The 57671-nt window shown below is 69.9% G+C and carries 46 protein-coding genes and 1 pseudogene (2 of these 47 running past the window's edge); 20 read left to right on the plus strand and 27 right to left on the minus strand.

The features are described from left to right. Window positions 1-1085 carry the 5' portion of a sugar ABC transporter substrate-binding protein gene (locus tag ACZ67T_RS34765; RefSeq protein ID WP_469989463.1) on the minus strand. The gene continues 4 nt to the left of window position 1, outside the view, so the window shows 1085 of its 1089 coding nt (coding positions 1-1085); the start codon lies at window positions 1083-1085; its stop codon lies off the left edge, out of view. A 239-nt stretch (window positions 1086-1324) separates the two neighbouring features. Between ACZ67T_RS34765 and ACZ67T_RS34770 the strand changes: the two genes are divergently transcribed. The 7 genes and pseudogenes from ACZ67T_RS34770 (at window position 1325) to ACZ67T_RS34800 (ending at window position 10971) form a co-directional block, all read left to right on the plus strand. Then, the gene (locus tag ACZ67T_RS34770) at window positions 1325-1987 is read left to right on the plus strand and encodes a GntR family transcriptional regulator (RefSeq protein WP_469989465.1); all 663 of its coding nucleotides are present in this window, start codon (window positions 1325-1327) and stop codon (window positions 1985-1987) included. A gap of 220 nt (window positions 1988-2207) precedes the next feature. After that, a pseudogene (locus tag ACZ67T_RS34775) lies at window positions 2208-4676 on the plus strand (glycoside hydrolase family 95 protein); the annotation flags it as partial. 27 nt (window positions 4677-4703) lie between these two features. Beyond that, window positions 4704-4976, plus strand: coding sequence for an NEW3 domain-containing protein (locus ACZ67T_RS34780; protein ID WP_469989570.1), 273 nt, complete (start codon window positions 4704-4706; stop codon window positions 4974-4976). Window positions 4977-5328: 352 nt separating this feature from the next. Beyond that, window positions 5329-7797 (plus strand): polysaccharide lyase 8 family protein, encoded by a 2469-nt coding sequence (locus ACZ67T_RS34785; RefSeq protein WP_469989467.1) that lies wholly within the window; start codon window positions 5329-5331, stop codon window positions 7795-7797. Between the two features lie 121 nt (window positions 7798-7918). Continuing rightward, a complete protein-coding gene (locus ACZ67T_RS34790) occupies window positions 7919-10171 on the plus strand; it encodes a glycosyl hydrolase family 95 catalytic domain-containing protein (RefSeq protein ID WP_469989469.1) in 2253 nt (750 codons plus the stop codon). Window positions 10172-10360: 189 nt separating this feature from the next. Further along, window positions 10361-10609 carry a hypothetical protein gene (locus tag ACZ67T_RS34795; protein WP_469989470.1) on the plus strand — a complete coding sequence of 83 codons (249 nt, stop codon included), beginning with the start codon at window positions 10361-10363 and terminating at the stop codon, window positions 10607-10609. Between the two features lie 41 nt (window positions 10610-10650). Continuing rightward, a complete protein-coding gene (locus ACZ67T_RS34800) occupies window positions 10651-10971 on the plus strand; it encodes a hypothetical protein (RefSeq protein WP_469989472.1) in 321 nt (106 codons plus the stop codon). A 281-nt stretch (window positions 10972-11252) separates the two neighbouring features. Here the strand turns inward: ACZ67T_RS34800 and ACZ67T_RS34805 are convergent, their stop codons facing one another. Then, a complete protein-coding gene (locus tag ACZ67T_RS34805; RefSeq protein ID WP_469989571.1) occupies window positions 11253-11708 on the minus strand; it encodes an Lrp/AsnC family transcriptional regulator in 456 nt (151 codons plus the stop codon). A gap of 123 nt (window positions 11709-11831) precedes the next feature. Here ACZ67T_RS34805 and ACZ67T_RS34810 point away from each other — a divergent pair, with 123 nt between their 5' ends. Then, window positions 11832-12380, plus strand: coding sequence for an RBBP9/YdeN family alpha/beta hydrolase (locus ACZ67T_RS34810; RefSeq protein WP_469989474.1), 549 nt, complete (start codon window positions 11832-11834; stop codon window positions 12378-12380). Window positions 12381-12703: 323 nt separating this feature from the next. On the opposite strand, the gene ACZ67T_RS34815 is transcribed toward ACZ67T_RS34810, so the two are convergent. Next, window positions 12704-13048 carry a hypothetical protein gene (locus tag ACZ67T_RS34815; protein ID WP_469989475.1) on the minus strand — a complete coding sequence of 115 codons (345 nt, stop codon included), beginning with the start codon at window positions 13046-13048 and terminating at the stop codon, window positions 12704-12706. A gap of 221 nt (window positions 13049-13269) precedes the next feature. Here ACZ67T_RS34815 and ACZ67T_RS34820 point away from each other — a divergent pair, with 221 nt between their 5' ends. The 5 genes from ACZ67T_RS34820 to ACZ67T_RS34840 all read left to right on the plus strand — a co-directional run bounded on the left by ACZ67T_RS34820 (window position 13270) and on the right by ACZ67T_RS34840 (window position 15709). Further along, window positions 13270-13530, plus strand: a complete 261-nt coding sequence (locus ACZ67T_RS34820) for a hypothetical protein (RefSeq protein ID WP_469989476.1) — start codon at window positions 13270-13272, stop codon at window positions 13528-13530. Then, a complete protein-coding gene (locus ACZ67T_RS34825) occupies window positions 13502-14029 on the plus strand; it encodes a DUF6879 family protein (RefSeq protein ID WP_469989478.1) in 528 nt (175 codons plus the stop codon). Before ACZ67T_RS34820 ends, ACZ67T_RS34825 begins: the two co-directional genes overlap by 29 nt. A gap of 27 nt (window positions 14030-14056) precedes the next feature. After that, complete coding sequence (locus ACZ67T_RS34830) at window positions 14057-14911, plus strand: helix-turn-helix domain-containing protein (protein WP_469989480.1); 855 nt, start codon at window positions 14057-14059, stop codon at window positions 14909-14911. A gap of 75 nt (window positions 14912-14986) precedes the next feature. Continuing rightward, complete coding sequence (gene pyrE / locus ACZ67T_RS34835; RefSeq protein ID WP_469989482.1) at window positions 14987-15523, plus strand: orotate phosphoribosyltransferase; 537 nt, start codon at window positions 14987-14989, stop codon at window positions 15521-15523. A gap of 6 nt (window positions 15524-15529) precedes the next feature. Then, window positions 15530-15709, plus strand: coding sequence for a hypothetical protein (locus ACZ67T_RS34840; protein ID WP_469989484.1), 180 nt, complete (start codon window positions 15530-15532; stop codon window positions 15707-15709). 173 nt (window positions 15710-15882) lie between these two features. Here the strand turns inward: ACZ67T_RS34840 and ACZ67T_RS34845 are convergent, their stop codons facing one another. From ACZ67T_RS34845 to ACZ67T_RS34870, 6 genes are read right to left on the minus strand one after another with little or no spacing between them, the layout of a single operon-like run. Further along, window positions 15883-17301: a DUF1254 domain-containing protein gene (locus ACZ67T_RS34845; RefSeq protein ID WP_469989485.1), complete on the minus strand. Its 1419-nt coding sequence runs from the start codon at window positions 17299-17301 to the stop codon at window positions 15883-15885. 45 nt (window positions 17302-17346) lie between these two features. Further along, a complete protein-coding gene (locus tag ACZ67T_RS34850; protein WP_469989487.1) occupies window positions 17347-18129 on the minus strand; it encodes an SDR family NAD(P)-dependent oxidoreductase in 783 nt (260 codons plus the stop codon). Between the two features lie 49 nt (window positions 18130-18178). Next, window positions 18179-19618: a DUF1254 domain-containing protein gene (locus tag ACZ67T_RS34855; protein ID WP_469989489.1), complete on the minus strand. Its 1440-nt coding sequence runs from the start codon at window positions 19616-19618 to the stop codon at window positions 18179-18181. Window positions 19619-19623: 5 nt separating this feature from the next. Continuing rightward, complete coding sequence (locus tag ACZ67T_RS34860; protein ID WP_469989491.1) at window positions 19624-21096, minus strand: phytoene desaturase family protein; 1473 nt, start codon at window positions 21094-21096, stop codon at window positions 19624-19626. Between the two features lie 3 nt (window positions 21097-21099). Then, on the minus strand, window positions 21100-22887 hold the full coding sequence (locus ACZ67T_RS34865; RefSeq protein ID WP_469989493.1) for a DUF3556 domain-containing protein: 1788 nt from the start codon (window positions 22885-22887) through the stop codon (window positions 21100-21102). Between the two features lie 47 nt (window positions 22888-22934). Then, a complete protein-coding gene (locus tag ACZ67T_RS34870) occupies window positions 22935-24389 on the minus strand; it encodes a class I adenylate-forming enzyme family protein (RefSeq protein ID WP_469989495.1) in 1455 nt (484 codons plus the stop codon). A gap of 293 nt (window positions 24390-24682) precedes the next feature. Between ACZ67T_RS34870 and ACZ67T_RS34875 the strand changes: the two genes are divergently transcribed. After that, complete coding sequence (locus tag ACZ67T_RS34875; RefSeq protein WP_469989497.1) at window positions 24683-26023, plus strand: PucR family transcriptional regulator; 1341 nt, start codon at window positions 24683-24685, stop codon at window positions 26021-26023. On the opposite strand, the gene ACZ67T_RS34880 is transcribed toward ACZ67T_RS34875, so the two are convergent. After that, window positions 26004-26765 (minus strand): SDR family NAD(P)-dependent oxidoreductase, encoded by a 762-nt coding sequence (locus ACZ67T_RS34880; protein WP_469989499.1) that lies wholly within the window; start codon window positions 26763-26765, stop codon window positions 26004-26006. The genes ACZ67T_RS34875 and ACZ67T_RS34880 overlap by 20 nt on opposite strands. A gap of 258 nt (window positions 26766-27023) precedes the next feature. Between ACZ67T_RS34880 and ACZ67T_RS34885 the strand changes: the two genes are divergently transcribed. Beyond that, a complete protein-coding gene (locus tag ACZ67T_RS34885) occupies window positions 27024-27923 on the plus strand; it encodes a bile acid:sodium symporter family protein (RefSeq protein ID WP_469989501.1) in 900 nt (299 codons plus the stop codon). Between the two features lie 246 nt (window positions 27924-28169). Here the strand turns inward: ACZ67T_RS34885 and ACZ67T_RS34890 are convergent, their stop codons facing one another. The 6 genes from ACZ67T_RS34890 to ACZ67T_RS34915 form a co-directional block, all read right to left on the minus strand. Next, window positions 28170-31364, minus strand: a complete 3195-nt coding sequence (locus ACZ67T_RS34890) for a SpaA isopeptide-forming pilin-related protein (protein ID WP_469989502.1) — start codon at window positions 31362-31364, stop codon at window positions 28170-28172. Between the two features lie 905 nt (window positions 31365-32269). After that, on the minus strand, window positions 32270-33427 hold the full coding sequence (locus ACZ67T_RS34895; RefSeq protein WP_469989503.1) for an MFS transporter: 1158 nt from the start codon (window positions 33425-33427) through the stop codon (window positions 32270-32272). Window positions 33428-33668: 241 nt separating this feature from the next. After that, window positions 33669-34649, minus strand: a complete 981-nt coding sequence (locus tag ACZ67T_RS34900) for an Ldh family oxidoreductase (protein ID WP_469989505.1) — start codon at window positions 34647-34649, stop codon at window positions 33669-33671. 6 nt (window positions 34650-34655) lie between these two features. Next, a complete protein-coding gene (locus ACZ67T_RS34905) occupies window positions 34656-36155 on the minus strand; it encodes an aldehyde dehydrogenase family protein (RefSeq protein WP_469989507.1) in 1500 nt (499 codons plus the stop codon). Window positions 36156-36286: 131 nt separating this feature from the next. Further along, window positions 36287-37186: a 4-hydroxy-tetrahydrodipicolinate synthase gene (gene dapA / locus ACZ67T_RS34910; RefSeq protein ID WP_469989509.1), complete on the minus strand. Its 900-nt coding sequence runs from the start codon at window positions 37184-37186 to the stop codon at window positions 36287-36289. 57 nt (window positions 37187-37243) lie between these two features. Then, window positions 37244-38623, minus strand: coding sequence for a flavin monoamine oxidase family protein (locus ACZ67T_RS34915; RefSeq protein WP_469989511.1), 1380 nt, complete (start codon window positions 38621-38623; stop codon window positions 37244-37246). A gap of 396 nt (window positions 38624-39019) precedes the next feature. Between ACZ67T_RS34915 and ACZ67T_RS34920 the strand changes: the two genes are divergently transcribed. Continuing rightward, entirely contained in the window at window positions 39020-39700 is a 681-nt protein-coding gene (locus ACZ67T_RS34920) for a GntR family transcriptional regulator (protein WP_469989513.1), read from the plus strand. Between the two features lie 69 nt (window positions 39701-39769). On the opposite strand, the gene ACZ67T_RS34925 is transcribed toward ACZ67T_RS34920, so the two are convergent. After that, complete coding sequence (locus tag ACZ67T_RS34925; protein WP_469989515.1) at window positions 39770-41221, minus strand: alanine/glycine:cation symporter family protein; 1452 nt, start codon at window positions 41219-41221, stop codon at window positions 39770-39772. Window positions 41222-41826: 605 nt separating this feature from the next. Between ACZ67T_RS34925 and ACZ67T_RS34930 the strand changes: the two genes are divergently transcribed. After that, window positions 41827-43416, plus strand: coding sequence for a phytoene desaturase family protein (locus ACZ67T_RS34930; RefSeq protein ID WP_469989517.1), 1590 nt, complete (start codon window positions 41827-41829; stop codon window positions 43414-43416). Window positions 43417-43481: 65 nt separating this feature from the next. Here ACZ67T_RS34930 and ACZ67T_RS34935 read toward each other — a convergent pair whose 3' ends face one another. From ACZ67T_RS34935 to ACZ67T_RS34960, 6 genes are all read right to left on the minus strand, one after another. Beyond that, window positions 43482-44345, minus strand: a complete 864-nt coding sequence (locus tag ACZ67T_RS34935) for a 3-hydroxybutyryl-CoA dehydrogenase (RefSeq protein ID WP_469989519.1) — start codon at window positions 44343-44345, stop codon at window positions 43482-43484. A 44-nt stretch (window positions 44346-44389) separates the two neighbouring features. Continuing rightward, window positions 44390-45865, minus strand: coding sequence for a purine-cytosine permease family protein (locus tag ACZ67T_RS34940; RefSeq protein WP_469989520.1), 1476 nt, complete (start codon window positions 45863-45865; stop codon window positions 44390-44392). Between the two features lie 91 nt (window positions 45866-45956). Next, complete coding sequence (locus ACZ67T_RS34945) at window positions 45957-46718, minus strand: enoyl-CoA hydratase/isomerase family protein (RefSeq protein ID WP_469989522.1); 762 nt, start codon at window positions 46716-46718, stop codon at window positions 45957-45959. Window positions 46719-46812: 94 nt separating this feature from the next. Further along, window positions 46813-47991, minus strand: a complete 1179-nt coding sequence (locus tag ACZ67T_RS34950; RefSeq protein WP_469989524.1) for an acyl-CoA dehydrogenase family protein — start codon at window positions 47989-47991, stop codon at window positions 46813-46815. A 65-nt stretch (window positions 47992-48056) separates the two neighbouring features. Continuing rightward, window positions 48057-50162: an acetate--CoA ligase family protein gene (locus ACZ67T_RS34955; RefSeq protein WP_469989526.1), complete on the minus strand. Its 2106-nt coding sequence runs from the start codon at window positions 50160-50162 to the stop codon at window positions 48057-48059. Window positions 50163-50615: 453 nt separating this feature from the next. Beyond that, window positions 50616-51461 (minus strand): SDR family oxidoreductase, encoded by an 846-nt coding sequence (locus ACZ67T_RS34960; protein WP_469989528.1) that lies wholly within the window; start codon window positions 51459-51461, stop codon window positions 50616-50618. Between the two features lie 249 nt (window positions 51462-51710). On the opposite strand from ACZ67T_RS34960, the gene ACZ67T_RS34965 reads away from it, so the two are divergent. Continuing rightward, window positions 51711-52340 (plus strand): TetR/AcrR family transcriptional regulator, encoded by a 630-nt coding sequence (locus ACZ67T_RS34965; RefSeq protein WP_469989529.1) that lies wholly within the window; start codon window positions 51711-51713, stop codon window positions 52338-52340. A gap of 461 nt (window positions 52341-52801) precedes the next feature. On the opposite strand, the gene ACZ67T_RS34970 is transcribed toward ACZ67T_RS34965, so the two are convergent. Continuing rightward, window positions 52802-53209, minus strand: coding sequence for a RidA family protein (locus ACZ67T_RS34970; RefSeq protein WP_469989531.1), 408 nt, complete (start codon window positions 53207-53209; stop codon window positions 52802-52804). Between the two features lie 145 nt (window positions 53210-53354). On the opposite strand from ACZ67T_RS34970, the gene ACZ67T_RS34975 reads away from it, so the two are divergent. Beyond that, window positions 53355-53732: a winged helix-turn-helix transcriptional regulator gene (locus tag ACZ67T_RS34975; protein ID WP_469989533.1), complete on the plus strand. Its 378-nt coding sequence runs from the start codon at window positions 53355-53357 to the stop codon at window positions 53730-53732. A gap of 90 nt (window positions 53733-53822) precedes the next feature. Here the strand turns inward: ACZ67T_RS34975 and ACZ67T_RS34980 are convergent, their stop codons facing one another. The 3 genes from ACZ67T_RS34980 to ACZ67T_RS34990 form a co-directional block, all read right to left on the minus strand. Continuing rightward, the gene (locus ACZ67T_RS34980; protein WP_469989534.1) at window positions 53823-54197 is read right to left on the minus strand and encodes a YkvA family protein; all 375 of its coding nucleotides are present in this window, start codon (window positions 54195-54197) and stop codon (window positions 53823-53825) included. Window positions 54198-54301: 104 nt separating this feature from the next. After that, a complete protein-coding gene (locus ACZ67T_RS34985; RefSeq protein ID WP_469989536.1) occupies window positions 54302-55393 on the minus strand; it encodes a PP2C family protein-serine/threonine phosphatase in 1092 nt (363 codons plus the stop codon). Window positions 55394-55726: 333 nt separating this feature from the next. Further along, window positions 55727-57391 (minus strand): GMC family oxidoreductase, encoded by a 1665-nt coding sequence (locus ACZ67T_RS34990; RefSeq protein ID WP_469989572.1) that lies wholly within the window; start codon window positions 57389-57391, stop codon window positions 55727-55729. Between the two features lie 103 nt (window positions 57392-57494). Here ACZ67T_RS34990 and ACZ67T_RS34995 point away from each other — a divergent pair, with 103 nt between their 5' ends. Further along, window positions 57495-57671, plus strand: the start of a protein-coding gene (locus ACZ67T_RS34995; protein WP_469989538.1) for a PucR family transcriptional regulator. Its footprint extends 1026 nt past the window's final position; only the first 177 of its 1203 coding nucleotides appear in the window; it begins with the start codon at window positions 57495-57497; the stop codon falls past the right edge of the window.

Raw genomic sequence — 57671 nt, forward strand, 5'->3', positions numbered from 1 at the left:
TTGCAGGAGAGGAACGTGTCGGCGAACTGCTTCTTCAGCGCTGCGGTCTTGGCCTTGCGCGCGCTGTCGTAGTCGCCGAGGTTCTTCTTGGTGACCACGAAGGATCCGGAGTCGACGATCTGTCCGGGGTCGGCCATCGTGCACTGCTTGGTCTGCAGCAGTGCGAGGGCCCAGGCGCCGATCTCCGCCTGGCCGACGGGGTTCTGCACGACGGTGGCGCTGGTGGAGCCGTTCCTGATCGAGCTGAGGATCTTGGCGTCGTCGTCGATGGCAACGACCTTGGCCTTGGAGCCGGTCTCGCGGACCGCCTCGGCCGCGGCGACCGCCGGGTTGTAGGCGGTCGAGACGATGCCCTGGATCTGGTCGCCCTTGGCGGCGAGGAGATCGGAGACGGCCTTCTGCGCCGTCTGGAGGTCCTTGTCGATGTCCGTGACGGTCTGCAGCAGCTTGACCTTGCCGCCGGTCTCCTTGACCGCCTTCTTGACGCCCCTGATCCGCCGTTGGGTGTTGGCGTCGACGTTGTTCCCCGTCAGGTGGACGAGGGTGCCCTTGCCGCCCATCGCGTCGATCGCGGCCTTCGTGGCCTTGTACGCGGCAAGCTCGACGTCCGTGGACAGGCAGAAGTCGGCCTCGTTCTTGTCTCCGGCCGGGCAGGAGGCGAGCGAAGCCACCGCAAAGCCCTGGGACTTGAGGTCGGCGAAGGTGGTGTTGATATCGGTCGGGGAGACGCCGAAGACGCCGAAGGCGTTGTAGCCGCGGGCGGCGAGCGTCGAGACCAGGTTGTTCTGCTTCTGCTGATCCCACTCGGAGGTCTCGTCGAACGTGACGTCGCCGAGTCCGAGGCTCTTCTTGGCGTCGGCGCCGGCCTGCTTCCAGGGCTGGAAGTAGGGGTGGGCACCGCCGGGCACCAGCGCGACCTTGACCCCGGAGCCGTCAGTGAGCTCGGCCTTTCCGCTGCCGGGCTTCGTGGCGGCGGTGTCGGTCTTCGTGGAGTCGTCCGAGGACTTCACGGTGCATGCCGCGGTGGCGGTGCAGAGCAGGACCAGGGTGACGGCGGCGGACAGTGCGGCTCCAGGACGAATCATGATCCCGCTCCAGTCGAATCAGATAGGATTTGGTTGCATCGCGCAGGCTGCACGAGGGGCCGATACCGTGTCAAGACTGCTGCACGGACTGCCTTCGCAGACTCAGAACCAGGGATGCGCCGCCTTGTTGCAGGCTTTTAGCGGGACCGCCGAGGCGGCGGCGAGGCCCTCTACCGCATCACCTCACCGCTTGATCACATAGGATTTCCGAGCACGGCAACCGGGAAGGAAGCAGAGCGATGCCCCCGAAGCGCGAGGCACTGGCGGACAGCGTGCACGAGTCGGTCAAGACGATGCTGATGGACCATGTGATCCAGCCGGGTGCGCGCTTGGGCATCGAGGCACTGGCACGGTCCCTGAGCGTGTCTCCCACCCCCGTCCGTGAAGCCCTGGCCCGGCTCGAGGCCGAGGGCCTGGTCGTGAAGCGGTCCCTCTCGGGCTACCGCGCCACCGAGCTCCTGACCAGGCAGGACGTGGAGGAACTCTTCGAGATGCGGCTGCTGTTGGAGCCTCGGGCCGCCGCTCTTGCGGCCGAACACATCGACGAGGTCGAACTCGACCGGCTGGAGGCCCTGGCCGACGAGATGCAGGGGCTGCCCGGCCTGGGGCACGGCTACCGCTTCTACGCCGGTTTCATGGCCGTTGACCAGCAGTTCCACGATGTGCTCGCCACCGCTTCACGGCGGTCGCTGCTCGGCGCGGCGGTGCAACGGCTGCACGTACATCTGCATCTGTTCCGCCTCGGAGCGGTCACGGGAGGCGGCCCGGCGACGGCGCTTGAACACAGCGGGATCATGCGTGCGGTCGCTCGGCGCAGCCCCGAGCGCGCATCGGCGGCGATGCGGGAGCACTTGGAGCTGAGCCTCGAACGCCAGCTCAGCCGGTACGCCGGGGAGGAGTGAGCGGCCGGGCACGGACCGTACGCCCTGGTGGGGCCCAAGTGGCAGCGCCCGTAAGGCTGTTGGAATCAGATACGATCTTGGCTCGGCATTCCTCGAAAATCCCACCATTCACCCCATTTCATGGCGCCGTTTCTCCGGTCAGATGTCTTGACGGGCCACCCTCAGCGCCCTTTCATATACGAAATTCAATGGGTGTGGCTGAAGAGAGCGGAGTCGCCAGATGGAGAGACGTGCCGTCATCAGATTGAGCCTGCTGGCATTGGGGGCAGCGCACACCTTGCCCCTGGCAGCGGCCCACGCCTCGCCGCGGAGGACGACGGTGGCTGCCCGTGACAACACGTCCGCCGAAGGCTCCCGCTCCGTCCTGTGGTACGACGAACCCGCCCCGGACACCCACAGCGGCTGGGAGAGCAGGGCGTTGCCGATCGGCAACGGGGCCATGGGCGCGTCGGTGTTCGGCGGGGTCGGGGCGGAACGCCTGCAGTTCAACGAGAAGACCCTGTGGACCGGCGGGCCGGGGGTGTCCGACTACAACTTCGGCAACTGGGCACAGCCGCGCCCGGGCGCGCTGGAGGAGGTCCGGCAGAAGATCTGGGACGAGGGCCAGGTGACGCCCGAGTACGTACGGGACAAGCTCGGCATGCCGTCGGACTCGCCCCGGTACCGGCGCTTCGGCGCCTACCAGAGCTTCGGCGATCTGCGTCTCACCTTCCCGGACAGCCCTGAACCGGTCACCGGCTACCGGCGCCACCTGGACATCGGCCGGGGAGTGGCGGGGGTGTCCTACGAGTCCGGTGAAGTGCGGTACGAGCGCGAGTACTTCGCCACCGCGGTGGACGGAGTCGTCGTCGCCCGCATCAGCGCCGACCGGCCCGGCCAGGTGCACCTCACGGCGAGGATCGGCGTCCCCGCGAACCGGACCACCGCTGCCACGGCCGATGGCGGACGGATCACCGTCAAGGGCGCGCTCGACAGCAACGGTCTCGGCTACGAGACCCAGGTGCGCGTCCTCAACGACGGCGGATCGCGCACCGACGGCGCGGACGGCACGGTGAGCGTGCAGGACGCCGACTCGGTCACGCTGGTCCTCGTGGCCGGCACCGACTACGCCGCCCACTACCCCGACTACCGGGGCGAGAACCCGCACGCCCGGCTGACCGCCGCGGTCGACCGAGCGGCAGCCAAGGGCTATCCCGCCCTCCTGCGCGACCACGAATCGGACTACGCCGAGCTGTTCGACCGCGTCACGCTCGATCTCGGCGGCGAGCTGCCCGACATTCCGACCGACGAGCTGCTGAACCGGTACGGCGACGGGTCGTCGTCCGCGGACCGGGCAGCGGACCGGGCGCTGGAGGAGCTGTTCTTCCAGTACGGCCGGTATCTGCTCGTCGCTTCCTCCCGGCCGGGCTCACTGCCGGCGAACCTGCAGGGCGTGTGGAACGACATGGACGCACCGCCCTGGCAGTCGGACTACCACCTGAACATCAACCTGCAGATGAACTACTGGCCGGCCGACGTCACCAATCTCGCCGAGACGGCCGAGCCGTTCACCGAGTACGTCGACAGCCTGCGCGAGCCCGGACGCGTCACGGCGCAGCAGATGTACGGGGTCGATCAGGGCTGGGTCGCCCACCACGCCTCCAACATCTACGGGCACACCGGCGCCTGGGACCACCCGGCGTACTTCTTCCCGGAGTCGGGCGCCTGGCTGGCCGACCAGCTCTACGACCGCTACCGCTTCACCCTCGACGAGAAGTACCTCGCCGAGAAGGCGTATCCGGTGATGAAGGAGACAGCACAGTTCTGGATCGAGAACCTGCGCACCGACCCGTCCGACGGCAAGCTGGTCGCCACGCCCAGCTACTCCCCCGAGCACGGATCGTCGACCGCCGGCGCCTCGATGTCCCAGCAGCTTCTCTGGTGTCTGTTCACCGACACCGCCGAGGCCGCGGGCAAGATCGGTGACACCGGCTTCGCCGTCCGGGCGAGAAAGGTGCTCGCCGATCTGGATCCGGGGCTGCGGGTCGGCTCCTGGGGTCAGCTGCAGGAGTGGAAGAAGGACCTCGACGACCCGAAGGACCACCACCGGCACACCTCGCACCTGTTCGCCGTCTATCCCGGCAACCAGATATCGCCGCGTGCCACGCCCGCCCTCGCCGACGCCGCCGTGGTGTCGATGAACGCCCGCAGCGACGACGCCGCCGGGTGGAGCGCCGCGTGGAAGATCAGCCTCTGGGCCCGGCTCCTCGACGGCGACCACGCGCACAAGCTGCTGGCCAAACAGCTGACGTCGAGCACGCTGGCCAACCTGTGGGACTCCTACCCGCCGTTCCAGATCGACGGCAACTTCGGCGCCACCGCGGGCATCGCCGAGATGCTGCTGCAGAGCCAGCTCGGCACGATCGACGTGCTGCCCGCCCTGCCCGCCGGCTGGAAGGACGGCAGCGTGGACGGCCTGAAGGCCCGCGGCGCGTTCACCGTCGGTACGACATGGCGCGCGGGCAACCCCACGGAGGTCCGGCTGACTTCGGAGAAGGGCGGCAAGGCCCGGCTGCGCCACGAGGCGTTCCGCGGAAAGGTCCGGGTGTACCGCGCCGACGGCAAGCCCGCCGGCTGCTCCTCCCACGACGACCTGGTGACGGTCCCGACGACCGCGGGAGAGACGTACCGCATCGTTCCCCAGACCCGAGTGACCCTCGGCGGCGCCGACACGGTGGTGCGGCCCGGCGACCGGGTGCCGCTCTCGATCACGGTCACCGCGGCGGACAAGACCACGGTGCCGGCCGCCACCGCGACTCTCGACGTACCCGAGGGCTGGACGGTCGAGCCCGGCGGTGTGCGCCTGCGGCCGACGCGGCCGGGCGCATCGGCCACAGCCGACTTCGTCGTCACCGTCCCCGCGGACGCCGCCGAAGGGTTCCATTCGATCAGCGGTGCGGTGCGCACGGACGCATGGCAGCTGCGGACGACCGCGCGCATCGAGACATAGCGGCTCAGCCCCGCGCCCGGTCAGCCGCGGCCGGGCGGGGCCGGGCGAACGACTCACGCGCGGGCAGCCGGTGCCGGGCTCAACGGGGCGCATCCCGCAGTCCAGGGCCACGACTCGTCTCGCCGAGTTCGGTCTCCGTCCGAACGTTGCTCCCGAGTAGCGGGGCCGCGCTGTACCGGTGCGCCCTCGTCGCCACCTCAGGCGTCCTCATCGCGACCGGAACGCCGGTCGCCCGGACACGCCCACCGGCCGAAGTCCGTCCGGCGTGCCCGGCGGAAGTACTCCCGGCACACACGTTGAACCGGGACGGCTTGCCCGTCCTCGATACCCGTACCGACCAGGGAGGGCCACCGTGCCTCAGTCCGAACAGAACCGGTCCGTCGAGCCAGAGCCAAGGCAGCACACCTCCGGTCCCCGTAGGCGCGCCGTCCTCACGGCCGGTGCGGCCGCCGCGCTGGCCGTCGGGACGGAGACGGCCGCCCACGCGTCCGCGCCGGCAACGGCCCGGGCAGCCGAGGGTGACGGCGACCCGTTCACCGCCCTGCTCGCCCGCGCCCGCCAGCAGTTGACCGGCGGGGACATCGACACCGCGGACCCCGACATCGCCGCCGCGGTCGCCGCTCTGGACGACCAGGCCGCCGGCTTGTGGCAGCAACTCGACCGGTCCGCCGCCCGCATCGCGCTCTGGCCCGACGTGTCCCCGGCTTCCGAGCCGGCCATGTTCGGCCGGAGCTACGACCGGCTGCGTAACCTGGCGACCGCCTGGGCCACCCCCGGCACCTCCCTGTCCGGCAGTGCGGAGGTCCTCGACGGGCTGCTCGAAGCCCTGCGGTTCCTGCACACCGCGGCCTACAACCCCGCTCGCGTCAACAACAGTTGGTGGTTCTTCGAGATCGGCGCGCCCCGGGCGCTGATGGACACCTGCGTACTGCTGGGCGACCGGCTCCCCGCCGAGGACCTCGCGGCGTACATCGCCACCGTGGCCACGTTCTGCCCGAACCCCGACCGCCGCAGCCTCTCCGGCGTCACCGAGACCGGGGCCAACCGCGCCGACAAGGCCATCATCGTCGCCCTGCGCGGGCTGCTGGCACGCGACCCGGCCACGGTCGCGCTGGCTCGCGACGGCCTGTCCGACATCCGTGGCGCCGGCCGCAACAGCCTGTTCCGGTACGTCACTTCCGGCGACGGGTTCTACGAGGACGGATCCTTCGTCCAGCACAACTACGTCGCCTACACGGCCAGCTACGGCCGCGTCCTGCTCGCCGCAGCGAGCCAGGTGATCGCGCTGCTCGCCGGATCGGACTGGGCGATCAACGACCCGGACGTCTCGGTGCTGCACGACGCGGTCGAACGGACCTTTTCGCCGATCGTCTTCGACGGGCTGGCGATGGACACGGTGCGCGGCCGGGCCGTCTCACGACAGCAGGACCAGGACCACACCGCCGGGGCAACCACCGCCAACTGCATCCTCCAGCTCGCCGATGGCGCCCCGGCCGCCCTCGCGGGCCGGTGGCGCGCCCTCGCCAAGGGCTGGATCACGCGCAACGACGCCACCCCGTACACCGGCCTCGTCGACCTCCCGGCGATCGCCCGCGCCAAGGCCGTCCTGGACGATCCCGGCGTACCCGCCGCCGACCGGCTCACCGGGCACTTCGGTTTCGCGGACATGGACCGGGCCGTGCACAGACGGCCGGGCTGGGCGCTCGCCCTGTCGCTGTCCTCCAAGCGCATCGGTGCCTACGAGGCCGGCAACGGCGAGAACCTGCACGGCTGGTACAACGGCGACGGCATGACGTACCTGTACCACGGCGACGACCTCCGCCAGTTCAACGGCAGCTTCTGGGCGACCGTGGACCCGTACCGGCTGCCGGGCACGACGGTGGACACACGCGCCCGCACCGACGTCGGTACGGGCGCCGGCACCTTCGTATACCGGCCGAAGAACGCGGTGGCGGGCGGAACGGATCTCGACGGCCGCTACGGTGCGAGCGCGATGGAACTCATGGCCGACGGCAGCACCCTGACGGCCAGGAAGGCGTGGTTCTTCCTGGACAACGCGGTCGTCGCGCTCGGTGCGGGCATCACCTCGACCGACGGCCGGACGATCGAGACCGTCGTGGAGAACCGCCGCCTGCAGGCCGAAGCGGCGGGGGAGCTGCTGGTGGACGGCGAGCGGCAGCCCTCGGACCCCGGCTGGTCCGCTGCGCTGCCCAAGGCGCGCTGGGCCCATCTGGCCGGCACCGGCGGCTATGTGTTCCCCGACCACCCCGGACGCCGGCCCGGAGCCCCGGGGCTGCGGGCGCTGCGGGAGGAGCGCACCGGCACCTGGCGGGCGATCAACACCGGCGGCATCACCGACCCGGTGACCGGTCGTTACGTGACGCTCTGGATCGACCACGGCGCCTCGCCCACGGACGCGTCGTACGCCTATGTGCTGCTGCCGGGCGCGAGCGCCGCCGGGACCCACGCCTGGGCGTCGTCGCAGCCCGTGCGGATCCTGGCGAACGACGCGGCGGCGCAGGCAGTCGAGTCACGGCGCGACGGCCTGCTGGCCGCGCACTTCTGGCAGTCCGGTACCGCGGCGGGCATCACCGCATCGGGTCCGTGCACGGTCCTGGTGCGCCGCCGCGACGAGGGCGTGTCGGTCGCCGTCGCCGACCCGGGCCGCACCGGCGCGACCCTCACGGTCGAACTCCCCTTCCCCGTCACCGAGGTGATCCGCCGGGACGACACCGTCGACGTGACACCTGGCCGGCGTCCCGTGCTGACCGTGCGCGTCGCGGGTTCGCGCGGCCACAGCCACACGGCCGAACTCGCCTGAGGCCCCGCCTCGGGTGACCGCCGGCCGGAGCTGCGGCCGGCGGTCCGGACAACAACGAACAACAACGAACAACAACGAACAACAACGACACCATCCCCTGCAGAAAGCAGAAACCGGAGCCATGACCCCGATATCCCGGCGCGTCTTCGTCACCGCCGCCTCAGGTGCCCTCATCGCGACCGGATCGCCGGTGGCCTGGGCAGCCTCCAGCCCCCGTCAGGACGTCCACGGGGCGCTCCTGAAGGACGCCTCCATGGTCTGGAAGCGCATCCCGACCAGCTGGCAGAACGGCCCGTACTTCGGCAACGGCTATCTGGCCGCGCACATCTACCAGAAGTCGGGCGAGGCCAACGTCCTGCGCATCGTGCTCAACAGCAGCCTGGTCCAGGACCAGCGCGACCAGTGGGAGGGCGCGATCGGCCTCTCGCGCCTCCCCGTCGGCTACCTCACGCTCACCTTCGCCGGCGCCATCACCGCCGTGGACTGGCGCCTGGACCTCGACGACGCAGAACTGTCCGGCACGATCACCACCACCCAGGGCAGCGCCACGTTCAGCACCCTCATCCTCAACCACCGCGATGTGCTCTTCGCCCATCTGGAGCCCAGCCCCGGCGAGGAGTCCGCGGCGTGGGGCTTCACCCCGCTGGAGTCGAAGACGCCGCGACCCAACCGCCTCCCGGCGGACTACACCGCCAACCCGGCCCCGACCGTGAGCACGGGCGTGGTCGAGCAACCTCTACACGCCGGCGGCGGCTACAGCACCGCCTGGCGTGAGGTCCGCAGCGGCACGGGGCGGCTGCTCGCCGCCACGATCGCGTACGGCTACCCGGACTCCACCGGCCGCGAACAGGCGCTGCGTACCCTCGACAAGGCCCTCGACAGCTCACGGGACAAGGAGGTCGCCAAGCACCGCGCCTGGTGGTACGCCTTCTACCGGCGCAGCCTGGTCTCCGTGCCCGACAAGAAGCTCCAGCGCTTCTACTGGATCCAGCTCTACAAGCTGGCCTCCGCCACCCGCGCCGGCGGCCCCGTCACCGCCGTACTGGGCCCGTGGTTCGCCGAGTTCGGCAACACCTGGACCAATATCTGGTGGAACCTCAACGCCCAGATCACCTATCCGATGGCCAACGGCTCCAACCACCGCGAGCTGGATGCCATCACCTCCACCATCGCCCGCTACCACGAGAACCTCGAAGGCAACATGTGGCCGGAGATGCGCGACGGGAAGACGTACGCGCTCGGCCATCCCGGCGACTGGAAGCTGCGCTCCGGCGCCCGTTATGCCGGCCGTCCGGGCATCGACGTCGGCAACGACCAGGCGGGCAACCTCATCTGGGCGCTGCACAACACCTGGGTCACCTACCGGCACCACATGGACGACGACATCCTGCGCGACGTCATCCATCCCGTGCTCACCAAGGCGGTCAACTACTACGCCCGCTTCCTCACCGAGGGCGCCGACGGCAAGCTGCATCTGCCCATGACCCGCTCGCCCGAGTACGCCAACGCCGCCGACTGCACCTACGACCTGTCGCTGCTGAAGTGGGGCTCCACCACGCTGCTCGAATCATCGCGGCGGCTGCGCCTGAACGACCCGCACGAAGCGCAGTGGAAGGATATCGCCACCCGCCTCGTCCCGTACCACCAGAGCGACCAGGGCACCCTGATCGGCGAGGGTGTCGCACTCACCAGCTCGCACCGCCACTACTCCCACCTGCTGTGGCTCTACCCGCTCCAGGAGAAGGCCGACGACCGCCGCGGCCTCGACCACTGGGCCTCCATGAAGTCCCTCTGGAACGGATTCAGTTACTCCGCCGCCGCCTCGATGGAGACCCTCTTCGGCAACGCCGACGCGGCCCTCGCCCACATCCACAGCTACGTCGACGGCAACGTCCTCAACGGCAGCCAGCTGACCCCGAACGCCATGCACCGGGAGGTCTCCAACTTCGCCCTGGAAACCCCGTTCTCCTTCGCCCAGTCGATCCTGGACATGCTCACCCAGAGCCACGGCGGCGTGGTGAAGGTGTTCCCTGCCATCCCGGAGGACTGGCCGGAGCTGTCCATCTCCAAGGTCCGCACACAGGGCGCCTTCCTCGTCGACGCCTCCCGGTCGAACGGCCGCACCGACTGGATCGTGGTGGAGAGCGAGGCGGGCGAGCCACTGGTCCTGCGCCACGGCATCACCGGCGAGATCGAGGTCCGCGACAAGGAGGACGGCTCCCCGATCCGGTACCACGACCAGGGCGACGGCACCATCACCGTCGATCTGCGCCAGGGCCGCACGGCAGTGGTGACCCGGCGCGGCGAACGGCCGGAACTCCAGCCGCGGAACGTCCCGTCGAACGGCGACTCGCAGGGGTGGGGGCTGTTCTGACGGCTCCGGCAAGACCCGCGTCGAGAAGATCGCGGCCGACGCGGGTCTTCCGGTGAGCACGGTGCACAGGCGCGGCGCAGGCCGTCTCCCTTCTGACCCCGGCGCGGAGGATCCTCCAGTCTGGCGTTCACCCCGGCGCAGCCGCTCGGCGAAGGCGGCCACCTGAACGGCAACGTGATCGTCGAGGCGGTGGCGGAACGCACCGCCGAGTGGGTACCGGGCGCGACGCTGCTCAACGTCGGTGGCGGAGCCTTCTACCGCTACCGCGCCAACGACCCGTACGTCACTGAGTCCGGGCTGACCAAGGGCGACGGCGGGCAGCAGGTGGCGCCGGCGCTCGGCGTCCCGTCGACGCAGTTCCGCCACATCGCGCTCGTCTACCGGGAGGGCACGCTGACAACGTACGTGGGTGCCAGGCCGGCCCGCCGCAGACGCTGACCGGTCCGGCGGCCTCGGCCTCGCCGGCGATCGGGTTCGGCATGGGCCCGACGGCCGACGGGCACGGGCTGCCGGGCAAGCTGTCGGGCATCGCCGTGTCGACCTTCACCGGCCCGTTCACGACGGCGGACTTCCGCCCCAAGGCTCCGCGGCAACAGCCGGTCACGGGGCCGGGCAACCGGGTCACGCTGTCGCCCTGCGACTCGTCGGAGCAGGTCTCCGCCAAGGCGGCCGAGGTCACGCCGATGGGACTTCAACAGGCTTACCAGCGGCGGGAGTTCGAGGCGTTCCTGCACTTCGGTCTGAACACCTTCACCAATCCCGGGCCAGGACCCATCTCGCCGCATTCGGTCTCCACCTGAACGTGAATCCGGAGTAACGGGTCGATGTCCACCGGTCGGCCAAAAGCACGGAAAGCGCTCTTGACCTGCAACGACAATACAGACTGAGGGTCGTGTCGGTTGCGAGGAAAAGAGCACTTTCCAGGTGCACAAGGTGGGCTTTGGCCGGGCGACATCCACGGCGCTGGCAGCGTGACGCAAGCCGCGGGCCATCCACGATCCGGGGAAGGTCCAGTCGGATTGGCCGACGGACTGCAACCCTCCGGATGTGGCGGCAGCCGGCTGTACCGCGACGGAGGTGGTCATGACGTTGTTGGCGTGGCGTCGGTCAGCGGCTTCTGGGGGTAGGCGCGGAGCACGAGCGATGTGGTGACAGGGCCGTAACGGGCAAGTGCATCGACGACTTCTTCAAGTCGTCCTGCCTGCGGGCAGTAGACGTCGAAGATCAGGCAGTCTTCCCCGGTCACTCTGAGGGTGGAGGCGATCTCGGAAGTCCGGGAGGCGAAGTCGAGGGCGCGTGAGAGTTGGGCGTGCGTGGTGCGCAGCCGGATGACCGCGTGAATGTTCAGTCCGAGGGCTGCTGGGTCGACCAAGGCTCGGTAGCCGGTGATGACGCCGTTCTTCTCCAGCCGTTGGATGCGTGCGCCGGCCGCGGGCTGCGACAGTCCGACGCGGCGTCCTATCTCCGCGCCGGTCAGCCGGCCGTCGGTCTGGAGCAGGGCGAGAATGTCTCGGTCTATTGGGTCGAGTGATTCCATCGTCGTCCGCACCATCTTCTTTGAGATCACTTGTGCCACTGCCGCCGCCCTGATGGATCCCACAGAATCTGCACCAGGCGCCCCAGCATCGCAGGGAGCGACGAGTGAAATAGGTGGTGGGCAGTGACCGCGTACGTCATCGTCCCGGGCATCGACGGCTCGGACGGGCAGCACTGGCAGACCCTTTGGGAGCGGCAGTGGGGCACCTCAGCGGTGAGGATCTCCCCTGCCTCGTGGTCCGCTCCTGACCTGGATGACTGGGTCGGCGCTGTCCAGGAGGCGTACGACGACGCTTCCCGGCAGGACAGCCAGGTCGTGTTGGTAGCCCACAGCCTGGGCTGCTGGGCTGCTTCCGCCTGGCTTGACCGGAACCCCTCAAGCCCGGCAGGCGGCGCATTTCTGGTCGCGCCGCCCGACCTGCACGGGCCGGCGTTCCCACGACAGGCAGCCGCGACATTCACCGAGCTGTCGACACATCCGTTGCCGTGCCCGGCCCTGGTGGTGGGCAGCGCCAACGACCCGTACTGCACCCCCGAGGCAGCCGCCGGCTTCGCGGCGCGATGGGAGGCGCGATGGCACCTGGCGGGCGCGTGCGGACACATCAACTCCGCCAGCGGCCTGGGCTCGTGGCCGCACGGCCGTGAACTCCTGGACCCACTGATCCTGCAGTGATCAACCACCGCATGGAGCGCACAGCCACCAGGTACCGCCTGGCGGTTCCATCAGTGGACTCGTTCCTCCCGCCGCCTACGCCGTCAATCCGTGAAGTCCCACGCGCCCCCGCGACCTGCAGGCAGGCGCACCGGTGACGGGGGTCTATCCGTCGGACTCGGTCAGACGGTCATGTCCGAGGCTCTGCATGACGGCTGCGGGTGAGGCTGTCTTGACGTGCCTCGTGCAGGCGTAGAGAGGTAACAGGGGCCCGCTCGGCCGGTGGATCTCGGCGACGACCACGGGCGTATCCGTCGTGTGGGCGCCGATGACACACCACTGCCTCACCGCTCGCCGCCCGCGAACTGGTCGAGTGTGCGCAGGCACCGGCCGAGCGCGGCCACGGCGAGTGCCGCGGCCAGAGGGCTCAGGCTGAGGCCTTGCGTCAACTCCTCCTGCGTGTCGACGAGGGCGCGCTCGCGGGCGTACCAGGCTGTGGTGCGTTCCGTGGTCTGGCCGACCTGCCTCTGCACGCGAGGGGTGAGGCGGCAAAGCTCCGTGCGGAGTTCGAAGTTGAGCTCCTGCAAGCGAGCGAGGCCGGGCACGGTCCGCGTGACCGACATCGCCTCCTGGATCAGCTCGGGGACTGTGCCGGTCTTCGGTGCTGGGGCGTCTTCGGTGGTGGGCATTGCGCCTCCGCAGGGCTGTGCCCGCGCGCTGTGGGCGGGCCGTGGTCGTTGCTGCGTGGCATCGACGCTACGGCTGCTGCACTCTCGACCTCCAGGGAGTTGCAGATTGTTGCATCGACCCAATGGGACGTGGCGTTTTGGCGCGTTCGAGACCTTGACCTCGTATCTCGACCGGATGACTCTGATGCAACGAACTGCAACTACAGAAGTGGGAGTTCGCCATGTCGTTACTCTTCATCGGGATCGATCCCAACACCGGCGACGGGGAGAGCCCGACCGTCTGGGTCGACCAGGCCAAGGGAGAGATCGTCATTCAGGGATGGAAGCCAGGTGCCGAACTTGAGGCGCAGTGCTCTGCGTTCACGGTGCCAGGCCACGCCGTCGGGATCCCTGAGCACGAACAGGTCGTCCGGGTCCCGGCCCGCATGGCGCAGATGCTGAGGGAGGCATGCGATGTCGTCGAACGCGCCAACGTTTCCTGAACTGCTGGGCCGTGCTGTTGAGTCCGCGGTCCACCTGGAGATGCGCGACAGCTACGCCGTGGACTACGAGGCGGGACCGTTCGCCCAGTGGCGTCAGGGCTTCCGCCACGACCCTGCGGACCGCGCGTCCTGGTGGCGGCCGTGGCTGGACCTCATCCAGGAGACCGTCGGCCGCGGCGTCGTCGTGCGCAGGGCCCGCATCGTGTCCGAGCCCGTCAGCGAGTACATCCAGTACGAGCACTCGGGCACCTTCACCAACGTGGCCGCAGGTGAACTGGTGCGGTGGCTGCCGCGCCGGCAGGCGTCGGACCTTGCCCTGCCCGGCAACGACTTCTGGCTGATCGACGGGCGACTCGTCCGCTGGAATCACTTCACCGGCGACGGCGCCTCGGCAGGCGGGGAGATCAGCTCTGACCCGGCGGCCGCAAAGCTGTGCGCCGATGCCTTCGAGGCCGTGTGGACGCGTGGCATCCCTCACGACCAGTACGAGATTCACTGAACCAGGAAGCACCGGACAGGCCAGCTCATGCCCATCTCTCCGTCGTCCTCGGCCCAGGCCGCCCGTGAAGCTGTCGCGGGACGCCTGCGCGAACTCCGTAAGACGGCCGGATTGACCGTGGCTGAGTTGGCCGACCGCTGTTCGTGGCATCGGGCCAAGACGTCCCGCATTGAGAACGCCCTCACCGCTCCGTCCGCCAAGGACGTACGGCTGTGGTGCGAGGCCACCGGTTCCGTCGCACACGCGGACGATCTGATCTCGCAGTCCATACACGCAGAGTCCATGTACAGCGAGTGGCGCCACCAGGTGCGCAGCGGACTCAAGCAGCTGCAGGAGAACACGGGCGAACTGTTCCAGCGGTCCAAGCTGTTCCGCGTCTACTCAGCGTCTCTCGTGCCCGGCCTCCTACAGACCGAGGGTTACGCGGCAGGGATCCTGCACATGTCCGCCGAATTCCAGCAGCTCGCTGTCGACGACAGCGCGGCGGCAGCGCGAGCGCGTGTCGAACGGTCCCGCATCATCCACAAGCCAGGCAAGCGGTTCCTCTTCCTGGTCGAGGAAGCCGTCCTCTACTACCAGGTGGCTGACTCCGACGCGATGGCCGCGCAACTCGGCTTCCTCCTCACCGCAGGCGCCCTGCCTGCAGTGTCGTTGGGCATCATCCCCGAGGCCACCGTGGAGCGCCGCCAGTGGCCACGCGAGACGTTCCACGTCTACGACGACCAGGTGGTGTCCGTCGAGTTGGTGACGGCTCGAGTACGGATCAAGCAGCAATCGGAGATTGACCAGTATGTGAAGGCGTTCGAGCAGTTGCGGAGTATGGCCGTGTACGGCGCGGACGCGCGAGCGCTGATCGTGAGGGCCATTGACGCGCTGGTCTGAGTTCGAGGGCAATACACCTGGATCTATTGCCCTGGAACAGCGCCCTGGCGGGCGGTGCTGGGATACTGATTGTCTGTGACGCATTCTGATCTTGCTCTCCGTATCCATGCCACCTCTCATCTGACCGGCCAGTTCACGCTGCGGTCCGGACGTACCGCCACGGAGTACTTCGACAAGTACAGGTTCGAGGCGGATCCGGTTCTGCTGGACGAGATTGCGCGGCGGATGGCCCCGCTGGTGCCGTCCGGCACGGAAGTGCTGGCCGGCCTGGAGATGGGCGGCATCCCGGTGGTGACCGCCCTCGGTCGGCACACGGGGCTGCCCTGCGCATTCGTGCGCAAGCAGGCCAAGCCGTACGGCACTTGCCGTCTCGCCGAGGGCGCCGAGGTTGAAGGGCGCCGGGTGTTGGTCGTCGAGGACGTGGTCACCAGCGGTGGGCAGATCGTGCTGTCGACCGCGGATCTGCGGGGCCTGGGCGCTCAGGTCGGCGAAGCCCTGTGCGTGATCGACCGGGAGCAAGGTGGTGCCGCCGCTCTCGCAGCCGAAAACATCGAGCTTCATTCGCTGCTGACGGCCGAGGACCTGCGGGGCGCAGCGACGGCCGACCGGTAGGCAGTTGTGGCGAACCTCGATGGCTCCGCCCACGCCGCGTTCTTCGACTCCTCCCTGTCCGGACTCGGCGCCGCCTACGGCATCGGCATCGGTGCCTACCTGGCCTCCCACGGGCAGCGGGTGACGAGGGGCCTGCGGGACAACCAGCGCACGACACGAGCCATCGCCAAGTACCCATCCCTGTAATCCCGTTCCCTGACCGCGGACGGTCGGCCGCCGGTGACCGATGGAGCCGGCTACCCCCAGGCGGCCTGCATCATCGGTCCGGCCGATGCGGCCCCGCTCGGCCGTATGCAGACCGCACGTCCCTGGTTCCCTCCGACTTCACCGTCGGCCTTCAGCGGCCGCCCCCTGCGCCGTCAGACCGCCTCGAAGTCCGGCAGCGACCAGGACTTGTCGAAGAACGGCTCGGTCGGAGCGTAGAGGCGGAAGTAGACGAACCAGCCGTCCTGGGCGACCGTCTTCATCCAGTTGCTCTCCGACCCGGCCGGGGCGTCGGGGCCGATGTAGAGGTCGATGCTGCCGTCCTCGTTGGACGTCAGCTGTTCGTCGTGGCTGTCGAGGCTGACGCTGCGGATGTCCGTGCCGCCGTTGTCGTACGGGCGCCGAGTGTCCTCGCTGTACAGCGTCAGGGACCAGAACTGGGCGACGGGCACGTCGGCGGGCACGTGCAGGCGGTAGGTCTTGTCCGCCCGCAGCAGTTGGCCGTGGTTGTCGCGCTTCGCGGTCATGTAGACCTGCCCGGCCCCTGGCGTGGGGTGCATCATTCCGCGCGTGCTGGTGACGGCCTCGTAGAACCAGGTGACGCGCTGGTCGAGCTGGAGAAGGGTGTCAGTCTCCTGCTCGACGTCGAAGTCGAAGCTCTTGTACCAGCTGGTGTCGTCCCAGTACGGAGTGGTGTACCGCGGGTTGATCTGGAGATTGCGGACGAGCAGTTCGCCGAGGGCCGCGCCTTCTTCGAGGATGCGGCGTTGGCGCTCGTCCGGGGAGAAAGGGCGTCCCTTTGCGATGCCGAGGGGTTCGAGCATGGCCATCAGGCCCTTGTCGACCGGCCTGACCGGCTCCTCCTGGAGGATGGTCGCGAGGTCCTGCCAGAACTCCAGCCCGCGCGCCGGAGTGGCGCTCCACTCCTGGTCGACGCCCTCGATGAACTGGACCGGCGCGGGATCGGCTCCGGCTCGCGACAGCTTCAGTCCGCTCTTGGCGGCGGCCATGAGCTCAGGATCCTGCGTGAGGATCCGGAACGCGATGAAGACGTTGACGGTCTGCGACCGGACCACGACGCGGCCGGATCCCTCGAACGGCGCAGCGTCGTCGTCGGGGCCGAGCACGACATAGCCGCCGCCCTTGCCCTGGTCGGGGCCGGTCAGACCGAGGTCGACGACGGGGCGCTGCCAGAAGTCGAGGACACCGCCTGCCGTCGGGCCGGCCGGGTAGTCGATCAGGACCGGGCCATCGGCGAGGCTGGTGAAGTTGATGATGTACGGGGTGGTGAGGTTGGCCGTGACGATGCCGCGCTTCTCCCGCAGGGAGTCGTAGACGACGAAGTCACCGAACTGCTTGGAGCCGAACGTCTCGGCCGCTCGCTCGCGCCAGGTGACAAATCCGACGAGCGGGAGCGCCCACAGGTAGGCCTGCGCGGCCCGCTGCACATCCAGCTGGTCGAAGAGCAGTTCGGACGAGGCGTCGGTCGGGTAGGTGTGCTCAAGGTCGATCGTGCCGAACGCTGTCTCGATGCTCTCGTCGCCCGTGAGCCGGGCGTCGCGCAGGCCACTCACCATGTGCTCCTTCTCTTGTTTCGTACGCTGAAGTCGCTGGTCCGATCAGAACAGGGAGGCGCGCAGCCCGCCATCCAGGAGCAGCGGCGTGCCGTTACAGAAGGAGGAGCGCTCGTCGGCGAGGAAGAGGACCGCCTCGGCGACCTCGTCCACGGTGCCCAGGCGGCCCTGCTTCTGGTCCATGAGTGCGCTGAAGCCGCCCTCGGGCATCCCGAGCATCCCTTCGAAGGTCTCGACCTCGTCGGTCACCAGGTGCGTACCGACGAAGCCCGGCAGCACCGCGTTGACTCGGACGTTGTGGGCACGCAGTTCGGTCGCGGCCGTCTTGGTCAGGTTCACGACGGCCGCCTTCGCCGCGGCGTAGTGGCCGATGAGCGGGGAGCCGGCGGTCGCGGTGACCGAGCCGACGGTCACGATGGAGCCACCGCCGGCCTCGATGATGGCGGGGGCCGCGTAGCGGACCGAGAGGAACACCCCGTCGAGGTTGACGGACATGACGCGGCGCCAGGCCGCCAGGTCCATGGACGTCAGAGGCATCGGCTGGGCCACACCGGCGTTGGGGACCATGATGTGCAGGCCGCCGCACCGGCTGACGGTCTCCTCGACGAGGGCCTGGACCTGCTTCTCGTCACGGACGTCGCAGGCGATGCCGATCGCGCCGGGGATCTTCTCGGCGGCCTCGCGGGTGGCCTGCTCGTCGAGGTCGGAGACGACGACCTGGGCGCCAGCTCCGGCGAGCTTGGTGGCGATGGCGAAGCCGATGCCACGGGCGGATCCGGTGACGATCGCCGTCTTGCCGGTCAGGGTCTGGGACTGGGACTGGGACATGCGAACTCCTATGGGTGTGAGAGGTACTGCGGGTACCGCGAGGTGCTGGTCAGTGGCGGGCGATGGCGGGCGGGTTCCACTCGCCGGTGTGCAGGCCCGGGTCGGTGGGCTGGTAGGCGCGCAGGATCAGCTGGAACGGGCCAGGTGTGCAGGCCAGCCAGTTCGATCGCTGCGCGGCCTCGGGTGCGTCGTGCTGGATGTGGATGTCCAGGGAGCCGTCGGCGTTCGGGGCGAGCGTGCCGTCGAGGCTGCTGACCGTGGTGCGCCCGGCCGGGTGGTCGGACAGGCGCCGGTCCGGGAGGGTGTACAGGGTGATGGACCAGTAGGCGGCGACCTGCGGGAGCGCGCCTGGTTCGAAGTGCAGCGTGTAGCGGTGGGCGCCGTCGAGAGGGCGGCCCGCGGAGTCGAGCAGGGCGGGCAGCGCCGCGTACTCCGCCTCGGTGTTGGCGTAGATGCCGCGATGGGCCACACCGGCGCGCTGCAGGTGGTCGTGTCCGTACGCCCCGGTCTGCGCGCCGGGCTGGGAGAGGACCCAGCCCCCTCTGACGGTGGTGCGGGCGGTCGCGGAGCGGGCCTGGACCAGGCGCCACCCGTCCTCGATCGCGCGGGTCAGGCCCTCGCGTGTGGCGGAGTCGAGGGCGTCCGGCTCAAACTGGCGGCCCGGGCCGATGCCGATCCGGGCGAACAGGTGCATCAGGCCGTCTTCGCCGGGGCGGGTGCCCGCCTCGGTCAGGCTCCGGCCCAGCACAGTGAAGAAGGCAAGGGACGTGGACAGTTCGTCCTGGGTGGCGGGGACGTCGCGGCGCGGATCGTCCGCGGGTACCTGCTCGACGGCGGCATGTCGGTCGGTCCCGTACGCGGAAAGCGGGGTGAGCGTGAACTGTTGCTGCACCTTGCGCGTGGCCTCGATCTCCTCGGCGTTCTCGAAGAGCGTGCGCAGCAGGATGAAGCCGGTGCGGGTCGGGACGCGGACCTCGGTGATGCCCGGTGGCAGGCTGCCCGTCCAGTCGGGAGCGGTCAGCGCGTAGTCGCCGGGGCCCGCACCGACCGAGCGGGACGAGACGTTGGCACAGGTGTCGGTGAACGCGTCGAGAATCTGCGCCGCCCAGTAGCGCATGTCTCCGGTGTCCGGTACGTGCAGGACCAGCGGCTCGTCCGTCAGGTCGACGAACGCCTCCGAGTACAGCAAGTCGGCGTTGGGCGTGACGAAGAGCTCGTAGCGATGGTCGGCGGGGGTCTGCTCGTGCAGGAACGTGTTGAGCGGGGCGTGCTGGGGCGCGGCCGGGTCCAGGAAGCGCGAGCGTACTCGCCAGTTCTCGACGGCCGGCCATCCGTAGACGTATGCCTGCACGCCGATCGTGTATGCGTCGAGGACACGGGCCTCGTACAGCGTGGAATTGAGGGGTGAGGCGTCGCGTTCGACGCGGTCGGCCCGGATGAGGGACGACGGCGGGGTGGCGATCACGCCGTCAGGTGTGGGGCGGTTCATGGTGGTCATCCCTTCCTGGGTCGGGTCGTGGAACGGCTGCCGTTCAGCCAACTCAGCGCCTGTTCAGCGGCGTTGGCGCCGCCCATGCCGTGCACGCCCGCGCCGGGCGGGGTCGCCGACGAGCACAGGAACACGCCGGGTACGCCGAAGTGGTACGGGCGCCGCGTCGGGTACGGGCGCAGGGCGATCTGCCGGGCGGTGTTGGCGCCGGCGCTGACGTCGCCGCCGACGTAGTTCGGGTTGTAAGAGGCGAGTTGGCGGGCTGTGCGGGAGTGGGTGGCCACAATACGGTCGCGGAAGCCGGGGGCGAACCGCTCGATCTGGGCGACGACCGCCTCGGTGGCGTCGCCCGTGTGGCCCGCGGGGACATGGGCGTACGCGTAGAGGGGGTTGATGGTGCCTGCCGAGCGGGACGGGTCGGCGAGGTACTGCTGGCCGACCAGGAGGAACGGGCGCTCGGGCATCTCGCCGCGTGCAGTCGATGCCTCCGCCGCGACGATCTCCTCTGCGGTGCCGCCCAGGTGCAGGGTGCCCGCGAGGCGGCACTCCTCGTTCGTCCAGGGCACGTCGCCGTCGATCGCGAAGTCGACCTTGTGGACGCCGGGACCGTACTTGTAGCGGGCCACGGCACGGCGGCGGCGGGCCGGGAGACGGTCGCCGACGATGCGGGCCGCCGCGGTCGGTGTGGTGTCCAGCATGACCAACCCGGGCTTGCGGCCGAGGAATTCGGTGAGCTGGTCGAGGGTGGTGACCGTGCTTCCTGTGCGGATCTTGCCGCCGAGGCTCGTCAGGAGACGCACCATCGCGTCCGTGATCGACTGGGTGCCGCCCTCGGCGACGGGCCAGCCCGCCCCGTGCGCGACGGCGGTGAGCAGCATGCCGACCGAGCCGCTGAGCGGGGTGTCGAGCCGTCCGAAGGCGTGCGCGGCCACGCCTGTGAACAGGGCGCGGGCCGGGTCGTCCCGCCAGCGGCGCGCCGTCCAGGTGGCGGGCAGCACGGCGTTGACGCCGAACCGGGCGAGCGCGAGCGGGTGCCGCGGGATGTGCGGCACCGGCTGGAAGACCTCGCGTACGACCTTGTCCAGGTTGGCGACGGTCGGTTCGAACAGCCGCCGCCAGGCACGGGCGTCGCGGCCGCCGCCCAGGGAGCGCACGGTGCGCTCCATGTCGCCGGCGGCGACCACCCCGGCGCGCCCGTCGTCCAACGGGTGCGCCAGGTCGATCTCGTGCCACCGCCAGCTCAGCCCGTACTTCTCCAGGCCGAGCGAGGCCAGGAAGGGCGAGACGACACCCGTGGGGTGGAAGGCCGCGCAGTCGTCGTGCAGCACTCCCGGCAGCGTCAGTTCGGAGGTGCGGGTGCCGCCCCCGACCCGGTCGCTGCCCTCGACGACGGTGACGTCGAGGCCCTCCTGGGCGAGCCGGATCGCGGCGGCCAGGCCGTTCGGGCCGCTGCCGACGACCACTGCGGTGGCGGACACGCCTCAGACCTCCGCTCGTACGGTGTACTCGGGGCGGGTCCAGGTCACCTGCAGCGGGATCGGCCCGTTGGGCAGCCAGGGCTGTTCCTCGACGGCGTCGGCCACCTTCCAGGTGCCGCGCTCGACGACGCCGAGGGCGGCATCGATGACGCGGTACTCCTGAGTGTCCTTGTGGATGGGCTGGGACTCGCAGTACACGACGACGAGTTCACCGGGCGCGAAGTTCAGCCGCTTCTGGACGGCGGCGATGAGGCGCTCGTCGTGCAGGTGGCCGTCGCCGAAGTTCCAGCCGGTGAGGGAGTTGCAGATGAACTCGGCCTCGCGGACGGTGCGTCGGTCGAGGTCGGGCAGGTGCCGCTGGAGCAGCGAGTAGAGGCCGCGGCCCTGGCTGTGCATGGACCGCCAGGCGACGGTCTTCTGCAGCAGCATCTCGGCGTCGTCGGGCGCGTAGCCCATCGTCATTTCCTGGAGCTGGTTCACGTGGTTGCGGCCGGGCGTCTTCATCTCGTTGAGGCGTTCCTCGCAGCCGGGGGCGAACGCCCAGGTCGCGGAGGCCCAGTTGCCGGCGTACTGGCGCAGCGACGGCAGGAACGAGACGAGGTCGGGGCGGAGGTTGCCGAGCACCGGGAAGAAGCCGAGCGCGACCACGAGCGCCGGGAGCATCCAGGCCTGCGAGAAGTCGAGGACCGAGTAGCCGTCCTGGGCCGGGTGGCCGACGAAGAGGAAGACCGCGGCGAAGCCGAACAGGATGTTCCACTCCAGTGGCACCGCCAGTGGGAACGTGATGACGATGAACACGTGGAAGATCACCATCGCGCCGGCCGCGAGCAGCGTCACGGTCCGGTTCGGTGAGAACAGCAGGATCAGCGGGATCGCCAGCTCGACGAGGGTTCCGGTGATGTGGGCCATGAACCAGGCGAGACGCGAGGGCCGCATGTCGTCGGCACCGTCCACGTAGTGCGCACGGCGCAGCGCCTTGGAGGACGGCAGCGGCATGTTGGAGATCATCGGCGGGACGACCAGCGCGAAGTGCTTGCCGAACTTGGAGACTCCGGCGCCGATCCACACCAGGACGATGAGCAGCTTCAGCGCGATGAGCATGTCGGTGACGTCGAACGCGGCCATGAAGACGATCGCGGGCAGGTACTGCTCACTGCGTGCGCCGAGGAAGATGAGTCGGTCGCGCAGTCCGCATACGCAGAGCAGCACGGCTATCGCCACCAGCACGTCGGGGCGTACCAGACCGCCGGTGCTGTCGGGCAGCGCGCTCTTCAGGTCGTCGGTGGTCGCTCCGTGCTGTACGAGGGAGAGGACGAGCGTGCCGATCAGGGCGAGGTACAGGGCGACGTCGACGACCTTGCGGGTGTCGCCCGCGGTGCCGGGAACCTTGCCGGGCCACGGGGGCAGCCGGATCGTGCCGGGCCGCAGCCAGTACAGCGCGCCACCGGTCATCGGCTTGAAGTGGCCGGCCAGCGGGCCCCAGGATCCGGCGAGGCCGATGACCTCGAGGAGGACCGTCCACAGGACGAGCTTCTCGTAGACGATGGGCTGGTCCCACCACTGGCCGATGTCACCGAGCGGGCCGACGTCCGATGTCGTCGAGACGACGAACAGGCCGCCACACGCGTACAGCACCACCAGCTTGAGGATGTACACGACGTGCACCATCCACGGGCTGCCGAAGCCGTGCTCCACCCAGTGCTGGGACAGGATACGGACCCGTTCCAGGAAGGGCCGGGCGAGGAATGTCTGCGGATCTTCCTTGGGCAGGTCCGGCTTCATGAATCCCATGGTGGGTTGTCGCCTCCTCAGTGGCGTGGGGCTCGGTGATGGGGCGTTCAGGGGCGCAGGGCCCTCAGCGCGGGCTTGTCGATCTTTCCGACGGGGTTCTTGGGCAGGGCGTCCACGACGTGGACGGCGACCGGGACCTTGACCTTGGTCAGGCGTCCCGCGCAGTGCTCGCGCAGCCGGTCCGGGGTCGGTTCGGTGCCGGGCTTGGCGGTGACGTAGGCGACGGGCACCTCGCCGTACACCTGGTGTGCCACGCCGACGACCGCGGCCTCAAGGACCTGCGGGTGGGCGTGCAGCGCCGCCTCGATCTCCTTGGGGTAGAGGTTCTCGCCACCCCGGATGATCATGTCCTTGATACGGTCGACGATCTTGAGGTGGCCGTCCGCGTCGAGGACACCCACGTCGCCGGTGTGCAACCAGCCGTCGGCCAGCGTGCGTTCGGTCTCCTCGGGCCGGTTCAGGTAGCCGCGCATGACGGTCGGCCCCTGGATGACGATCTCGCCACGCTCACCGGGGGGCAGCAGGGCGCCGTCGGGGCCCATGATCGCGATGCGCTGGCCGGGGAGTGCGACGCCCACGGTGCCCGGCTTGCGCGGTCCGTCCAGCGGGGTCGAAGCGGAGGCGCAGGTGCCCTCGGTCAGTCCGTAGCCCTCGATGACGTCGACCCCGAACCGTTCGCCGACCGCGGCGAGCAGCTGCTCGGAGGCGGGCGCCGCGCCGCAGATGGCGAACCGCAGCGACGAGGTGTCGTACGCGACGTCCTTCGGCAGCGACACCAGGTGCGAGTAGATCGTCGGTACCGCGGAGAAGTAGGTGGGGCGCAGCTTCGCGACCGTCGCGAGGAACGGCTCCGGCTGGAAGCGTGCCAGGACCGAGAGGCGGGCGCCGACCAGCAGAGGGGAAAGGAAGCTGACGCAGATGGCGTTCACATGGAACAGCGGCAGCACGAGCAGGCAGTGGTCGTCGCCGGTCAGGCGCAGTGCGGTGACCATGGCGGTCGCCATCGCGTGGAGGTGGGCGTGGTCGAGCATCACGCCCTTGGGGCGGCCGGTGGAACCGCTGGTGTAGACGAGCAGGGCGAGGGCGTCGTGCTCGTCCGGGGCGGGCGGCAGGGTGGCCCCGGTAGGCATGCGGCGCAGCTCGTCGACGGCGATGCTCCTGCGGCCGCCGTCGGGGGCGTGTGGGCCGGCGTTGACCACGAGCGCGGCGTCCGCGTCGGCGATCTGGTAGTCGGCCTCGTGCGCCGTGAACACCGGGTTGACCGGGGTGGCGGCGGCGCCCAGCCGCCAGGCGGCGACCAGGCTCACCAGGAGTTCGACGCGGTTGGGCAGCATGACCGCGACGACCGAGCCGGCCCGCACCCCGAGGTCGGCGAAGTGCTCGGCGGCGGCCGTCACCCGGTCCTCGAACTGCGCATACGTCAGCTGCTCGTGGTCGTCGCCCACACAGGGGCGGGCGTCGTACGAGCGTGGCCGCAGCCACGGCAGATACGCGAGTGACACGGGTGGCTCCCTGTCGTCGTCTCCGGGGGTGTCACCGATCGGCGAGATGGTCGGCCGGCGGTTCTCGTCGCAGACGCTAGGAGCCGGGACGGCAGGAGTTCCTGTGCTCGCGCACCAAAAGTTCGGCATCGCTTCGTGACCCGAGAGCCAATGCCGCACAGTTCAAAGGTCTGTCATGCTGCCGAGCACGCACATCGTTCGCGCTCGGCGCATCAGTCGGACATCCCGGATGTGTCGCGTATGAGCAACCATGTCCGTATCCGCATCCCCATGAGCACCAACCGAGGTCTTCCATGAGCGCGCACGCTGCGTCCTCCGACCAGACGGCGCGGCGGGCCGATGCCCTGGTCGTCGAGGTCGCCACTGAGATGAGCGCCCAGCTCGACGAGCTGATCGGGGCTCTGCAGACGCTCCTGTCGGAGGAGATCGTCGAGCTGCGCGGGGATCCGGCGCTGCGCGAGATGCTCGGCGCCAGCAATGCCAGCAATCTCGAAGCGTTCACCGATGTGGTCCGGTACGGCATCGCCACGGACGGACTGACCGCTCCGGCCGCAGCCGAGGAGTACGCGCGCTGGCTGGCCCGCCGCAACATCGCCTCCAGCGCGCTGATTCGCGCCTACCGCGTCGCGCAGCAACACGTCCTGCACTGGATGCTGGCCCGGATCGCCGAGCGGGAGCCGGACGCGCGGGTGGCGTTCGCGGCGGGCCGCCGGGCGATGGACCTCGCCTTCGCGTACGTCGACGCCACCTCGGAGCGGATCGTCGCGGTGTACGAGGCCGAACGCGAACGCTGGCTGGCCCATCGCAGTACCGAACGCGCGGCCGCCCTGAAGTCGCTGATCAGCGGAGACTGCCCGGATCCCGCGGCAGCGGAGCGCTCGCTCGGGCACCGGCTCGGTCAGCAGCACCTGGGCGTGGTCGTGTGGTCGGAGGACCGGCGTCCGGCCGAAGGGAGCCTGCACCGGTTCGAGAGCCTGCTGGGCGCCGTGGCAGCGCTCGTCGAGGCGCCGCGTACTCCGCTGTTCGTTCCGCAGGACCGCACCGTCGGCTGGGGCTGGATCCCGCTGGGCCCGCGGGCGCGGACACCGGACGTCGCAGAGACCCTCCGGCTCACCCGCCGCGCCGGCTCCGACCTACGCATCGCGGTAGGGACACCGACAGCGGGCGCGGCCGGGTTCCGCACGACACACATGGAGGCTCTGCGCGCGCAGACCGTGGCGATGATCGCGGGCGACCGGGCCGAGCCCGTGACCTCGTTCTCCGACGCCGAAGTGCGCACCGCCGCCCTGCTGGCCGCGGACCTGGAGGCGACCCGGCGTCTGGTGGCGGCCTCGCTCGGGGCGCTCGGCGAGGACAGCGAGGCGACGGCGCGCCTGCGCGAGACGCTGCTCGCCTTCCTCACCGAGAACGGAAGCTACGTCACCACCGCCCGCCGCGTCCATCTGCACAAGAACACGGTCAAGTACCGCGTGGACAAGGCCGTTCAGGCTCGTGGCAAGCCGCTGGACGAGGACCGGCTCGAACTGGAACTGGCCCTCATCGCGAGCCGCCGCCTCGGCGGCGCGGTGCTGCGCACCGCACCCGCCCCCGCCCGGGCGGGGGCGGCACGGTCAGTCAGAAGAGAGACGCGGTGAGCCCGCCGTCGAGGGCGTAGTGCGCGCCGGTGATGAACCGGGCATCGTCCGAGACCAGGTACGTCACCAGGGCGGCGACCTCCTCCGGCTTGCCCTCGCGGCCCTGGCGCGCCGCGATCAGGGCGTCGAACGGGACCGGGGAGACGTTGTTGACCGGCTCCACCAGACGCCGTGCCATGTCCGTGGAAACGATGCCCGGGCAGACGGCGTTGACGGTGATCCCGGCCTGCCGCAGCTCGATCGCGGCGGTCTCCGTGAGGCGGATGACCGCAGCCTTGGAAGCGCAGTAGGCGGCCAGCGTCGGACCGCCCTTCATACCTGCGACGGAACCCATGTTGACGATGGTGGCCTTGTCGGAGGCGGCGAGCGCGGGCACGACGGCCTTGGTGACACGGAAGGCGCCGCCGGCGTTCACGTCGATGACGCGCATGAACTCCTCGTCGGTCAGTTCAGGGATGGTCTTGGCGATCTCTATGCCGGCGTTGTTGACGACGGTGTCCAGACCGCCGAGCGCCTCGACCGCGGTGGCGACCGCCGCCTCGACTTCGGAGGTGGACCGTACGTCGCAGCGCACGCCGACACTGTCGCCGCCGAGCTCCTTGGCCGTGGCCTGGGCCCCGGCCTCGTCGAGGTCGGCGATCACCACACGGGCGCCCGCCGCGACAAGCCGCTCTGCGATCGCGCGGCCGATGCCCTTGGCGCCACCTGTCACGAACGCGCGGCGGCCGGTGAGATCAGTCATGGGGGGATCCTCCTGGAACTCGGACGAGTCTGTGCTGGGGACGAGGCAGGCTCGGTGAGCACCGCCTCGCGGCTCAGGCTAGGAACGGTGCGCCGCCCGTCGCTTGGCACCGGACCACGACGGACGGGGCCCCTTTCGTGTCCCCGCACCAATCCCGCCGGGAGGGCCGTCGGCCTACGGTGCGAGTCGTCGCCCACAGCCCGGAATGCGCATCAACGCACGTCCCGGCGTCCTCTTCTCCCCTCCGGAGACCCGCCCATGAACTCCGTACTCACCGAAACGCTGCTGCCCGCCGCGCTGGCCGTCGTCATGGCCGGGCTCGGCCTGTCGCTGGCACCCACCGACTTCCGGCGCGTCGCCCAGCACCCGAAGGTGGTCACGGTGGCGCTTCTCCTGCAGCTGCTGGCGCTGCCTGCCGTGTGCTTCGGCCTCGCGCTCGCCCTGAACCTCTCGCCGGTCCTCGCGACGGGCATGATGCTGCTCGCGGCGTCGCCCGGCGGCACCGTCGCCAACGTGTTCAGCCACCTCTTCCACGGCGACGTCGCCCTCAACGTCACGCTGACCGCGATCAATTCGGTGATCGCCGTGGTCACGGTGCCGCTCGTGGTCGACTTCGCTCTCGGGTACTTCCGCCCCGATCTCGGCGCCGACGGCGTCGCCCTGCAGTTCGCGAAGGTGGTCCAGGTATTCGCGATCGTCCTGATCCCGGTCGCGCTCGGCATGCTCGTACGACGGTCGAAGCCCGCCCTGGCCGACCGCCTCGACCGGCCGGTGCGGCTCGTCTCGACGGTGGTCCTCGCGCTCGTCGTGGCCGGCGCCGTCTTCAGCGAACGGGCCCACCTGGGTGGCTACTTCGCATCCGTGGGGGTGGCCGCGCTGCTGTTCTGTCTGATCAGCCTGACCGTGGGCTTCTGGGTGCCGCGCGCCGTCGGGGTGGGCCATCGCCAGGCGGTGGCGGCCTCGTTCGAGATCGGCGCGCACAACGCGACACTGGCGATGACCCTGGCCATGACGACGCTCGGCAGCGTCCGCCTCGCGGTGCCCGCCGCCGTGTACGCCATGATCATGATTCCGGTCACGGGGGTGTTCGGGTGGCTGCTCACGCGGAAGAGCAGCCTGGACCCGACTCGTCCGATGGCCGCCCCCGAGCGCACGTGATCGGGGGCGACGTGGCGCCGCTCGTCCAACTTCTGCCAGTGACAGTGAGGTCGGTGCCGGTATGAGCACGACACACGCCTGGACACTCAGCTCACCGTGGTCCCGACATCACGGTCTCGGACCAGCACACAGAAAGGCGGCTGTCGACCGGCAGCACACCGCTCGACAGCCGCTTCTTCGATCAGACGCTAACCACCGCTAGACATCGGGGTGATCACCCCGGGAGCGGCTGAGCCATGGCGCGGGTCAGGAACTGCCGTACCCGTCGCACTCGTCGCCGTAGCCTCCCTTGCAGGGCTCGTCGTGCTTGTTCTTGACCTTGACCGTGACGTCCTCGTGCGCACCGTTGACGACGTACGGGCCGGTCACCGGGTTGGCAGGCAGGACATAGCCCTCCGGGACGGAGGTCTCGCGCAGGTAGTACGTGCCGTACGCGAGCGGGTCGAAGTCACAGGTGCCCTTCGCGTCCGTGGTGCACTCACTGTCGGTCAGTGTGTCCGGGTTACGGCCGTTCGTCTGCAGCCCGGCCTGGCCGTTCGACTCCTTCCAGAGCTCGAACACCGCGCCTGCCAGCGACCGCCCGGTCTTGGCGTCGGACTTCTTCAGGTGCAGTGAGCCATCGTGCTCCTCGGGCGTCTTCGTGTCGTTGGCGGTCACCGAGACGCCGGTGTCCGTGTTGTCGTCGGTCAGGGTCAGCGGGCCGAAAACTGCCGAGTCGGGCAGGTCGTAGCCGTCAGGCGCGGCCGTCTCCTGCCAGTAGTAGGTGCCCGTCGGGACGGTCTCCCCACAGGTACCGGCCGCGCCGGTGGTGCAGGGATCGCCGACCTTTGTGTCGGGGTTGTCCCCACCGGTCTGCAGACCCTCGGTGCCGTTACTCTCCCGCCACAGCTGGAACTCGGCACCGCGCAGCGGGTTTCCGGACTCGCTGTCGACCTTCCTCACCCGCACTCGGCCCTCGCCGGGGTCCACGGGCGTCTGCGTGTCGTTGGCGGTCACCGAGACGCCGGTGTCCGTGTTGTCGTCGGTGAGAGTCAGCGGGCCGAAAACAGCCGGGTCAGGCAGGTCATAGCCATCAGGCGCGGCCGTCTCCTGCCAGTAGTAGGTGCCCGTCGGGACAGTCTCGCCGCAGGTACCCGCCGCACGCGTGATGCACGGGTCACCCACCTTCGTGTCAGGGTTGTCCCCACCAGTCTGCAGACCCTCGGTACCGTTACTCTCCCGCCACAGCTGGAACTCAGCGCCGGACAACGGATCACCCGACCCGGAATCCACCTTCCTCACCCGCACCCGACCCTCGCCGGGGTTCACAGGCGTCTCCGTGTTGTTCGCCGTCACCGAGACGCCGGTGTCCGTGTTGTCGTCGGTGAGAGTCAGCGGGCCGAAAACAGCCGGGTCAGGCAGGTCGTAGCCGTCAGGCGCGGCCGTCTCCTGCCAGTAGTAGGTGCCCGTCGGGACGGTCTCCCCGCAGGTACCGGCCGCGCCGGTGGTGCAGGGGTCGCCGACCTTTGTGTCGGGGGTCGTGCCGCCGGTCTGAAGTCCGGCCTCATCGTTGCTCTCACGCCACAGCTGGAACTCAGCGCCGCGCAGCGGGTTTCCGGACTCGCTGTCGACCTTCCTCACCCGCACTCGGCCCTCGCCGGGGTCCACGGGCGTCTGCGTGTCGTTGGCGGTCACCGAGACGCCGGTGTCCGTGTTGTCGTCGGTCAGGGTCAGCGGGCCGAAAACAGCCGGATCGGGCAGGTCATAGCCATCAGGCGCGGCCGTCTCCTGCCAGTAGTACGTGCCCGTCGGGACAGTCTCCCCACAGGTGCCCGCAGCACGAGTGATGCACGGGTCACCCACCTTCGTGTCAGGGTTGTCCCCACCAGTCTGCAGACCCTCGGTGCCGTTACTCTCCCGCCACAGCTGGAACTCAGCGCCGGACAACGGATCACCCGACTCGGAATCCACCTTCCTCACCCGCACCCGACCCTCGCCCGGGTCCACAGGCGTCTCCGAGTTGTCCGCAGTCACAGTGACGCCCTCGTCCGCGTTGTCGTCGGTGAGAGTCAACGGACCGAAAACAGCCGGGTCAGGCAGGTCATAACCGTCAGGCGCGGCCGTCTCCTGCCAGTAGTAGGTGCCCGTCGCCACCGTCCGGGCGCACTCGCCACTCGTCCCCGTCGTGCACGGGTCGCCGACCTTCGTGTCAGCGTCGTCCCCACCGGTCTGCAGACCCTCGGTGCCGTTACTCTCCCGCCACAGCTGGAACTCGGCGCCGGACAGCGGAGCTCCGGACTCGGAGTCCTGCTTCTCGACGCGGACCGAGCCGGTGACGGGGGCCGGGGTGTCGGAGTTGCACCTCAGCCTGGCTTGGAACGGGAAGTAGTGAATCTCGCCCGCGTTGACCGCGCCGCCGCCCGCCCCGCCGGACAGCGGGCCCGCGACGAGTTCGCGGGTGATGATGTCGCCCTCGATGTTCGCCGGGTCGAGGTCGGTGAGCTTGGCGCGCGGGGCGTAGATCGTGCCTTCGATGCTGTCGCCGTCCGCGATGGTGATGTCGGTGGCGTCGGCGAAGTTCCACAGGATGTACGGGGCCTGGTTCCCGGAGACGCCCGCCATCGTGGGCGTGTGCCAGGTGAAGTCGCCACCGGTGTCCGTGGTGTCCACGTCGATGAGCAGCGGGGTGCGGGCGGACGGCTGGTTCAGGAAGGTCAGCGTGTCGATGTTGTTGAGCTGTTCGCCGGTCAGGTGCAGCACGTTGGTGCGCCGCGGGGTGAGGGCGATTTTGATGTTGGACCCGGGCGGGATCGTGCTCTGGTCGGGCAGCGGGTTCCCGTTGCCGTCGAGCAGGGTCACGGTCGTGGCGCACGTGGCCATCGAGTCGGCCCGGTCGCGGTAGGTGGAGAACAGGGACGTGAAGTCCATCAGACCCGACTGGGCGACCGAGGCGGACGGCTGCTTGGTGGTGAGCTGGATGCGCGGCGTGGAGTTGTAGGCGGCGCCTTTCGCCACGACCTCGGTGTTGACGCTCGCCAGGTTCTGGTCCTGGGTGAGGACGGCGCTGGCGGACGTGTTGCCGATCTTGGCGTAGCCGTTCTGCAGCACCTGCAGGACGCCGGACTTGCTGGTGCCCGCGTAGTCGACGCCGCCGCCCACGAGCAGGGCCGTCGGCTGCGCGTCGCCCGGGGCGGTGAAGGTGCCCGGGGTGTGCAGGGCGACGTTGTAGTTGTCGCCGTAGGAAAGGTCTCCGCCGACGGCCACCGGGCCCTCCGACTCGGTGCTGCCGAACGTCGCGTTCTCCTCGGTGACGACCCCGAAGCCGTTGCTCCCGGCCACCGGGTTCCCGATGAAGACGGGGGCGAACGCCTGCGCCCCCGCCGGGCTGCCGGTGAGTACGACGGCAGCGAGCAGCCCCGAGCCGGCGAGCCCCGCTGCGGCACGCAGCGGGATCTGCCTCACGGCCGGGCTGCTGCGCACAATGTCATAAATCGGTCTATGCATGCCCGAAACCTATGGATTCGTCCAGCTCTCCTCTTGATCCACGGCTGGGACACCCCGCCCAGGCACCCGTATGCCACACGACCAGTTGCGGTTTTGGCGAGCGCGGTGCATGCGCGCCCCGCGATCGCGCCCCACGCCGGACAGGCGGGCACACTCGGGGCAGGAGCTCTCGCGATGCGCGGCAGGCTCAGGCCAGTACGCGCCCCAACGACTCCGCCAGTCAACGAACCGGGCTTCTTTTCTCGTCCCACAGACAGCACATGACGGCCTGACAGCATCAGGGCAGGACACTCGCCTTCGCCAGCCCGGCGAACCAGCGCGTAGTCCGATCGCCTGCCAGAACCAGAATCTGACGCGGCCTCATGCCACGTGACCGCAGACTTCCGTAGCGCACGGATCTGGCCATGAGAGAGCCGGGCAGCCGGTTGCCGCTTCCCAACTTCCGTCAAAGGCACGCGTTGACACGGTGTTGTGAAGCTCGCACCTCTGGGCCGCGGACAGCCGGTATCCGAGATGGATGCAGGCGCTCAGGTGGATCGAGCCGAGGCGCAGACAGTCCGCCGCTGCCGGTCCGCGGACGAAGCGCTGAAGTCGGCGACGGTCGGCGATGACTTGGACCGAAAGCTGGGCAGCCGGCTGATGGCCGAGGCGTTGGAAGGCTGACGCCCGAGGACCGTTCCGCTCCGTCGTCGGGTTGCACTTCCGTGGTAGCCGCACGACCGAGGCCGCTTCTATGCGGGGACCGGCCGGGACGGTGAAGCCACGCGTGTACTCCCCCGTGCACTCACTGACCCTTACATCACCTTGCTCCCTGCGCGGGTGGGCCACTGCTGACGGACAAGTAGGGCGGCCACGAACCGCTGTCAAAGCCGGCTGGAGGCCAGGCCTGGCTTGCCCGTTGCGACAACGAGGGCGCCGACTGCAGCGCTTGCTGCCGCGGTGAGGAGGGCGAGCCAGGCACCGACGTTCTGCGTCAGCAGTCCTGCGGTCATGCTCCCTGCGGCGATGCCGAGCTCTTCTCCCGCGACCATCCACATCATGGCCGCGACTGCTGCGTGGCGTGACGCATGGGCGTCCAGCAGTTCGAACAAGCAGATCGTCATGGGCGCGAGCGCGGCCCCTGCGGTGACGAGAAGGAACCCCGATGGCACGGGTGTCGAGACGGTGCCCAGGGGAGCCAGAGCGAGGGCGAGCCAGACAAAAGCCGCGAGGTAGCCGGTGACTGGCGAGGCCGCGCGGTGGCGGGCACCGAATCGCGCGCCGGCGAGCGCGCTGCCCAAGGCAAGACAAGCGAACAGCCCGCCTGAGTCGGCCGCCGACCCGCTCTCAGCGGCTCGGGCGGGAAGGCCGACGGTCAGCGCCCCGAGGCACACACCTGCGCACGCGTTGGCGGTGAACAGAAGCCGAAGGGCGGGAGAGGCCAGGATCCTCCCGGTGCCTGCTGTCGCGGGACGGCGATGGGCCGGCGGGCCGGAGGCCACCAGGCAGGTACTGGTCATCAGGAGCGCCGCCGCAATGATCACGCCCAGGCGTGGTGAGTGAACGGCTGCTGCGGCCGCGATGAGCGGTCCGCAGATCTTGGTCACTTCAGTGAGGACCGCGTCCAAGGCGTAAGCGCTGCGCACCAAGTCCTCGGGCGCTGCCTGCGCCCACAGGGGACGGATGCTGGCCATGAGAGGAGGGGCCGCGGCGCCCGCGAGTGCACCGAAGCAGATCAGCCGCACGGTTCCCACTACGGTGGCCAGGCCCGCGGCGGCAAGGGCTGTGATCACCGTCAGGGCGAGGAGAGGCAGGCGTTGACCGTAGTGGTCGACGAGGCGTCCGCGAAGCGGGCCTGTGACGGTGCCACCCATGCTCCAGGCGCCTGCCACGGCCCCGGCGTCCAGGAAGGACCCGGAGGAGCCCTGTGCGAGCAGCACGGTGGCCAGCGGGAAAACAGCGAAGCCGAGTTTGCCGGTGGCGGTGGCAGCGATCAGCCGGCGAGCTGTCCCGTGTCGCAACAGATCCACATAGGCGCGCATCACAGCACGCTCGCACGGACCGAGGCGGCGAGGCCGTACCCAGGACAGAGTGAGATACGGCATCAATTGCCCGAGAAGGACTGAGACAAGGACTGCGACACGGGCTGAGACACGAGCTGGGACGCAGAGCCAGATGTCCGAGACGGGACTGCGACTGGCCCGGCTCCGCTGAGGCAGGACATGAGTTTGAGCAGCCGCTGAGCGTCGGCCTGCGTGGGCATGTTCACGAGTCCGCTCCGGCTTACTGGGCCACCACGCGCAGACGGTGTATCAGTTCCGCGTCCACCTCCAACTCGGCGGCGGTGACACCTCGTTCGAGTGCGGGAAGCCGTACGCCGTGATCAGCTCGGAGCCTGTCCAGGTGCGCGGCTGCCCGGCTCTGTGCCCCCGGGAGCACGCCGGAGTCCAGGCACAGCAGGAAGACGCCGATCCCCGGCGGTTCGTTCCCGCGGTCGAACGGGGACGCGTCCAGGGAGAAGGAGCCGCCGCCCAGGGTCGCCAGGAGCTCCACGAGCAGCGCGACATTGCCGCCCCGGTGGCCGCCGAACGGAAGCAGCGCGCCCGCGAGGGCGGCCGAGGCGTCGGTGGTCGCGACGCCGTCCGGACCGACCGCCCAACCGTCAGGGATCGGCTCTCCGGCCTGGGCCCTGCGGCGCACGTTGACATAGGCGGTCTGCGACGACGCCTGGTCGACGACGACGAGCGGCCCGTCCGGGCGGGGCACGGCGTAGGCCATCGGGTTGGTGCCGAGCACCGCGCTGCCCGAGCCGCCGAGTGACATGAGAGCGGGGCTGTTGGCGCAGGCCAGGGCGGTGAACCCGCGTTCTGCCGCCCGGCGCGGGTAGTAGCCGAGTTCGCCGCAGGTGTACGAGCCGCGGATCCACAGGGCCGCCAATCCGTTCTCGCGGGTGGCGGTGAACAGCTCGTCGGCGGCGGCCTCGAAGGCCTCCTGGGCGAGCCCGTCCCGCGCGTCGGCGATCACGCAGGACGGCGCGGGACGGGTCACCTCCGGAAGGACACCTGCCACGATCCGGCCGGCGCGGTAGGCATCGAGGTAGTCGAAGAGGTGAGCCAGGCCGACGGCGCGGTTCCCCGCTCGCTCGGCGTCGAGGACGCTGCGGGTGAGGAACCGGGCGGCCGGCTGTGCGGCACCGGCCGCGCGCAGCGCCCGGACGCACAGCTCGGCGACCTCGTGCTCAGGCATGCGGATGCTGCCGGCCATTCCAGGTCAGCGTCCGTGGTGGTGCATGACGTGCTTGGTCCGCGAGTAGTCCTCCAGCGCGTAGACCGACAGGTCACGGCCGTAGCCGGAGCCCTTGAAACCGCCCCACGGGACCTCGTTGGCGAGCACCAGATGCGAGTTGACCCAGACGGTGCCCGCGTCGAGGCGTGCGGCGACGGCGTGGCTGCGGCGTGCGCTCTCGGTCCACACTGAGGCGGCGAGACCGGCGTCGACGTCGTTGGCGCGGCGGATCGCCTCGTCCTCGTCGGTGAAGGTCTCGATACTGACGACCGGCCCGAACACCTCCTCGCGGGTGATCTCGGCCCCCTCGGCCACGTCGACCAGAACGGTCGGCGCGACGAAGTAGCCGGGCTTGCCCTCTTCGAGGGCGGCGCCGCCGACCACGGGACGCGCGCCCTGGGCGACGGCCCGGCCGAGGTAGCCGCGTACGCGGTCGTAGTGCGGCTTGGAGACCAGCGGGCCGATCTCCACGTCATCGCCCGCGCGCGGGTCGCCGACGGTGATCTGCTCGATCTCGCGGACGACGTGCGCGGTGAACTCCGCGGCCACGGAGGCGTGGACGAGGACGCGGCAGGCGGCACCGCACTCCTGTCCGCTGTTCCAGAAGCCGGCCGTGCGGAGGCCGGCCGCGGCCGCCGCCAGGTCGGCGTCCTCGAAGACCACGAACGGGGCCTTGCCTCCGAGCTCCAGGTGGGCGCGCTTGACGGTGTCGGCTGCGGCGCGGGCGACGGCCTGCCCGCTGCCGGTCGAACCGGTCAGCGCGATCATGGCGATGTCGGGGTGGCGCGCGAGCCGGTCACCGACCACAGAGCCGCGGCCCGTGACGACGTTGAAGACACCGGCCGGGAGGAGGTCCGCGACCAGCTCGGCGAACTTCAGCGTGGACAGCGGGGTCTGCTCGGAGGGCTTGAGGACCAGGCAGTTCCCGGCAGCCAGGATCGGCGCGATCTTCCAGGCGCCCATCAGGAGCGGGTAGTTCCAGGGGGTGACCGCGCCGATGACGCCGAGCGGCTCGCGCAGCATCAGCGAGGTGTGGTCGGCGACGTACTCGCCGGAGGCCAGGCTGCTCCCGGTGGCGCGCAGGGCGCCCGCCATGAAGCGGAAGCCGTCCGCGGTCATGGAGATGTCGTCGCGGGAGACGGCGAACGGCTTGCCCGTGTCGGCCGATTCCAGGCGTACGAGGAGGTCGGCGTGGGTGTCGACCCGGTCGGCGATCGCCAGGAGGAGGTCGGCGCGCTCCTTGGGGGTGATGCGGGCCCAGGCCGGGTGGGCGGCGCGGGCGGCGGCCACGGCACGGTCGGTGTCCTCGACTCCGCCGAGCGGGACGCGGGCGAGCAGTTCCTCGGTGGCGGGGTCGAGTACGTCGCTCAGCTCGGGGCCGGGTTCGGTGAACTTTCCGTCGATGAAGTGGCCGAGCGGGGGCAGCTCTTCCGCGCTGATCAGGGGTGCGGTGCCGGCCGCGGGACGGCGGACGGTGAACGTCATGACAGGAAATTCCTCAAGTCTCGGTCGCAGACGGCCCGTTGCGGACAGCCGGCCGTGGACGACCAGTCGTGGACGATGAGTTGTGAACGGCCAGTTGTGGACCGTCAGTTGTGGACTGTCACTGTGGACCGTCAGTTGTGGACCGTCAGGTGGGGCAGGTCGGCGAGCGCGGCGCGGATGCGTTCGCGGTGCGCCGGATCGACGTCGAGCAGCGGCTCGCGCGGCGCGCCGACGGGCAGGCCGATCTCCTGCAGGGCGGCGCGGACGCCCTGGATGAAGGGGCCGCCGGTCATCAGCGTGTTCATGAGCGGGTAGATGCGCTTCCAACGCGCACGGGCAAGGTCCAGGTCGCCCGCGGTGAGCGCCTGGTGCACGGCGACGAGGTCGGCGGGCATCACGTTGCCGGTGCCGGCCATGACACCGGCGGCGCCTTCGGCGACCGAGGCGAGCAGCAGGCTGTCCCAACCGAGGAAGGTGTCGATGACGTCGCCGTGGCGGTGGATGAGCTGACCGGCCTGCGCCATGTCGGCACTGGTGTCCTTGATGTAGCGGATGTTGTCCACCTCGCGGGCGAGCGCGCCCACCGTGTCCGGGTCGAGGTTCACGCCGGTCGCGTCCGGGATGTTGTAGAGCATGACCGGGATGGATACGGAGTCGGCGACCGTACGCAGGTAGCGCAGCGTCTCGTCCATCGACAGGGCCTCGTAGTACGGCGCGACGACCATCACGACGTCCGCGCCCGCCTTCTCGGCGTGCCGGGTCAGCTCGACGGCCTCGCGGGTGGCGACGGCGCCGGTCTGGGCGATGACGGGGACGCGCCCCGCGGCCTGGTCGACGACGGTCTCCACGAGCAGGCGGCGCTCGCCTGCGGTCATGGCGGCGAACTCGCCGGTCGAGCCGCCCGCGACGACGCCGGACACACCGCCGTCGACCGAGCGGTCGACGAGCACGCGCAGCAGCTTCTCGTCGATGTCACCGGCCTCGTCGTACGGGGTGGCCAGCGCGGTCAGGATGCCGTTCTGCAGAGTCATGGTGGGTGGTTCTCCTTGCGAGGGATGGGGTTCAGGAAGCAGTGATGGGGCTCAGGCTCAGGAAGCGGTGATCAGACCCGCGCGGGCGGTCTGCCGGTGGGTGGCGAGCAGTCCGCGTACGTCGGTGGCGGCGTTGAGGCCGGACTGGATGGCGGTCTCGGTGTAGAGCGAGCCCAGGTAGTCGCCGGCGAGCAGGACGCGGCCGGTCCGGCGGGTGAGGGTGGACTGGAGCTTGCCCCGGCCGGGGAAGCAGTACGGGGCACCCAGCGGGAGACGCCACACGTGCGACTCGGTGACGTCGGAGGCGACGCCGGGAAGGACCTGGTCGAGGTCGGCGAGGTAGGTGCTGCGGATGCCCTCGTCGTCCATCTCCATCAGGTTGCGGGCGAGCGTGCCCGGCGAGAACGTCATCAGCGACGATCCGGGGTGCCGCTCACGGCTGTAACCGTGCTGGATGTTGGACATGTTGAGCACGACGTTGAAGGACCGCTTGGGTGTCGCGATGCCGTAGGCGTTGTCCCACGGACGCCGCTCGGTCTCCCCCGTCAGGAACGCGGCGCTGACGTACGGCCCGTACTGGATCTTCGAGAGCGCGTCGCGGACGTCAGCGTCCAGGTCGGGGGCGATGCGGTGGGTGACCGGGGCCGGGGTGGCCAGCACGGCGGTGCGCGCCTCGACCTCGAACTCGAGGCCGTCCTGCTGGTAGCGGACGACGACCGAGTCCTTCTTCTGCACCACTTCGTTCACGGCCGCACCGAGCTGGACGCGGTCGCCGAGCGCCGCGCCGATGGTCTCGGTGAGGGTGGACGGGCCGCCGACGATGGAGTTCGACAGGCCGGCGCCGATGTTCCACACGAGGCTGAAGTAGCCGACTCCGGCACCGGCCGAGATCTGGTCGATGTCACCGGCGGAACGGGTGACGGTCGGCTCGAACAGGGCTTGGGCGTCGGCGGGGATGTCGCCGATGAACTCCTTGAAGCTGATGTCGTTCATGAAGTCATAGACCCGCTGCTGGCGCTGGGCCTCGCTCTCGCCCTTGCGCCGGCCGACGATCCGGGCGTACTTGCCGACCTTCGTGAAGACCTTGGCGCCTGTGGTGAGCATGCCGATGCGGGCGGACAGCGGCATCGGGATGCGGAAGGGGTACGTCTCCACCCGGCCCTTGAGCAGCAGCTTGCCGTTCATCTGGAGGCCGGAGAGCGAGCCGGGGACGGGGACGGCGTCGACGCCGGTGTTGTCGAGCAGCCACGAGGTGGCGGAGTCGCCGCCCGCGTAGACGTGGCCGCCCCAGTTCAGGAAGTAGCGGCCGCGCTTCTCGGAGCGGACGCGGCCGCCGATCCGGTGGTCCGACTCCAGGACCAGAGTGTCGAGGTGGCGCAGCCGCCAGGCGGCGGAGAGCCCGGCGATGCCACCGCCGACGATGACGACGTCTTTCATGGGAGGTGCCCCCTGATCTTCGGCAGGCCGGGACGGCCCGCCCGGTGGGTACGGGAGTGCTGTGGGGAAGCGCGCGAACGGGCGGAGGCCGCTCGGCGAACTGACAGCAACACTAAGATGTGATCACAGATCACACAATGGGTTGTGGGTCACCGGTTCCGTGGACCGGGACGGACATGCGGGGGTTCGTTCGACCGGAGGGCGAGCGGGCGTCGGCGTCGGCGTCGGACGACCTTGCGTACGACGGGTGCACCCTCAGGTCCCAGGCCTTGAACGCCCGGTGGACAGCGATGAGTTCGACGGCACCACGCCCGCGCCGCCCATTGCACTAGAATGTGATCAGAAATCACACAATGGGCCTCCGGGAACCCCTCGGGGGCTGTTTAGGATGCGCACGTGGATACGTCAAAACGCCTGGAACCGGCTCTCTCCATGGCCGACCGCGTGTACGCGGTGCTGCACGAGTCGATCATGAGCGGGGAGTTCCCAGTCGGTTACCGCCTGCGCATCCGCGATCTCGCGGCCCTGGTCGGCACGAGCGAGATGCCCGTGCGCGAAGCGATCCGGCGCCTCGAGGAGGCAGGGTTCGCCGAGCGCGTCCCCCACAGGGGTTCCGTCGTGAAGGGACTGGACCTCACCGAGCTGGTGCACGCCTACGACGTCAGGCTCCTGCTGGAGGTCGAGGCCACCCGGCTCGGCACCGAACGCATCGACAAGGCGGCCATCAGCAGGATGCGCGACGGCCTGGTGATGATGCGTCAGGCCATCGCGGAGGGCGAGGTGATGGACTACCTCGACCGCGACGAGGCCGTGCTCGGCGTCCTGTACGAGGCATCCGGCAATCCGGTCCTGGTGGAAACCGTGCGCTCCCTGTGGGGGCAGTGCCGCGCCTACAAGACCGTCGGCGCCCGCTCCGCCCTCGACACACCGGGGGACGATGCGCTGTGGAGCCACCAGGAACGCCTGGTCGAGGCGGTCGAGGCGGGCGACGCCGATGCGGCGGCCGCCGTCACCCGTGAGTCCCTGGCGAGCGCCACCGACCGCATCAAAGCCCAGCTGAAGGAACAGAAGAAGTAAGAGAACAACTCAACAAGAGCAGTCGGGCGGGGCGCTCACCGGCGCTCCGCCCGAAACTCGTTCCCCGCTTCAGACGCGATCGGGTTCTCTGACCGGTCGCTTCTGCGTCTGCCAGTACTCGGCCCCCTTGATACCGAGCGGGCCCGGATCGAAGTGCGGGTCGAGGCCCTCGCGCCGCTGACGGTCGTAGTCCCGGATCACCTTGCGTACGACGGGGGTCAGCAGCAGGACGCACGCCATGTTCAGCCAGCCCAGGATGCCGTAGCCGATGTCGCCGACCGCCCACATGGCGTCGGCGGTGACCGCGCTCCCGATGAACGCGATGGCCAGGGTGCCGACCTTGACCAGCACGTCCAGCGCCCTGCTGCGGCGATCGCCGAGCAGGAACACGAGGTTGGTCTGGGCCACGTAGAAGAAGAACACCATCGAGGTGAACGCGAACATCGCCACCGCCACCGCGACGAAGACCGCGCCCCAGCCCGGCAGGCTGGAATCGATGGCCTCCTGCATGAAGTTGGGGCCTGCGACCGCACCCGGAACGTGCTCCACGAGGAACCCGCCGGCCGGGTCCTTCACGTTGTAGGCGCCCGTGACGACGAGGAGCAGTCCGCTCGCGGTACAGATCAGCAGGATGTCGATGTAGATGCTGAAGGCCTGGATGATGCCCTGCTTGCCCGGATGCGTGGTGGTCGCCGCGGCGGCCGCGAAGGTGCCCTCGCCGAGGCCGGTCGCGGAGGCGAACACGGCCCGGCGCACGCCCCAGGCCACCGCGTAGCCGACGATGCCGCCGAACACCTGGTCCTTGCCGGTGGCGCTGGAGACGATGAGGACCAGCGCGTCCGGCACCTTCGTGATGTTCATGCCGATGATGACGAGCGCACTGAGGATGTAGCCGAGGGCCAGGAACGGAACGATCGCCTCGACGACCTTCACTATCCGGCGCGTACCGCCCAGAATGACAACCGCGAGGACGGCGGTGACGACGAGGCCGGTCACCGGCCCGTCGACGCCGAAGGCCAACTCGGCGCTGGAGGCGATGTTGTTGGCCTGGACCCCGGGGAAGACGAAGCCGTACCCGATCAGGGTCGCCACCGCCACGATCGTGGCGAGCCAGGGGGCTTTGAGCCCGTACTTGATGTAGTACGGCATGCCGCCGCGGTCCTCTCCGTGCTCGCGGCGTTTGTAGACCTGGGCGAGCACGGACTCGGCGTACGCGCAGGTGGAGCCGAGGAGCGCCGTGATCACCATCCACACGAGCGCGCCCGGACCGCCCGCGGCGACGGCTGTGGCGACACCCGCGATGCTCCCGACTCCGATACGGCTGGACAGGGACAGCGCGAGCGTCTGCAGCGAGGACAGTCCGCCTTCACTCGCCTCGCCGGCCCGCAGGTGCCGGATCATGTCGGGGAAGCGACGGAACTGGACGCCCTTGGTGAGCAGCGTGAACAACACGCCGATTCCCAGGGCGACATAGGCCAGCGGATCCCAGATCCACCCGCTGATCGTGGACAGCATTTCCATGTGCGGCGTCTCCAGTGGCTCGGTGACACCCGTCCCTGGACGACCCCGGCACTCTACGCGGCGATCCCGGCCAAAGAAACCCTTGTGTGATCTGTGATCACATATTAACGTTCTGGCCGACCGGAGGTCAGCGAGCCGTGCCTGAACCCATCACCCTGACACCCGTCCCTGACGGACTCGCACGGACCGCCCACGGCCACGGAGCCCGTCCTCCGGGCACCCCTCACAAGCCGCCGCTCAACGTGGCTCCGCCCACCCACACGTACGACCTACCAGGCGCGTATGCCCCATCGGACAGAACGTCGACCTGGTCGACGCCGACGCGCCGGCCACAGAAAGGGAACGTGATGCGCGAGACGCGACGGGGTGTGTCCCAACAACGGGCCGGCCCACCGGAATCGGGGCGTCGTGCGTGCTCGCAGCATCACTGCTGTGGGGCACGACGGGAACTTCCGCGAACCGTCGTGTCGACCGCGGAGCCATTCCGGCCCACGCCCGCAGTCCGACACGTGTCGTCGATGCAATGACCGTGGGACGACCGTGGAACGACCACTGAGCGGTCGCCCCGGCTGCGCCTCGTCACGACCGCGCCTACCGTCGACGGCATGACCGACATTCCCGCGCAAGCAGACGTCGTGTTCGTGGGCGCTGGTCACAACGCCCTGGTCGCCGCCGCGTACCTGCTCGATGCCGGGCGCAGCGTATGCCTCCTCGATCAGATGTCCCGGCCGGGCGGCTGGGTGCGGACGGAGGAGCTCGGCGCTCCCGGATTTCTGCACGACCGCTGGTCGGCGCTGCATCCGGCCTTCGTCGGCGGTCCCGTCTGGGCCGAGCTGGGGCCGGACCTGAGGCGCCACGGGCTGGAGTACGTCACCGCGCCGCTGGCCACCGCCTCCTCGCTGCCCGACGGCCGGACGGCGATCGCTCCCGTCGACCAGCAGGCGTTCGCCGAGGAGCTCGACCGGCTCGGCGAGAGGGCCCGGTGGGACGCCCTCCTCACGGCTGTCGGCCCGCAGCTGCAGACCCTGCTGGGGCTGCTGGGCACCGGCCTGGACAACCCTGAGGCCCAGGCAGCGCTCGCCGGGCTGCTCCGCGACAGCCGCCAGAGCCCGGTGCCGTTCGGCCGTCTGCTCTCCGGCAGCGCGCTCGACCTGGTCAACGATCACTTCGGCGCCGAGGAGCTCCGTTCGCTCGCGGCGCCGTGGCCGCTGCACTTCGGCGCCGGTCCCGAGGATCCCGCAAGCGCGCTGTGGGCCGCCTTCGCCCTGGTCCTGCTGGGCGGCGGCGCCCCGACGCCCGTCGGCGGCAGCGGCCGTCTCACGGACGCGCTCCTCGCGCTGGTCACCGAGCGTGGCGGCGATGTGTTCAGCCGCGTCGACGTCGACGAGATCCTGGTGAGCGAGGGGCGTGCCGCCGGAGTCCGCACCGCCACGGGGGCGACCGTGCAGGCGCGCGAGGCGGTCATCGTCTCCGCGACACCCGACCGGCTCTACGGGCGGCTGCTGCGCGGCTGGGGAGGCGTCCCCGCAGGCGTACGGGCGCAGGCGGCCGGCTACCGCTACCGGCGTGGCTGCTTCCAGATGAACCTCGCGCTGACGGCACGGCCGCGCTTCACCGACAGCCGGCTGGACGCCGGCGGCGGCATCAATCTGGGACGCGGCGTCGAGACGCTCGCCACCGCCGTGCGTCAGGCCGAGGCCGGGCTTCTGCCGCAGTACCCGTCGATCTCGTGGCACGAGCCGACTGCCGTCGACTCCACCCGTGCCCCTGAGGGGCGGGCGGTCGTGCGCCTCCAGGTGCTGGACGTCCCGCACACCCCGAAAGGGGACGCCGCCGGGAGCGCATACGGCGCCGAGGGGTGGGACGCGGCAACCGCCGAGGCGTTCGCCGACCGCGTGCTCGCCGAGGTCGAGGCACACGTCCCGGGCCTGACCGGGCTCGTCCTGGAACGTCACCTGACCACACCCGCCGACCTGGCCAGGCAGAACCCGAACGCCGGCCCCGGCGATCACGCCGCAGGCGAGAACTCGCTTCAGCAGGCGTTCACCCAGCGTCCCATCCCCGCCCACGGCGGCGGTCACCGCACGCTCCTGCCCGACGCCTGGCTGATCGGAGCGGCGACCTGGCCCAGTGCCGCCGTCAGCGGTATCTCGGGTCGTGCGGTCGCGCAGGCACTGATCGGCCGCACCCCCTGACCGGTGCGGCCACCGGACGGGCTCTTTCCCATCCGAAACGCTTCCTGCTGAAGCGCTGAGGAGTGCTAGGGCGCGTACTGGTGGAAGCCTCGGCCCGTCTTGCGGCCGAGCAGGCCCGCCTGCGTCATGCGCAGCAACAGCGGAGGCGGGGCGTACAGCGGTTCCTTGTACTCCTCGTACAAGGACTCGGCGATCGCGGTGACCGTGTCCAGGCCGATGAGGTCCGCGAGGGCGAGGGGGCCCATCGGGTGGGCGCAGCCGTGCACCATGCCGTCGTCGATGTCGGCGGCGGACGCGGTGCCGCTCTCCAGCATCCGTACGGCCGCGAGGAGATAGGGCACCAGGAGCGCGTTCACCACGAAGCCGGCCCGGTCCGTGGCGTGCACGACGCGTTTGCCGAGCCGTTCCTCGGCGAAGGCGCGGGCGCGTTCCTTCGTGTCGGCGCCGGTGAGCAGCGACGGGACGAGTTCGACGAGCGGGAGTACGGGTACGGGGTTGAAGAAGTGGATCCCGATGACCTGGGCGGCGCGGGTGGTGGCCGTGCCGAGTTTCATGATGGGGATCGAGGAGGTGTTGGAGGCGAGGACCGCGTCGTCGCGCTCCACCACTTTGTCGAGCGTCGCGAACACGGAGGTCTTCACGTCCGCCCGTTCGGCGACCGCCTCGACGACGAGGTCCCGGTCGGCGAACTCGCCCAGGTCGGTGGTGAGCCGGAGCCGGGAGAGGGCGTCCTCGGCCTGCTCCGCCGTGAGTTTGCCGCGCTCCGCGGCGCGGCGCAGGGACGTCCCGATCCGGGTGCGGGCGGCGCGGGCCGCGCCCGGATCGGTCTCGGCGACGAGGACGTCCAGGCCGGCCCGTGCGCACACCTCCGCGATGCCGGACCCCATGAGGCCCGCTCCGACGACGCCGACGCGTTCGATGTCCGCCACGGTGGACTGCTCCTTCGTTAGGGGTCGTTAGGGGTCGTTAGGGGTTATGTGTGCTGGAGAGATGCGGGTTCGAGGCCCGCGTCGGCCGCCTCGACCGCCGCGCGTTCGGCGTCGACGTCGAGGGAGCGGCACAGGGCGAGATACAGCAGGGCCGAGACGGCGAGGCCGACGAGCATCGTGACGTCGGCGCCGCGCACCCAGTGGGCGAGCGGTCCGCGCAGGTCGCCGATGACGGCGAACGGCAGCATGGAGACGAAGCCGACGCCGTACGCGGTGAGGCCGCGCCAGTTCCAACGTCCGTAGATCCCTTGGGGGTTGAAGATCTCGCGGATCGAGTAGTGGCCGCGGCGTACGACGTAGAAGTCGACGAGGTTGACCGCGGTCCATGGCGTGAACAGCATGCCGAGCACGATCAGGAAGTGCCCGAACGTGGTCAGGAAGTCGTCGCTGGAGCTGAAGGCGAGGGCGGTGGAGGCGACGCCGAGCACGAGGAGCGTCACGATCCGCGACGTCAGGGTGAGCGGGATGCGCTTGACCGAGTCGACGGACGACAGGAGGGTGAGGCTGCCGCCGTAGAAGTTGAGGGTGCCGATGGTGATGAGCGGCGCGACGGAGATCAGCAGCAGGGTCGTACCGAGGCCGGGCAGCACCGTGTCACCGGCGTGGATGACGGACTCCACGAGGTCCAGCTTCGGGAACAGGCCCGCGGCGACGGCGCCGACCAGCATCATCCACGTACCGCCGAAGCCCGCGCCGAGGTACGTCCACCAGAACGAGGAGCGCACACCGACGGTGGGCGGCAGGTAGCGGGAGTAGTCGGAGACGTAGATCGACCACGACAGCTGGTACACGGCGGCGTGGAAGAGCTGGATCAGGAACGGGGCCAGGGCGAAGGCGCTCAGGTCCAACTGTTCGGCGGAGAACGGCGCGACGATGACGATGCCGACGGAGAAGACGATCAGTCCCGCCGTCATGAGGTACGTCAGCCAGCGCGACGCCTTGTGGATGAAGTCGTAGCCGACGACGGCCAGGACGATGGCGAGCGCCGCGTAGACGATGTAGCTGACGCCTACGGGGGTGTCGGCCAGGTGTTTCATGGTGGAGCCGACGAGGACCTGGTTGAAGGCCGTGTAGCCGATGTACGTGACGAGGGCGACGATCCAGACGAGGAGCGCCCCCACGAAGCCGAACTGCGGCCGGGACTGCACCATTTGGGGCAGTCCGAGCTGCGGTCCCTGTGTGGAGTGGAACGCCATGAAGAACGTGCCGAGCGCGTTGCCGAGCACGATGGCGATGGCCGTCCAGATGAGGTTGCCGCCGAGGGCGACGCCGATCGCGCCGGTGGCGACAGTGGCCAGGTGGGCGTCGCCCGCGAACCAGACCGGGAAGAGGTGCCACACCTTTCCATGGCGCTCGGCGAGCGGCACGTAGTCGATGGACCGGGTCTCCACCACGGATCGGCGTCCCGCGGGCTCCGGTTGCTGCGGGGTCTGCCCCGGGTTCGACGTGGTGACTGCCATGGGTCTGGGCCTCCTGGGATAGGGCTCTGTGGCCGGGTGGCGGATGTCAGTGATGTGCTGCGGTCCCCCTGTCGTGCGGTCGGGCGCCTGGTCAGCCCGTGCGGTTGAGGGCCGCGTAGGCGAGCTGTTCGAGGAGCAGCGCCGTCTCCTTCGGGGCGTCGGCGGCGGCGTCGACGACCTGCTTGGCGATGGAGAGGGTGAGCGCCTCGTGCCGGGTCAGTTCGCCTGCGAGGGCGAGGGCGCGGGCCGTCACCGGCCCGGTGTCGGCGTCCGTGATCTCGGTCAGCAGGCCCCATGCGAGGGCTTCTTCGGCGCCCAGGCGGCGGCCGCGCAGCACGAGGTCGCGGGTGCGGGCGGGGCCGACCTCGCGGACGAGACGGGCCACTCCCCCGGATCCGGGCAGGATGCCGAGTCCGACCTCGGGCAGGGCGAAGACGGCGTCGCGGTCCGCGATCCGGAAGTCGGCGGCGAGGGCGAGTTCGAATCCGCCGCCCATGCAGTAGCCGCTGATCGCGGCGACGGTGGGCTGCGGGAGCGCCGCGAACGCCTCGTAGACGGCGCCCGATCCGCGGTAGTACGCGGAGATCGCCTGCGGGGTCATCTCACGCAGCTCGCCGGTGTCGGCCCCGGCCGAGAAGGCGCGCTCGGTGCCGGAGACGACCACGGCCCGGCTCCCGCGGACGTCCGGGGAGCGCAGGGCGTCGAGGAGGGCGGCCTCCATGTGGGTGGAGAGCGCGTTGAGCTTGCGGGGGCGGTCGAGGGTGACGACGGCGATGTCGCGCCGGTCGCCGTGGAGGGCGACGGTGACGGTGCCGTCCGCGGTGTCCTCGGGGGCGAGGGAGGCGAGAACCATGGGGCGGGCTCCTCCGGTTCAGGTCAGGGGTGGGGGTGGGGCGGGGGCCGCCGGCTGCTCAACAGGTGGCCCCCGATGCTGCTATGGCGAAACGTCAGCTCTGGATCTCGGTGGTGAACGACAGCAGGTCGTCCAGGCCGCGCTTGGCGACCTCGTTCGTGATGACCAGGCGCTGGATCTCGGAGGTGCCCTCCCAGATCCGGTCGACGCGCAGCTCGCGCCACAGCCGCTCGACCGGGTTGTCCCGCATGTAGCCGCGACCGCCGAAGATCTGCAGGCAGCGGTCGACGATGCGGTTGGACGCCTCGGACGCGGCGAGCTTGGCGGTGGCCGCCTTGGCGTGCAGGGTCTTGCGGTCGCCGCCCTGCTCGAACTCCCAGGCCACCTGGTGGGTGAAGGCCCGGTTGGTGGCGATCTCCGTGACCGAGTCGGCGATGTACGCCTGGATCATCTGGCGGTTGATGAGCTTGTCGCCGCCCTGCTCGCGCTCCTTGGCCCACTCGACGGCGAGGCGCAGGGCGCGCTCGGCGGCGCCGATGGTGCGCGCCGCGATCATGAGGCGCTCCTCGGTGAACCAGTCACGCGTGAGGTCATAGCCCTCACCGATCTTCCCGAGGACGGCGTCCTGGCCGACCCGCACGTTCTCGAAGAGGAACTCGGGGTGCTCGTAGACGAAGGTGTGGGTGTAGCGCGGGGTGCGCTTGACGGAGATGCCGGGGGTGTCCTTGTCGATGAGGAACATGGTCGGCTCGTTGTCGGGCTGCACGTACGCGAGGACGATCAGGAAGTCGGCGGTGTCGCCGACGGTCACGAACCACTTCTCGCCGTTGATGAGGAAGTCGTCGCCGTCGCGGACGGCCGTCGTGGCGATCCGGGACGGGTCGGAGCCGGCGTGCTCCTCGGTGATGGCGACGGCGTCGCGGCGGTTGCCGAGGATGTCCGGTACGAGGTAGCGCTCACGCTGCTCGGGGGTGCAGGCGCGCAGGCAGTTGGCGGGCCGCCAGACCGCGTCCCACAGGGCGTTGGTGAGCTTGCCGAGCTCGTCCTGGACGACGACCTGCTCCAGGACGGACAGGCCCGCGCCGCCCCACTCGACGGGCATGTTGATGGCCTGCAGTCCGTGTGCGAGGACCTCTTCGCGGATGGCGGCGTGCGCCTCGGGCGACAGGCCGTTGTCGGCCTCGCACGCGTCCTCGTACGGCATCATCTTGCCGGTCAGGCTGGCGGCGCGCTCCTTGAGCTCGGCGAGGCGGGGGCTGAGGGCGAACTCCATGGTGTTCCTCCTGAGTTGGGGTGGTGCGATCAGGGCGATCAGGTCGTACGGGGTGGTGTGCGGGGTCAGCCGAGGACGACGCGGGCGTCCAGGCCGAGGCAGCCGTGCTGGGCGGCGAGGAGCGGGTTGACCTCCAGTTCGGCGATCTCGGGGTGGGCCGCGGCGGCTTCGGTGATCGCGGCGACCGTGCGGGCGAGTGCGTCGAGGTCGACGGCGGGGCGGCCGCGGACGCCGTGCAGCAGGGCCTTGGCGCGCAGCTCTTCGAGGAGTTCGCGGGCGGCGTCCGGGGTGAGCGGGGCGAGGCCGAAGGCGACGTCGCGCAGCACCTCGGTGGTGATGCCGCCGAGTCCGACCATGGCGACGGGGCCGAAGCGGGGGTCCTGGCGTACGCCGACGATGAGTTCGACGCCCTGACTCAGGTCGGCCATCGCCTCGACGCAGTAGCCGGGCGGGGCGAGGCGGTCGGCCATGTCGGTGACGGCGGCGCGTACGTCGTCCGGTGTCCGCAGGCCGAGGGCGACGCCGCCCGCGTCGGACTTGTGGAGCAGGCCGAGGGCCTTGACGACGACGGGGCCGCCGATCGCGCGGGCCGCCTCGACCGCCTCGTCGGGGGTGGTGACCAGGCGGGCGTCGGGGAAGTCGACGCCCGCGGTGCGGATGAGCTCGCGGGCGGTCCAGTAGCCGTCGTCGGTGACGGGTGCGGCGGGCGCGGGCAGCGGGCTGATCGCCGGGGCGGTGGGCGCGTGCTTGGCCAGCATGCCGAGGCTGCGTGCGGCCTCCTCCACGGCGCGGAACACCGGGACGCCCAGGCGCTGCAACTCCTCGGCTGCGGCGCTGTAGTGGTACATGGTGTGCACGGCGACCGGCTTGGCGCGGTGCCGCACGAGTTCGCCCATGTCGGCGGCCGTCGCCAGTTCGGCGGCGGCGAGTTCGGGGCCGTACTCGCCGTATCCGCCGAAGAACCCGGTGACGAGAACGGATTCGACCTCCGGCGAGTCCAGCAGGACGCGCAGGGTGCGGGCGAACGACGTGATGTCCTGCTCGCCGGCGCCCGCGAGGTCGACGGGGTTGCCGACGCCTGCGGACGGGGTGAGTTCGGCGCGCAGCCGGGCGGCGAGATCCGGGGAGAACTCCGGGACGGTCAGGCCGTGGGCCTCGGCGAGGTCGCTGGCGACGGAGGCGTGGCCGCCGCCGTCGGCGAGGACCGCGGTGCGGCGGGCCGGTGCGGCGCCGAACAGGTGCAGGGACTCCAGGAGCCCGGCCATCTGGCGCGGGCTCGCCACCCGGTCGATGCCGCCCGCCCGGCAGGCCGCGTCGATGACGGAGCTGTCGCTGGCCAGGGCGCCGGTGTGGGACTGGGCGCCGCGCACCGAGGCGGCGCTCGCGCCGATGGTGAGCAGCACGACCGGCTTGCCGACGGCCGCCGCCTCCGCCGCAGCGGCGACGAAGTCACGGCCGTCGCCGAAGTCCTCGCTGTAGACGGCGATCAGCTCGGTCTCGGGGTGCACGGTGTAGGCGCGGATCAGGTCGGCGACGGTGAGGTCGGCCTGGTTGCCGAGGGAGGCGAACCGGGAGAAGCCCAGGCCGCGTTCGGCGAGGATGCGGCTGAGTTCGAGGGCCATGTTGCCGCTCTGCGAGATGAGGCCGATGGGCCCCGGCGGCAGCGGGTTGGAGGACAGATACAGCTCACTGCTGCTGTCCAGGACGCCGAGGCAGTTGGGGCCGAGGAGCACGGCTCCGGCGGCGCGGACCCGCTCGGCGAGCCGGGCCTGCAGTGCGCGGCCCTCCTCACCGGTCTCGGCGAACCCGGCGGTGATCGCCACGATGGCGCGGGCACCGGCGGCGAGTGCGTCGTCGACCGCCGCCTCGAATCCGGCGGCCGGTACGGCGATCACGGCGAGGTCGACCTGCTGGGGCAGCGCGGCCATCGAGGCGTAGGTGGGCTCGCCGAGGACGGGCTCACCGCGCCGGTTGACCAGGAACACGGGGCGGCGCTCGCGCATCCGCAGGGCCTGGACGCTGATCCAGTTGCCCCACTTGGAGGTGTCATTGCTGGCACCCACCACGGCTACGGCGTTCGGAGTGAACAGGGGGCGCAGGTCGCGCGGGGCGTCAGTGGCCTGGTAGCGCTGGACGGAAGGTGGACTCGGGTGAGCGGCGTCGACGGTCATGCGGGCCTCCGGGGCGGCGGGTGCGGGTGCGGGTGCGGCTTGGGTGCGGGGCCTTGCGGTGGGGCGGGAGGGCGACGTGCGTGAGGTGCGTGGCGTGCGCGCTGCGGTGTGAGGCGCGGCCGGCGAGCGGAGGCAGCCCCGGGCGCCGGGGTGGGGCGCGTGAGGGAGTCCGACGTGAAGTGCGGGCGTCCGACGTGAAGTGCGGTTGGGCGTAATGGTGTTGCGGGAGCACAGGAGCACTGGGGTGGGGCTCCTAAAGCCCGGGCTGATGTGACGTCCGGGTGATGTCAGGTGAGTTGGGGCGGTCGGCCGCTCCGGGGCGGTGGGGTGTCGTGTCCCGAGAGGTACGGCGCGCAGGACGGACCGTCGAGGCAGCGCCGGGGTAGGCCGACCCGAACCCGCCCCGGTTTCAAGGCGATTCGGTCCACGCGTGTCAGGCTCGCGCGCCGGGGGTCACACGAGTTCCGGCACGGCGTCGACCGCGTGGGCCGGGACCGGATGGCCCGCACCCCAGGCGTCCGCGCCGCCGTCCACGACGACCGTGGTCCCCGTGACGTACGCCCCGCCGGGCGAGGCGAGGAAGGAGAGGACGCCGGCCACGTCGTCGGGGGTGCCGAGACGGCCGAGCGGCACCGACTGTTCCCAGCGCTCACGGTCCTCGGCGGAGTAGTTGCCGTCGAGTCCGTCGGTGGCGATGGTGCCGGGGGCCACGCAGACCGTACGGATGCCGTACCGGCTCCACTCCAGGCTCAGGCCCGCCGCCAGGTTCTCCACAGCGGCACGGGCCGCGGCGGCGTGCGCGAATCCGGGGATGCCGCGCCGGGGGGAGAAGGCGATGAAGAAGACGGCGCCACCGCCCTGCGGGATCATCGCGCGCCGGGCGACCTCGCGCGTCATGGCCCAGGTGGCGTCGACAGCGAGGCGGTGCACCGCGCGCCAGCCGTTCGGGGTGATCTCCTCGGCGGGGGCGGAGAACTGGCCACCCGCGTTGTTGACCAGGATGTCGATCCGGCCGAATGCGTCGAGCGCCCGGTCGACGACGGCGGTGACCTGCTCCGGCTCCCTGATGTCGGCGGCCACGGCGACGGCCGTCCCGCCGAAGGACTCGATCTCCTCGACGACTCGGGCGAGCGGCTCGGGCCGCCGGCCGCAGACCAGAACCCGCGCGCCGCCCGCGGCGAGGGCGAGAGCCGTCGCCCGCCCGATGCCCGTACCGCCACCGCTCACCAGAGCGGTCCGGCCTGCGTGGACGTCCGGCCTGAGCACACCGGAAAGCGGCAGGGGAGAGTTGCTGCGCACGGATCCTCCTAGATCTGCGAGCCGCGCAAATTGCGATTGACTGATGCGTCAGTTAGCCAGCGCAACACGACGCCGTCAAGGGGGTACGCAGGGATTGATTTCCGCTCTTGCCAGGGGTGTTGTCGATGACGCACCATGCGCTTGGCAGCTGACTCAGAAGTCAACTCCAGGGCTCCTGGAGCGGCTCTGCCATGATGAGCCCTTGCCCGCGGAGCGGGGAGGGCACAGGCAGCGGAATGGAGCCGATCCATGACCATGCGGACCACAGGCAACGGAGACGACGACCGGCGGCGGCACATCCTTGAAGCGACCTGGCAGCTCATCGCGGAGCGCGGGTTCCACGCGGTGCGGATCGCCGACATCGCACGCGCCTGCGGCACCAGCACGGGCACGGTGCACTACCACTTCCCGGGCAAGGACGACGTCCTGGCCGAGGCACTGAAGTACTGCGTGGGCCAGGCGTTCACACGGCAGAGCGCCCAACTGCGGGCCATCGACGACGCGCACGCCCGTTTGCTGAAGCTGATCGATCTCCAGCTGCCGCGGATGGGGCAGGTCCGGGACGAGTGGGCGATCTGGCTGCAGTACTGGGCCGAGGCGGCCGTGCGCCCGGAGTTCCGACCGGCGCACAACGAGTACTACGCCCGGTGGCAGGAGACGGTCCGCAGCATCGTGCGGCGCGGACACCGGCAGGGCATCTTCCGCGAGGACGCCGATCCGGACGTCGTCGCACTGCGCCTCACCGCGCTGACGGACGGGGCGGCGATCCAAGTACTCACCGGCGTGCCCGGGATGACGGTGAGCACCATGCGCGAGCTGCTGGTGGAACAGGTGGCCAGGGAACTGCTGCCGACACCGGCCGCCGCCCCGGCCGGCTGACCACACGTCCCGGCCCACGACGCCCCGCCCTGGGCGCGGCACGACGTCCGCCAGAATGCCTCGGGTGACGCCTCAAGCGCCGCCCGCTCGGCCGGAGTTGACGTGGATCGGGACGTCAAAGAGGGAGATGCATGCGAGCCTGCGCCCCGCTTCGCGCGGCTGGCCGCCGACAGAAGGCGTACGGCATCTGGCGCCGCCCTCCGGCCGCACCGGGCACAGCGGCAGCCACTACGTCCTGCCCGCGCCCCCTTCGGCGATGTGTTTCCCGCCAGCAACCGTCCTACGCCGGCAACAGAAACTCACAGTGGCTCTTCCCTGACTGCCGGCCCGGGCAGCCGATGAAACCGGCCGGCCTCCCAACTCATCTGCGTGAGAGCGACGTTCTTCCGCAGCGCGCAAGGGCTTCCGCGATCCGCCAACTCGCCCTCCAGACCCCGGCCCGTGCAAGCCCTCCGTCACCCTCAGTCGAGGACTGCGGTGGCTTCGATCTCCACCAGGTGCGCCGGTACGTCCAGTGCCGCCACTCCCAGCAGAGTGGCCGGCGGAACCGGGGTGACCTCCAGCTTCGCGGACGCCCGACGGATGCCCTCCAGGAGCTCGGGCATTTTGTCGGGAGTCCAGTCGACTACGTGGACGGTCAGCTTCGCGACATCGCCGAAGGAACCGCCGACTTCGGCCAGAGCGGTGGCGATGTTGAGGTAGCACTGCTCGACCTGGGCGGCGAGGTCGCCTTCGCCGACCGTGCGGCCCTCCGCATCCCAGGCGACCTGTCCGGCGATGAAGACCAGCTTCGTTCCTGTCGCGATCGACATCTGCCGGTAGACATCGATCTCGGGCAATCCGCTGGGGTTGACCAGTGTGATGGCCATTTTGCTGCCTCCTAGTCACGGGAGCCCGTGGGCCCGCCGTCGCGGGGCCAAGGCGTCTTCCGGTCTCTTGTGGTTACTCAGGAACTGTAGGAGAGTGACCGCTGACGTGGAAGAACGCACTTTTCAGTTACTGGGGAACCTCAAAGTGACCAAGCAGTTCACGGGCTCGCCCGACGAAGCCGACCTGAGGCGCGCGGACTCTCTGGCGCGGGAGATCTTCTCCGACGTCGCCAACAAATGGGCGCTCCTCATCATCGAGACCCTGGGCGAGAGCACGCTGCGCTTCAGCGAACTGCGGAACCAGATCGAGGGCATCAGCCACAAGATGCTCACCCAGAACCTGCGCATGCTTGAGCGCAACGGCCTGGTCGAACGGACCGTGCACCCCGTCGTGCCGCCGCGGGTCGAGTACACCCTCACCGAGCCGGGCCAGGCCCTGCGGGTGACGATCGACGGACTGTGCGACTGGACCCACCGATACCTCGGCCACATCGAGAGCTCCCGTCACAGCTTCGACGCCTGAGACGCTGTCCTGTCACGGCTGTCGGCGGGTGGGACGAGCAGCCGCCACGATTCGCCCTTCCGGATGAACCACCGGGCGGCGACGTCCCCGTTATCCTCGGCCGCGACCAGCAGCGGCCCCGGGTGGATGAGGTGGACGAGGGCCGTCTGCTCGACGGCCTGCCAGGTGTCGCACCACAGGTTGACCTGCCACCAGCGGGTATCCGCTTCGCGCCGCGACGTGCACCGAGCGCAAGGCCAGCAGCAGGAGTCCGATGTCGTCGAGGTAGACGGGGTCCGGCAGCAGGTCGACGGGTGACACCGTGTAGATCACGGCGGCCCAGACCAGCGCCTTGTTGCCCAGCGGGATTCCCGCGGAGAGGAGCAGCTTCCGCGCCCGGATCACCCGCACCAGGAGAACTGCGGCGATGCCCATGGTGAGCAGCACGACGGCTGCGGCAAGGATGAGCCAGGCTTTAGGGTCCATGCCTCATCGTGTACCCGCTCAGCGGGTGCGCCACAGGGCACCGAAAGCCGTCGCCCGGATGCGGGAGCGGGATGCGGAAGCAGGACGCAGGACGCGGGGCGCAGTCAGAGCGCTGAGCGGCGCAGCGCGAGGAGCGCCTGGTCGTCCTGGGGCCGGCCTCCCGTGTGGCGCCGTACGTCGTGGATCAGCATGTCGAGGACCTGCGCCGGTGTGGGGTGCTCGCCGGACCTGGCGCGGTGCTGGAGCAGAACGGGCAGGCGCTGCGCAGCGTCGTAGAAGGTGCCGTCGGCGTCGCGGGACTCGGTGATGCCGTCCGTGTAGCACAGGAGTGTCGCGCCGGGCGGGAACGGAAAGGTGTCGACCGGTGAGGACCAGTTGCCCAGCGCTGCCATCCCCAGCGGTGGCACTTCCTGAGACGGTTCGAGGACGGTGGCCGAGCCCTGTGCGTCGAGGAGCAGGGGCGGTGGATGGCCGCGGTTGACGATGCGTACGGCGCTGAGGTCCGCGGGGAACTCCGCGATCAGGGCGGTGGTGAATCCCTCCTCCTGTTCGAGGCCGCCGCGCCGCCCGCCCTCACGCAGCAGTGCCTGCTCCAGCGAGCGCACGAGCTGTGCGAGGTCCTCGGCCTCGTCCGCGGCGTACCTGAAGGCGCCGAGATCGGCGCAGACCGCGCTCACGGCGCCCAGGCCCTTGCCCCGTACGTCACCGACGAGGACGCGTGTGCCGTACGGGGTGTCCTGTACGACGTACAAATCGCCGCCGATCATGGCCTCGTCCTCTGCGGGCACGTACCGGGCGGCAATGTGCAGGTCGCCCAGGCGCGGCGGCGGTCTGGGCAACACGGCGCGCTGGGCTACGGCCGCGACGTGCTGAGCACGCCGGGTCCGGGCGTTCTGCCTCTTCAGCGTGCGGTTGATGAAGATGGCCAGCAGGGTCACGGCCAACAGGGTGAACTGGTTGGCCAGACCGCGGTGCCAGCCGAAGGTGCCGTCCACCCAGGCCAGTCCCGCATGGACGCCCATCGAGGCGAGGCCGACCCAGATGATGCCGGGCAGCGTCAGGAGCGGGGCGGCGGCGACGGGCGCCGCCATGATGAGGGGGGCGGACGTCACCTTGGTCGGAGTCACCAAGTCGATCGCTACGGCCAGCACGATTACGCCGGCGGGAATCCACTGGGCTTTGTTCTGCTGCACCACTCCCCCACGCTGGCGGCAGTCGGCGTGCGCCGCATCCCGGCGGACGCGGCGGAGACCTCGTGCGACGAGAACGCCGGGGCGGGGTGGTCACATGGGCGGCGTGGAGTCGGATGCGGTGGTTCATCACCGCATCCGACTCGTCGACGGTGTCGATCCTGACGCCAGGGGTCTCCTGGATCGCCTGGTCGCCGGTCTCGGCTGCGAGGACGCGCAGCAGCAGGTTCAGGCGCGGTATGCCTGTCATTGGGTGCGGGGATGACGCGCCGAAGGGCGTACCGGGCGAAGACTCTGCTCATGGCCGCTGCCACATCACCTCGAGCCGCTCAATGAGCTTCAGTGAGCCGCCGCCATCAGTTGTGCCGCCTTCTCTCCCACGAGGACCGTCGGTGCGTGCGTGTTGCCGTGGGTGATCGTCGGGAACACCGATGCGTCGGCGACGCGCAGTCCGGCAACGCCGTGCACGCGTAGCTGCGGGTCTACGACGCCGTCGGTTTCTGTTCCGATGCGTGCGGTGCAGGAGGGGTGGTACGTGTGGGCGACGTTGCGTCGGATCTCGGCCTCGATCTCCGAACGGCTGGCGGCGCCTCCTCCGGGGTGGAGCTCGCGCGTGGTGAGGCCGCGCATGGCCGGCGAATGCGCCACCTCGCGTACGCGCTCGATGCCGGCGACCATCGAGTCCATCTCCGCCGGGTCGGAGAAGTAGTTGAACGTCATGGCGGGCTTCGTCGTGGGGTCGGCTCCCCGCAGACGCACCTGGCCGCGGCTGCGGGAACCGACCAGCGAGAGGCCGATCGCGTACGCCGGCTTGTCGTGCGTCGTGAAACCGTTGTTCCAGAAGTACGCCGGCGCACCGATCATCTGCATGTCAGGCGCGGCCTCGCCCGAGCGCGTGTGGAAGAACGCCCCGACCTCGCCGATGTTCGATGTCAGTGACCCGCGTCGTGCTGCGACGAACTTGGCGAGCTGGACCGGCGACTGCGCGTTCGCCAGCGTTCCACGTGCCGTGGTCTCGAAGTTCACGAGGTAGAACGGGTGGTCCATCAGGTGTGATCCGACGTTGGGGTTGTCGACGACGACCTTGATCCCGTGCTGTGCGAGATGATCTGCCGGCCCGATCCCTGAGAGCATCAGGATCTGCGGCGTGTTGAAGGCACCCGCGGACACGACGACCTCGCGGTCAGCCTGATGGAACTCCTGGCGCCCGGCACGGGTGACCTCGACTCCCACGACCCGTCCGCCCTCGATGCGCAGGCGATTGACGTGCGTCTCCGTGAGTACGGTGAAGTTCTGGCGCTTCGACGCCGGCTTCACGAAGCCGTCGGCGGTGGTCCAGCGCCGTCCCCGCCTCTGCGTCACCTGGTTGAATCCGGCGCCGACCTGCTCCGCGCCGTTGAAGTCGGGGTTCCGAGGCAGTCCGGTGGAGACGATGCCTTCGATGAGGCTCTCGGAGAGGGGGTTCGGGGAGCGGAGGTCTTCGATGTACAGCGGGCCGGTCGCACCGTGGTACTCGCTCTCGCCGCGCGAGTTGCGCTCCGAGTTCTTGAACAGGGGAAGGACATCGTCGTAGGACCAGCCTGTCGCACCGTCCTTCGCCCAGGCGTCGTAGTCGTGCCGGCTGCCGCGGACGTACATCATCGCGTTCATTCCGCTGCAGCCGCCGAGGTACTTGGCCCGGGGGTGGTACAGTGAGCGGTTGTTCAGGCCGGGCTCCGGCTCCGTGTCGTAGTTCCAGTCGAGGTTCGTGCGGAACTGCGTGGCGAACGCCGCTGGGATCTGCACGTTCATCGGCTTCTTGGCGCTGCCTGCTTCGATCAGCAGGACCCGTACGCCCGGATCCTCCGAGAGCCTCCCGGCCACGACCGCACCAGCCGAGCCCGCACCCACCACAATGTAGTCAAACGCCGCCATCAGTTCCTCACCAGAGTCGTCGGTCCCGGAAATCTCGCATCGTGCGAGGGGACAGCGCTTGGCATTGCGTCCAGGATTCGGCTGCTGCATTGTGTGCGTGTCCAAAACCCTGTCTCATCTGTCTGACCGAGGACTACGTCGCACTGGAGGTGCCTGAGTGACTGTGGCGGGTTCCCCCGATCTCTTGGCGTGGATGCGCGGATTCGCCGAGGAGGCCGTCACCGACAGCGTGTCCGCGGCGTTCGTCCGGAAGGTCGACGACCGCATAATGGATCAGATCCCCACGATCGCCGCCGATCCGATGCTGGGCGAGATCCTTCACGGGAGCACCCGCTCGCAGTGGCGGTCGTTCGCGACGAACCTGGCCTGC

Source organism: Streptomyces sp. NPDC107517, from assembly GCF_055582645.1.

Excerpts from the sequence above, each read along its gene's own strand:
- ACZ67T_RS34770 (WP_469989465.1), top strand. The coding sequence starts at position 1,325 with ATGCCCCCGAAGCGCGAGGCACTGGCGGACAGCGTGCACGAGTCGGTC.
- ACZ67T_RS34790 (WP_469989469.1), top strand. The coding sequence starts at position 7,919 with ATGACCCCGATATCCCGGCGCGTCTTCGTCACCGCCGCCTCAGGTGCC.
- ACZ67T_RS34800 (WP_469989472.1), top strand. The coding sequence starts at position 10,651 with ATGGGCCCGACGGCCGACGGGCACGGGCTGCCGGGCAAGCTGTCGGGC.
- ACZ67T_RS34805 (WP_469989571.1), bottom strand. The coding sequence starts at position 11,708 with ATGGAATCACTCGACCCAATAGACCGAGACATTCTCGCCCTGCTCCAG.
- ACZ67T_RS34815 (WP_469989475.1), bottom strand. The coding sequence starts at position 13,048 with ATGCCCACCACCGAAGACGCCCCAGCACCGAAGACCGGCACAGTCCCC.
- ACZ67T_RS34820 (WP_469989476.1), top strand. The coding sequence starts at position 13,270 with ATGTCGTTACTCTTCATCGGGATCGATCCCAACACCGGCGACGGGGAG.
- ACZ67T_RS34825 (WP_469989478.1), top strand. The coding sequence starts at position 13,502 with ATGTCGTCGAACGCGCCAACGTTTCCTGAACTGCTGGGCCGTGCTGTT.
- ACZ67T_RS34830 (WP_469989480.1), top strand. The coding sequence starts at position 14,057 with ATGCCCATCTCTCCGTCGTCCTCGGCCCAGGCCGCCCGTGAAGCTGTC.
- ACZ67T_RS34850 (WP_469989487.1), bottom strand. The coding sequence starts at position 18,129 with ATGTCCCAGTCCCAGTCCCAGACCCTGACCGGCAAGACGGCGATCGTC.
- ACZ67T_RS34855 (WP_469989489.1), bottom strand. The coding sequence starts at position 19,618 with ATGAACCGCCCCACACCTGACGGCGTGATCGCCACCCCGCCGTCGTCC.
- ACZ67T_RS34865 (WP_469989493.1), bottom strand. The coding sequence starts at position 22,887 with ATGGGATTCATGAAGCCGGACCTGCCCAAGGAAGATCCGCAGACATTC.
- ACZ67T_RS34875 (WP_469989497.1), top strand. The coding sequence starts at position 24,683 with ATGAGCGCGCACGCTGCGTCCTCCGACCAGACGGCGCGGCGGGCCGAT.
- ACZ67T_RS34880 (WP_469989499.1), bottom strand. The coding sequence starts at position 26,765 with ATGACTGATCTCACCGGCCGCCGCGCGTTCGTGACAGGTGGCGCCAAG.
- ACZ67T_RS34885 (WP_469989501.1), top strand. The coding sequence starts at position 27,024 with ATGAACTCCGTACTCACCGAAACGCTGCTGCCCGCCGCGCTGGCCGTC.
- ACZ67T_RS34895 (WP_469989503.1), bottom strand. The coding sequence starts at position 33,427 with ATGCGCGCCTATGTGGATCTGTTGCGACACGGGACAGCTCGCCGGCTG.
- ACZ67T_RS34900 (WP_469989505.1), bottom strand. The coding sequence starts at position 34,649 with ATGGCCGGCAGCATCCGCATGCCTGAGCACGAGGTCGCCGAGCTGTGC.
- ACZ67T_RS34905 (WP_469989507.1), bottom strand. The coding sequence starts at position 36,155 with ATGACGTTCACCGTCCGCCGTCCCGCGGCCGGCACCGCACCCCTGATC.
- dapA (WP_469989509.1), bottom strand. The coding sequence starts at position 37,186 with ATGACTCTGCAGAACGGCATCCTGACCGCGCTGGCCACCCCGTACGAC.
- ACZ67T_RS34915 (WP_469989511.1), bottom strand. The coding sequence starts at position 38,623 with ATGAAAGACGTCGTCATCGTCGGCGGTGGCATCGCCGGGCTCTCCGCC.
- ACZ67T_RS34925 (WP_469989515.1), bottom strand. The coding sequence starts at position 41,221 with ATGGAAATGCTGTCCACGATCAGCGGGTGGATCTGGGATCCGCTGGCC.
- ACZ67T_RS34930 (WP_469989517.1), top strand. The coding sequence starts at position 41,827 with ATGACCGACATTCCCGCGCAAGCAGACGTCGTGTTCGTGGGCGCTGGT.
- ACZ67T_RS34940 (WP_469989520.1), bottom strand. The coding sequence starts at position 45,865 with ATGGCAGTCACCACGTCGAACCCGGGGCAGACCCCGCAGCAACCGGAG.
- ACZ67T_RS34945 (WP_469989522.1), bottom strand. The coding sequence starts at position 46,718 with ATGGTTCTCGCCTCCCTCGCCCCCGAGGACACCGCGGACGGCACCGTC.
- ACZ67T_RS34950 (WP_469989524.1), bottom strand. The coding sequence starts at position 47,991 with ATGGAGTTCGCCCTCAGCCCCCGCCTCGCCGAGCTCAAGGAGCGCGCC.
- ACZ67T_RS34955 (WP_469989526.1), bottom strand. The coding sequence starts at position 50,162 with ATGACCGTCGACGCCGCTCACCCGAGTCCACCTTCCGTCCAGCGCTAC.
- ACZ67T_RS34965 (WP_469989529.1), top strand. The coding sequence starts at position 51,711 with ATGACCATGCGGACCACAGGCAACGGAGACGACGACCGGCGGCGGCAC.
- ACZ67T_RS34970 (WP_469989531.1), bottom strand. The coding sequence starts at position 53,209 with ATGGCCATCACACTGGTCAACCCCAGCGGATTGCCCGAGATCGATGTC.
- ACZ67T_RS34980 (WP_469989534.1), bottom strand. The coding sequence starts at position 54,197 with ATGGACCCTAAAGCCTGGCTCATCCTTGCCGCAGCCGTCGTGCTGCTC.
- ACZ67T_RS34990 (WP_469989572.1), bottom strand. The coding sequence starts at position 57,391 with ATGCAGCAGCCGAATCCTGGACGCAATGCCAAGCGCTGTCCCCTCGCA.